Origin of the sequence: Pseudomonas sp. FSL R10-2189, assembly GCF_009600325.1 — a bacterium.
Lineage (GTDB): Bacteria > Pseudomonadota > Gammaproteobacteria > Pseudomonadales > Pseudomonadaceae > Aquipseudomonas > Aquipseudomonas helleri.
The window spans coordinates 55,346-112,402 of the sequence record NZ_WIVZ01000016.1; the positions used below are offsets into that span (position 1 = coordinate 55,346).

Annotated in this window: 51 protein-coding genes and 1 pseudogene (1 of these 52 running past the window's edge); 27 read left to right on the forward strand and 25 right to left on the reverse strand. The window is 56.4% G+C overall.

Translation table 11 applies throughout. The features are described from left to right. On the reverse strand, positions 1-192 hold the 5' portion of the coding sequence (locus GHO32_RS13400) for an acyl-CoA thioesterase (RefSeq protein WP_048373808.1). Its footprint begins 294 nt before the window's first position; the window shows 192 of its 486 coding nt (coding positions 1-192); its start codon is at positions 190-192; the stop codon falls past the left edge of the window. Between the two features lie 287 nt (positions 193-479). Between GHO32_RS13400 and GHO32_RS13405 the strand changes: the two genes are divergently transcribed. Beyond that, complete coding sequence (locus GHO32_RS13405; protein ID WP_153334477.1) at positions 480-2,240, forward strand: cation:proton antiporter; 1,761 nt, start codon at positions 480-482, stop codon at positions 2,238-2,240. Between the two features lie 83 nt (positions 2,241-2,323). Here GHO32_RS13405 and GHO32_RS13410 read toward each other — a convergent pair whose 3' ends face one another. The 4 genes from GHO32_RS13410 to uvrD form a co-directional block, all read right to left on the reverse strand. Continuing rightward, the gene (locus GHO32_RS13410) at positions 2,324-2,731 is read right to left on the reverse strand and encodes an SMI1/KNR4 family protein (RefSeq protein ID WP_048373723.1); all 408 of its coding nucleotides are present in this window, start codon (positions 2,729-2,731) and stop codon (positions 2,324-2,326) included. 136 nt (positions 2,732-2,867) lie between these two features. After that, positions 2,868-3,722: a Tim44 domain-containing protein gene (locus GHO32_RS13415; protein WP_153338265.1), complete on the reverse strand. Its 855-nt coding sequence runs from the start codon at positions 3,720-3,722 to the stop codon at positions 2,868-2,870. 200 nt (positions 3,723-3,922) lie between these two features. Then, positions 3,923-4,363, reverse strand: a complete 441-nt coding sequence (locus GHO32_RS13420) for an EamA family transporter (protein ID WP_153336111.1) — start codon at positions 4,361-4,363, stop codon at positions 3,923-3,925. A gap of 37 nt (positions 4,364-4,400) precedes the next feature. Further along, complete coding sequence (gene uvrD / locus GHO32_RS13425; RefSeq protein WP_153336112.1) at positions 4,401-6,581, reverse strand: DNA helicase II; 2,181 nt, start codon at positions 6,579-6,581, stop codon at positions 4,401-4,403. 445 nt (positions 6,582-7,026) lie between these two features. Between uvrD and GHO32_RS13430 the strand changes: the two are divergent. The 3 genes and pseudogenes from GHO32_RS13430 to GHO32_RS13440 form a co-directional block, all read left to right on the forward strand. Continuing rightward, a pseudogene (locus GHO32_RS13430) lies at positions 7,027-8,706 on the forward strand (putative bifunctional diguanylate cyclase/phosphodiesterase); the annotation flags it as partial. Between the two features lie 156 nt (positions 8,707-8,862). Next, positions 8,863-9,729: a transcriptional regulator HexR gene (hexR, locus tag GHO32_RS13435; RefSeq protein ID WP_048373728.1), complete on the forward strand. Its 867-nt coding sequence runs from the start codon at positions 8,863-8,865 to the stop codon at positions 9,727-9,729. A 192-nt stretch (positions 9,730-9,921) separates the two neighbouring features. Beyond that, the gene (locus GHO32_RS13440; protein WP_153336114.1) at positions 9,922-10,134 is read left to right on the forward strand and encodes a PA3496 family putative envelope integrity protein; all 213 of its coding nucleotides are present in this window, start codon (positions 9,922-9,924) and stop codon (positions 10,132-10,134) included. Here GHO32_RS13440 and GHO32_RS13445 read toward each other — a convergent pair. Next, the gene (locus GHO32_RS13445; protein ID WP_153336115.1) at positions 10,076-11,038 is read right to left on the reverse strand and encodes a LysR family transcriptional regulator; all 963 of its coding nucleotides are present in this window, start codon (positions 11,036-11,038) and stop codon (positions 10,076-10,078) included. The two genes, GHO32_RS13440 and GHO32_RS13445, sit on opposite strands and share 59 nt — an antisense overlap. A 192-nt stretch (positions 11,039-11,230) precedes the next feature. On the opposite strand from GHO32_RS13445, the gene GHO32_RS13450 reads away from it, so the two are divergent. The 6 genes from GHO32_RS13450 (at position 11,231) to GHO32_RS13475 (ending at position 17,297) form a co-directional block, all read left to right on the forward strand. Next, positions 11,231-12,646, forward strand: a complete 1,416-nt coding sequence (locus GHO32_RS13450) for an acetyl-CoA carboxylase biotin carboxylase subunit (RefSeq protein WP_048373732.1) — start codon at positions 11,231-11,233, stop codon at positions 12,644-12,646. An 11-nt stretch (positions 12,647-12,657) separates the two neighbouring features. Next, on the forward strand, positions 12,658-14,466 hold the full coding sequence (gene oadA, locus GHO32_RS13455; RefSeq protein ID WP_153333142.1) for a sodium-extruding oxaloacetate decarboxylase subunit alpha: 1,809 nt from the start codon (positions 12,658-12,660) through the stop codon (positions 14,464-14,466). Between the two features lie 422 nt (positions 14,467-14,888). Further along, positions 14,889-15,236, forward strand: a complete 348-nt coding sequence (locus GHO32_RS13460; RefSeq protein ID WP_153336116.1) for a DUF6124 family protein — start codon at positions 14,889-14,891, stop codon at positions 15,234-15,236. 558 nt (positions 15,237-15,794) lie between these two features. Then, a complete protein-coding gene (locus GHO32_RS13465; protein WP_153336117.1) occupies positions 15,795-16,214 on the forward strand; it encodes a hypothetical protein in 420 nt (139 codons plus the stop codon). After that, on the forward strand, positions 16,187-16,891 hold the full coding sequence (locus tag GHO32_RS27070; RefSeq protein WP_306106473.1) for a polymorphic toxin type 44 domain-containing protein: 705 nt from the start codon (positions 16,187-16,189) through the stop codon (positions 16,889-16,891). The genes GHO32_RS13465 and GHO32_RS27070 overlap by 28 nt, the downstream gene beginning before the upstream one ends. Continuing rightward, positions 16,869-17,297: a hypothetical protein gene (locus tag GHO32_RS13475; protein ID WP_153336118.1), complete on the forward strand. Its 429-nt coding sequence runs from the start codon at positions 16,869-16,871 to the stop codon at positions 17,295-17,297. The genes GHO32_RS27070 and GHO32_RS13475 overlap by 23 nt, the downstream gene beginning before the upstream one ends. Before the next feature lie 218 nt (positions 17,298-17,515). Here the strand turns inward: GHO32_RS13475 and GHO32_RS13480 are convergent, their stop codons facing one another. Beyond that, on the reverse strand, positions 17,516-18,418 hold the full coding sequence (locus GHO32_RS13480) for a hypothetical protein (RefSeq protein ID WP_153336119.1): 903 nt from the start codon (positions 18,416-18,418) through the stop codon (positions 17,516-17,518). 918 nt (positions 18,419-19,336) lie between these two features. Between GHO32_RS13480 and GHO32_RS13485 the strand changes: the two genes are divergently transcribed. Beyond that, the gene (locus tag GHO32_RS13485; protein WP_153336120.1) at positions 19,337-19,660 is read left to right on the forward strand and encodes a helix-turn-helix domain-containing protein; all 324 of its coding nucleotides are present in this window, start codon (positions 19,337-19,339) and stop codon (positions 19,658-19,660) included. Between the two features lie 7 nt (positions 19,661-19,667). On the opposite strand, the gene GHO32_RS13490 is transcribed toward GHO32_RS13485, so the two are convergent. The 3 genes from GHO32_RS13490 to GHO32_RS13500 are packed head-to-tail and all read right to left on the reverse strand — an operon-like array spanning position 19,668 to position 21,449. Further along, entirely contained in the window at positions 19,668-20,348 is a 681-nt protein-coding gene (locus GHO32_RS13490; protein WP_153336121.1) for a GNAT family N-acetyltransferase, read from the reverse strand. Positions 20,349-20,362: 14 nt separating this feature from the next. Next, the gene (locus GHO32_RS13495; protein ID WP_123750581.1) at positions 20,363-20,815 is read right to left on the reverse strand and encodes a GNAT family N-acetyltransferase; all 453 of its coding nucleotides are present in this window, start codon (positions 20,813-20,815) and stop codon (positions 20,363-20,365) included. Between the two features lie 4 nt (positions 20,816-20,819). Next, the gene (locus GHO32_RS13500) at positions 20,820-21,449 is read right to left on the reverse strand and encodes an FMN-binding negative transcriptional regulator (protein ID WP_153336122.1); all 630 of its coding nucleotides are present in this window, start codon (positions 21,447-21,449) and stop codon (positions 20,820-20,822) included. A gap of 89 nt (positions 21,450-21,538) precedes the next feature. Here GHO32_RS13500 and GHO32_RS13505 point away from each other — a divergent pair, with 89 nt between their 5' ends. Beyond that, positions 21,539-23,095, forward strand: a complete 1,557-nt coding sequence (locus GHO32_RS13505; RefSeq protein ID WP_153336123.1) for a PLP-dependent aminotransferase family protein — start codon at positions 21,539-21,541, stop codon at positions 23,093-23,095. A 108-nt stretch (positions 23,096-23,203) separates the two neighbouring features. Here the strand turns inward: GHO32_RS13505 and GHO32_RS13510 are convergent, their stop codons facing one another. The 6 genes from GHO32_RS13510 to aspA form a co-directional block, all read right to left on the reverse strand. After that, positions 23,204-24,241, reverse strand: a complete 1,038-nt coding sequence (locus tag GHO32_RS13510) for a histone deacetylase family protein (RefSeq protein WP_153338267.1) — start codon at positions 24,239-24,241, stop codon at positions 23,204-23,206. Between the two features lie 152 nt (positions 24,242-24,393). After that, complete coding sequence (locus tag GHO32_RS13515; protein ID WP_153336125.1) at positions 24,394-25,386, reverse strand: AraC family transcriptional regulator; 993 nt, start codon at positions 25,384-25,386, stop codon at positions 24,394-24,396. A 53-nt stretch (positions 25,387-25,439) separates the two neighbouring features. Beyond that, on the reverse strand, positions 25,440-26,444 hold the full coding sequence (locus tag GHO32_RS13520) for an asparaginase (RefSeq protein ID WP_153336126.1): 1,005 nt from the start codon (positions 26,442-26,444) through the stop codon (positions 25,440-25,442). Positions 26,445-26,500: 56 nt separating this feature from the next. Then, positions 26,501-27,922, reverse strand: a complete 1,422-nt coding sequence (locus GHO32_RS13525; RefSeq protein ID WP_048390791.1) for a sodium:alanine symporter family protein — start codon at positions 27,920-27,922, stop codon at positions 26,501-26,503. 359 nt (positions 27,923-28,281) lie between these two features. After that, the gene (locus GHO32_RS13530; protein ID WP_153336127.1) at positions 28,282-29,265 is read right to left on the reverse strand and encodes an RHS repeat-associated core domain-containing protein; all 984 of its coding nucleotides are present in this window, start codon (positions 29,263-29,265) and stop codon (positions 28,282-28,284) included. A 377-nt stretch (positions 29,266-29,642) separates the two neighbouring features. Then, positions 29,643-31,067: an aspartate ammonia-lyase gene (gene aspA / locus GHO32_RS13535; RefSeq protein ID WP_048373753.1), complete on the reverse strand. Its 1,425-nt coding sequence runs from the start codon at positions 31,065-31,067 to the stop codon at positions 29,643-29,645. Positions 31,068-31,247: 180 nt separating this feature from the next. On the opposite strand from aspA, the gene GHO32_RS13540 reads away from it, so the two are divergent. Next, positions 31,248-32,156 (forward strand): LysR substrate-binding domain-containing protein, encoded by a 909-nt coding sequence (locus GHO32_RS13540; RefSeq protein WP_153336128.1) that lies wholly within the window; start codon positions 31,248-31,250, stop codon positions 32,154-32,156. A gap of 50 nt (positions 32,157-32,206) precedes the next feature. On the opposite strand, the gene GHO32_RS13545 is transcribed toward GHO32_RS13540, so the two are convergent. Further along, positions 32,207-32,803, reverse strand: coding sequence for a reprolysin-like metallopeptidase (locus GHO32_RS13545; protein ID WP_153336129.1), 597 nt, complete (start codon positions 32,801-32,803; stop codon positions 32,207-32,209). A gap of 40 nt (positions 32,804-32,843) precedes the next feature. Then, positions 32,844-33,398 carry a M12 family metallo-peptidase gene (locus GHO32_RS13550; protein WP_178113890.1) on the reverse strand — a complete coding sequence of 185 codons (555 nt, stop codon included), beginning with the start codon at positions 33,396-33,398 and terminating at the stop codon, positions 32,844-32,846. A 434-nt stretch (positions 33,399-33,832) separates the two neighbouring features. Here GHO32_RS13550 and purE point away from each other — a divergent pair, with 434 nt between their 5' ends. The 4 genes from purE to GHO32_RS13570 all read left to right on the forward strand — a co-directional run bounded on the left by purE (position 33,833) and on the right by GHO32_RS13570 (position 36,391). Continuing rightward, positions 33,833-34,324: a 5-(carboxyamino)imidazole ribonucleotide mutase gene (purE, locus tag GHO32_RS13555; RefSeq protein WP_047279087.1), complete on the forward strand. Its 492-nt coding sequence runs from the start codon at positions 33,833-33,835 to the stop codon at positions 34,322-34,324. A gap of 11 nt (positions 34,325-34,335) precedes the next feature. After that, a complete protein-coding gene (locus GHO32_RS13560) occupies positions 34,336-35,421 on the forward strand; it encodes a 5-(carboxyamino)imidazole ribonucleotide synthase (protein WP_048373762.1) in 1,086 nt (361 codons plus the stop codon). Positions 35,422-35,525: 104 nt separating this feature from the next. Then, positions 35,526-35,774, forward strand: coding sequence for a GlsB/YeaQ/YmgE family stress response membrane protein (locus GHO32_RS13565; protein WP_048373764.1), 249 nt, complete (start codon positions 35,526-35,528; stop codon positions 35,772-35,774). An 80-nt stretch (positions 35,775-35,854) separates the two neighbouring features. Then, positions 35,855-36,391 (forward strand): DUF3299 domain-containing protein, encoded by a 537-nt coding sequence (locus GHO32_RS13570; RefSeq protein ID WP_153335991.1) that lies wholly within the window; start codon positions 35,855-35,857, stop codon positions 36,389-36,391. A 447-nt stretch (positions 36,392-36,838) separates the two neighbouring features. Here the strand turns inward: GHO32_RS13570 and GHO32_RS13575 are convergent, their stop codons facing one another. Both GHO32_RS13575 and GHO32_RS13580 read right to left on the reverse strand, forming a co-directional pair. Next, on the reverse strand, positions 36,839-37,735 hold the full coding sequence (locus GHO32_RS13575; protein WP_153335992.1) for a D-hexose-6-phosphate mutarotase: 897 nt from the start codon (positions 37,733-37,735) through the stop codon (positions 36,839-36,841). Between the two features lie 25 nt (positions 37,736-37,760). Further along, on the reverse strand, positions 37,761-38,162 hold the full coding sequence (locus GHO32_RS13580; RefSeq protein ID WP_048373769.1) for an acyl-CoA thioesterase: 402 nt from the start codon (positions 38,160-38,162) through the stop codon (positions 37,761-37,763). A 373-nt stretch (positions 38,163-38,535) separates the two neighbouring features. On the opposite strand from GHO32_RS13580, the gene GHO32_RS13585 reads away from it, so the two are divergent. The 10 genes from GHO32_RS13585 to GHO32_RS13630 all read left to right on the forward strand — a co-directional run bounded on the left by GHO32_RS13585 (position 38,536) and on the right by GHO32_RS13630 (position 53,312). After that, positions 38,536-39,825 (forward strand): MFS transporter, encoded by a 1,290-nt coding sequence (locus GHO32_RS13585; RefSeq protein WP_153335993.1) that lies wholly within the window; start codon positions 38,536-38,538, stop codon positions 39,823-39,825. A gap of 181 nt (positions 39,826-40,006) precedes the next feature. Beyond that, the gene (locus tag GHO32_RS13590) at positions 40,007-42,661 is read left to right on the forward strand and encodes an S-type pyocin domain-containing protein (protein ID WP_153335994.1); all 2,655 of its coding nucleotides are present in this window, start codon (positions 40,007-40,009) and stop codon (positions 42,659-42,661) included. After that, complete coding sequence (locus GHO32_RS13595) at positions 42,661-43,137, forward strand: DUF6392 family protein (RefSeq protein WP_153335995.1); 477 nt, start codon at positions 42,661-42,663, stop codon at positions 43,135-43,137. The genes GHO32_RS13590 and GHO32_RS13595 overlap by 1 nt, the downstream gene beginning before the upstream one ends. 122 nt (positions 43,138-43,259) lie before the next feature. Beyond that, the gene (locus GHO32_RS13600) at positions 43,260-45,149 is read left to right on the forward strand and encodes a bacteriocin immunity protein (protein ID WP_153335996.1); all 1,890 of its coding nucleotides are present in this window, start codon (positions 43,260-43,262) and stop codon (positions 45,147-45,149) included. Positions 45,150-45,282: 133 nt separating this feature from the next. Continuing rightward, on the forward strand, positions 45,283-46,269 hold the full coding sequence (locus GHO32_RS13605) for a phosphate ABC transporter substrate-binding protein PstS family protein (protein WP_048373778.1): 987 nt from the start codon (positions 45,283-45,285) through the stop codon (positions 46,267-46,269). Between the two features lie 197 nt (positions 46,270-46,466). Further along, positions 46,467-48,752, forward strand: coding sequence for an ABC transporter permease subunit (locus tag GHO32_RS13610; RefSeq protein WP_153335997.1), 2,286 nt, complete (start codon positions 46,467-46,469; stop codon positions 48,750-48,752). A gap of 15 nt (positions 48,753-48,767) precedes the next feature. After that, positions 48,768-50,438, forward strand: coding sequence for a phosphate ABC transporter permease PstA (gene pstA, locus GHO32_RS13615; protein ID WP_368668479.1), 1,671 nt, complete (start codon positions 48,768-48,770; stop codon positions 50,436-50,438). Between the two features lie 130 nt (positions 50,439-50,568). Continuing rightward, positions 50,569-51,402: a phosphate ABC transporter ATP-binding protein PstB gene (gene pstB / locus GHO32_RS13620; protein WP_048373783.1), complete on the forward strand. Its 834-nt coding sequence runs from the start codon at positions 50,569-50,571 to the stop codon at positions 51,400-51,402. Between the two features lie 111 nt (positions 51,403-51,513). Then, the gene (gene phoU / locus GHO32_RS13625) at positions 51,514-52,266 is read left to right on the forward strand and encodes a phosphate signaling complex protein PhoU (RefSeq protein ID WP_048373785.1); all 753 of its coding nucleotides are present in this window, start codon (positions 51,514-51,516) and stop codon (positions 52,264-52,266) included. Between the two features lie 164 nt (positions 52,267-52,430). Beyond that, the gene (locus tag GHO32_RS13630; protein WP_153335998.1) at positions 52,431-53,312 is read left to right on the forward strand and encodes a response regulator; all 882 of its coding nucleotides are present in this window, start codon (positions 52,431-52,433) and stop codon (positions 53,310-53,312) included. Between the two features lie 29 nt (positions 53,313-53,341). Here the strand turns inward: GHO32_RS13630 and GHO32_RS13635 are convergent, their stop codons facing one another. The 5 genes from GHO32_RS13635 to GHO32_RS13655 form a co-directional block, all read right to left on the reverse strand. Next, complete coding sequence (locus GHO32_RS13635) at positions 53,342-55,303, reverse strand: DUF4105 domain-containing protein (protein ID WP_368668480.1); 1,962 nt, start codon at positions 55,301-55,303, stop codon at positions 53,342-53,344. Then, entirely contained in the window at positions 55,300-55,620 is a 321-nt protein-coding gene (locus GHO32_RS13640) for a DUF2388 domain-containing protein (RefSeq protein WP_048390771.1), read from the reverse strand. The genes GHO32_RS13635 and GHO32_RS13640 overlap by 4 nt, the downstream gene beginning before the upstream one ends. A 26-nt stretch (positions 55,621-55,646) precedes the next feature. Beyond that, positions 55,647-55,940, reverse strand: coding sequence for a DUF2388 domain-containing protein (locus tag GHO32_RS13645; protein WP_123750565.1), 294 nt, complete (start codon positions 55,938-55,940; stop codon positions 55,647-55,649). 191 nt (positions 55,941-56,131) lie between these two features. Further along, positions 56,132-56,449: a DUF2388 domain-containing protein gene (locus GHO32_RS13650; protein WP_048373793.1), complete on the reverse strand. Its 318-nt coding sequence runs from the start codon at positions 56,447-56,449 to the stop codon at positions 56,132-56,134. Positions 56,450-56,748: 299 nt separating this feature from the next. Beyond that, positions 56,749-56,964, reverse strand: a complete 216-nt coding sequence (locus tag GHO32_RS13655) for a DUF1127 domain-containing protein (RefSeq protein WP_048373794.1) — start codon at positions 56,962-56,964, stop codon at positions 56,749-56,751. Between the last annotated feature and the right edge of the window lie 93 nt (positions 56,965-57,057).

Below are 57,057 nucleotides of genomic sequence, written 5' to 3' on the forward strand. Positions count from 1 at the left end.
AATCGGCTCACGGAAAATAACCTGGTCCACCGACAAGGTGACCACATAACGCCCTGCGTAGCGGCTCGCGCAGGCGTAAGCGACTTCGTCGAGGTACTTGAGCAGGGTTCCGCCGTGAACATTGCCAGAGAAGTTGGCCATGTCCGGGGTCATCAAGACCGTCATCGACAATTGGGAGTTTCCGGGTTCCATAGCAGCAGGCTCGCGGTTGTGTTGCAGCAGTGAAGTGGGCATCTCTGCGGACGCTTTGTGATTTTTTGAAACAGTTAATAACGGGACGCTGTCGCTTTGGCTGTCGTCACGCTCTGTTGTATCTGTTTCCATATATTGCACCGCCTTTCAGCCAGAAGTCGCGCTGTTAGCGTGCAAATGTCCTTCGTTCGGACAATTCCTACACTTAAAACAATTGAGATGCGCAGCGTATCAAGCTGGGTCTGTCGTTTTGTTGCCGGGTAAAAATTATAAAGGAGCGTCACGCCATGCATGCCATCAGCTTTATCCAGGATTTGGCAGTCATCATGCTGGTCGCAGGCGTGGTGACTATTCTGTTCCACCGGTTCAAGCAGCCGGTGGTGCTGGGTTACATCGTGGCAGGTTTTATTATCGGTCCGCACACCCCGCCTTTTGGCCTGATTCACGATGAAGAAACCATCAAGACCCTGGCCGAACTCGGGGTGATCTTTTTGATGTTTTGCCTGGGGCTGGAATTTAGCCTGCGCAAACTGTTCAAGGTCGGGGCCACCGCGTTTATCGCAGCGTTTATGGAAATTACGCTGATGATCTGGATCGGCTACGAAATTGGCCGCTGGTTCGACTGGAACACCATGGATTCGCTGTTCCTGGGCGCGATCCTGGCGATTTCCTCGACCACCATCATCGTGAAAGCGCTTAACGACCTGAAGATGAAAAACGAGCGCTTCGCGCAGCTGATTTTTGGCGTGCTGATCGTGGAAGACATCTTGGGCATCGGGATCATAGCCTTGCTCTCGAGCATCGCCGTGAGCGGCAGTGTGAGCCCGGAAGAAGTCTTTTCGACGGTCGGCAAATTGTCGCTGTTCATGATCGTCGCGCTGGTCATCGGCATCTTGCTGGTGCCGCGCGTGCTGGCCTATGTGGCCCGTTTTGAAAGCAACGAAATGCTCCTGATCACCGTGTTGGGCCTGTGTTTTGGCTTCTGCCTGCTGGTGGTCCGGCTGGAATACAGCATGGTGCTGGGCGCCTTCCTGATCGGCGCGATCATGGCCGAATCGCGCCAGTTGCTGAAAATCGAACGCTTGATCGAGCCAGTACGTGATCTGTTCAGCGCGATCTTTTTTGTCGCCATCGGGCTGATGCTCGACCCTGTCATTTTGATGGAGTACGCACTGCCAATCGTGGTGATCACCGTCGCGGTGGTACTGGGCAAGATGCTTTCGTGCGGGCTGGGCGCCTTTATCGCCGGTAATGACGGACGCACCTCACTGCGTGTCGGGATGGGTCTTTCACAGATTGGCGAATTCTCATTCATCATTGCGGCGCTAGGCATGACCTTACAGGTCACCAGCAGCTTCCTGTATCCCGTAGCGGTCGCCGTATCGGTGCTGACCACCTTGATGACGCCTTATCTGATTCGCGCCGCAGATCCGCTCTCGCTCAAGCTGTCGCACGTGGTGCCGGGGCGTGTGTCGCGGGTGTTTGGGCTGTATGGCGAATGGTTGCGCAGCATTCAGCCGCAAGGCGAGGGGGCTTTGCTCGCGGCGATGATCCGCAAGATCTTGCTGCAGGTGGGTGTCAATTTGGCCCTGGTGATCGCTATTTTCTTTGCCGGCGGCTTTTTCGCCCCGCGGATCGCGCGTTACCTACAGGGCTGGATCCTGGAGCCGAGCTGGCAAAAAGGCATGATCTGGGGCCTTGCCTTGCTCCTGTCGCTGCCGTTTTTGATCGCGGCGTATCGCAAGCTCAAAGCGCTGTCGATGTTGCTGGCCGAGATGGGGGTTAAACCGGAAATGGCCGGGCGGCACACACAGCGTGTGCGTCGGGTGATCGCTGAAGTGATCCCGATTCTGTCGTTGCTGGTGATTTTTCTGCTGCTGTCAGCCTTATCGGCGAGCATCTTGCCGACCAACGAACTGCTGATCGTGATTGCCGTGGTGGCAGCGGGCGTTGCGGCGGTGTTGTGGCGCTGGTTTGTGCGTATTCACACGCGTATGCAGGTGGCGCTGCTGGAGACGCTGGATAACCACAAGGAAGGCAGCCACTGAAAACTGTGTAGGAGCGCGCTTGTCTCGCGATCTTTTGATCGTTTAAAAGATCGTGAGGCAAGCTCGCTCCTGCAGGGTGTTTATCAGCTTTCCAGCCAGACGTCGCGGGCCCAGTGCCAAACCGACTCCCAGGTTTCTTCGGTGACCAGCTCTTCTTCTGCGGACCACAGCACCACGGTGCCGTCTTCTTCGACGCAGTAGAAGTCGTCACCGTCCTGGCAGATGGGGATCAGGCTGCGATCAACGCCGGCATCCCAGGCGTTCGCTGCCACATCCGGCAAGTAGGTGTGGGACTGAGGGTCGGTCACGGTGACCGGCTCCAGGCTGCCATAGACAACGTCGCTGACAGTCAGCAAAAACTCCCGGAAGACAAAAGGAATATCGATGAACAATTGTTCTTCGATTTCGACCAGCAGGTCCTCGTCAGGCAGTTCCAAAGGAACAGGTACCGGTTCGTTGGCTTCACGTAATTGTTCGATAATTTCTTCCACGACCTCAATCCTCATGCTCTGTATGGCGCGGTTTATATGACGGGCTTTATACAGTAGCTCGTTATAAGTGCAATCGTGAAATGCAAAGCCCCGGACAAGTCCGGGGCTTTGGTTACAGCATGTAATACCTGAGGGATCAGCCGTTCTGGCGGATACCGGCAACCAGCCAAGGCTGGTTCTCGCCTTGTGGGCGTTCCATGTTCCAGCTTTCGCTGAACGCTTCGCCTTGGTCGAAACGCGAGTTCTTGGATACGCCGCTGAAGGTCAGGGTGGCGATCGTCTTGTCGGCGCGATCATCCACACCTTCAAGTTGAACCTGCAGATCGTCGATGTAGGTCGACTGGAAGCCGTCGCCCAGCTCCGCACGCTCGCGCTTGAGGAACTCAAGCATTTGCGGGGTCACGAACTCGGCGATTTTGTCCATTTCGTTGGCATCCCAGTGCTGTTGCAGGGATTGGAAATGGTTACGCGCAGCTTCCAGGAAGCTTTGTTCGTTGAACCAGGCCGGTGCGTTGATCACCGGACGGGCTGCGGCAGGAGCAGCCGAACCGCCGAAGATCGAGTTCAAGGCTGGCTTTTGCTCGAACACTTCGCGCTGCATCGGTGCATGGCCAGCTGGCGCCATGTCAGCTTGTTGCTTGCGTCGACGCGCGGCAATGAAGCGGAAGATCACAAAGGCGATGACCGCCATGATCAGGATGTCGAAGAACTGCATGCCCTGGAAGCCGCCACCCATGAACATGGAGGCCAGCAGGCCGCCAGCCGCGAGGCCAGCCAGGGGGCCGAGCCAGCGCGAAGCACCGCCGGCTTTGGCAGCGGCGCCCGCAGCGCCTGCGGCAGCAGGAGCTGCTGCGGCTGGAGCCGCTTGGCGAGTTTGATGGCTTGGCGCTGAACCGGCGCTTTTGCCGCCGCCGAAGCGTTTGGCGTTCGCGTCGAGGCTCATCGTTAAACCGATGCACAACGCCATGGCGATGCTAAGAAAACGTTTCATAAAGGGAGTTCCCATTTGTGGATGACACGCGCGCCATGTTGCACAGGTGAGGTGTGACTGGCTAGCAGTGAAATGTTTCGGGCTTTTGCCTGATTGGGTGTAGGAAGGTTCTCTGTATCTTGTGGCTTCTGTGAAAAATACAAGATCGCAGGGCCAGCCAGAGTCTTTTTTGGCTGTTGCCGCAGGCTGTAATGTCGGGCCTAACGCTTGAGCACCAGCATCACCACACCTGCGGTAATCAAGCCGATACCCCCCCATTGGCGCAGGTCGAGTCTTTCACCCAGTAGCACTACACCAATGATCGCCACCAGTACCACGCTGAGCTTGTCCACCGGTGCGACCAAAGAAGCAGGGCCCAGTTTAAGGGCGCGAAAGTAGCAGATCCACGACGCACCGGTGGCCAGGCCAGAGAGCAGTAAAAACAGGTAACTGCGTGGTGAGATCGATCCCAGGGGCTGATATTGCCCGGTGGCGTACAGAATCAGGGCCAGACTCACCAGCACCACAAGGGTGCGCAGCAAGGTGGCGAAGTCCGAATTGACATTCTCGATGCCGATTTTGGCAAAAATTGCCGTCAGCGCCGCAAACGTGGCTGACAACAAGGCCCAGAATGTCCAGGAAGAGAAAAAACCTGAGCCCATATTGCCTACCTTACCGTTGAATGGCAGTCAGTTCTTGTCAGACGGCCTCGAGCTTGGCGTAGCCCATCATCAGCCACTTGCTGCCGTCGGGGAAGTTCACCTGCACCCGTGCCTGTGCGCCGGCGCCTTCAAAATTAAGGATCACGCCTTCACCAAACACGGCGTGCTTAACCAACTGGCCCAGTTTGAATTCGGTTTCGGGAATCTCCGAACCGCCGAACAGCGTGCTGGCGCTTTGTTTCTGGCCGCCGAAAGGGCGACTAACACTGTTGGACAGACGAACTTCCTGGATCAGACCTTTTGGTACTTCACGCACGAAGCGCGAAACCTTGTTGTAGGTTTCGGCGCCATAGAGGCGTCGGGTTTCTGCATAGGTCATGACCAGGTTGTGCATCGCCCGGGTGATGCCCACGTAGGCCAGGCGACGTTCCTCTTCAAGGCGGCCAGGCTCTTCCAGGCTCATCTTGTGCGGGAACAGTCCTTCTTCCATGCCCACCAGAAACACGTACGGGAACTCCAGGCCTTTGGCGCTGTGCAGCGTCATCAGCTGGATACCGTCTTCGTGCTCTTCAGCCTGGGTATCACCGGCTTCCAGCGAGGCATGACCGAGGAAGGCGGCCAGAGGCGACAGCTCTTCGTCTTCTTCATTGCTTTCGAAGTTGCGCGCCGCGCTCACCAGTTCCTCAAGGTTTTCTACCCGGGCCTGGCCTTTTTCACCTTTCTCCGCCTCGTGGTAGGCAATCAGCCCACTTTGCTCGATCACGGTCTGGGTCATCAGGTGCAGCGGCATGTCCATGACTTTGGCGGCGAGGTTCTCAATCAGCTCGATAAAGCCTGCGATGGCGCCAGAGGCACGGCCCGGCAAGGCTTTATTGGCGATCAGCTGGCGCATGGCTTCCCACATTGACACATCGCTGTGACGGGCGTGCTCGCGGATGGCCTCGACGGTTTTTTCACCGATGCCCCGCGCCGGAACGTTGATCACCCGCTCCAGTGCCGCATCGTTGCCGCGGCCTTCGAGCAAGCGCATATAAGCCATGGCGTTTTTGATTTCAGCGCGTTCAAAGAAGCGCTGGCCGCCATAAATACGGTACGGGATACGCTCGCGCAGCAAGGCTTCTTCCAGCACCCGCGACTGGGCGTTGGAGCGGTACAAAATAGCGATGTCGTTGCGGGCCAAACCGGTGTTCAACGCGCTCTGGATGGTTTCGACCACATAGCGGGCTTCATCATGCTCGTTGAAGGCCGCGTACAAATTGATCGCTTCGCCATCACCGCCGTCGGTCCACAGCTCTTTGCCCATGCGCCCGCTGTTGTTGGCAATCAGGGCATTAGCGGCTTTGAGGATGCCGGCCGTGGAGCGATAGTTTTGCTCCAGACGAATGGTTTCGGCGTCCGGGAAGTCGGTCGAGTACTGGTAAATGTTTTCGATCTTGGCGCCGCGCCAGCCGTAAATTGACTGATCGTCATCGCCCACCACCATCAAGCTGTCGCCACCTTTGGCGAGCAAACGCAGCCAGGCGTATTGCACGGCGTTGGTGTCCTGGAATTCGTCGACCAGGATGTGCCGGAAGCGTTTTTGGTAATGTTCCAGCAAGCCCGGATGGTCGCGCCACAGATCGAGGGCACGCAACAGCAGCTCAGAGAAGTCGATCACGCCTGCACGCTGGCAGGCGGCCTCGTAGGCTTCATAAATGCTGCGCATGGTGCCCAGGAACAAATCGCCGCTGGCTTGAATGTGCTGTGGGCGCAGACCTTCATCTTTCTGGCCGTTGATAAACCATTGGGCCTGACGCACCGGCCAGCGCTGCTCATCGAGCCCCAAATCACGAATCACCCGCTTGACCAGGCGTTGCTGGTCATCGCTGTCGAGAATCTGGAAGGTCTGGCTCAAACCGGCTTCTTGCCAGTGAGCCCGCAGCAGGCGGTGTGCCAGGCCGTGGAAGGTGCCCACCCACATGCCGGCCGGGTTGATTCCCATAAGCTGCTCGATACGATGACGCATCTCGGCAGCGGCCTTGTTGGTGAAGGTCACCGACAACACGGAGTGCGGGGATGCGTTTTCGACCTGGATCAACCAGGCGATACGGTGCACCAGCACACGGGTTTTGCCGGAACCTGCGCCGGCCAGGACCAACTGACGCCCAATACTGGCCGTGACGGCCTGACGTTGGGCATCGTTGAGGGAATTTAATAAGAGAGAGAGATCTTCGCGCATCGACGCATTCTAGGGTGCCGGGGCAAACCGGGCAAACACCAATCCAGTTCTGTTGGGCCGTCTGTCGTGGCGTTGTGCCAAACGTCAAAAAAGAGTGTCTACAGGCCGTTACGTCATTGGTTTGGTTAACTGCAATAATGTCGTCTATTTTTTGACGTCTCATCGTGTGGTCGTGGGCACTGCTTGTGTATGCTCGGGCGACTTTTTGGCTCATCTCCCTTGAATAAGAACGTTGCCGATGAATCAGAGTTTTACCTCCCTGGGGATTTATTCCGGCTTAGGATTCGGGCTTTTTCTGGCTCTGCTGGGTGCATTCGTCTGGCGAATCGATCTGATTAATCAGCGTCGCAAAGTACGTAATAAAAAATTCAAAAGCGTGTTCGAAGAACTGCAGGACGCCAATTTTCGCAGTGAGCAGCTCAACGCTGAACTTGCCCGCGAGGTCGAGCAGCGTCGGCTGGCGTCGACGGTGTTCGAGGCCGCCAGCGAAGGCATTGTGATTCTTGATCCCACCTACAAAATGCTCACGGTCAACCAGGCGTTCAGCCGGATCAGCGGGTATGCCGTGGAAGAGCTGGTGGGTCGCCGGGTCGATGAGCTGGCCTGCAGCCGTGATGCGCGGCGGCATTTTCCGATCATTCAGGCCTCGCTGGCAGAGCACGACAGTTGGCTGGGTGAACTGGTAGAAACCCGCAAGAACGGCGAACTCTACCCGCAATGGTTGCAACTCAAGGTGGTGCGTGACGATGCCGCGCAGGTTAGCCATATCGTGGCCTTTATTACCGACCTGTCGGCGCGGCGTATCGTTGAGGCGCGGGTGCGTCACCTGACGCATTTTGATGAACTGACCGGGCTGGCCAATCGGCTGCTATTTAAAGAGCGTCTGGAAGAGGCCAATCAGCGCGTCCGCCAAGGCACGTCAAGAAACCTGGCATTGCTGCACATCGACCTGGATCGCTTCAAGTTGCTCAATGACAGCCTCGGGCCGGAGCTGGCGGACCAAGTGCTGCAAAAAATTGCAGAGCGCCTGACCAAGGCATTGCCCGAAGCCGACACTATTTCGCGCCTCTCCAGCGATGAGTTCGCTGTGCTGTTCGATGCCTACGGCAGCCTGACCAGTCTGGCGCGGGTTGCCACGCGGCTAATGGGCAAGCTGAGCCGGCCAATAGTGGTCGACGGCCACGAGTTGGTGGTGAGCGCATCAATGGGGATCAGCCTGTTGCCCGATGGCGCTCGAGACATCGCCCAGTTGGTCAGTCAGGCCAACAAAGCCATGCAACAGGCCAAACACTTGGGCGGCGGGACGTTTCAGTTTTTCAGTCACAGCTTGCAACACGGCACTCTTGAGCGTTTGCAGTTGGAAAATCAACTGCGCAAAGCCATTGGCGAACGCAAACTCAGCGTTTTTTATCAGCCCAAGCTTTGCCTCAAAAACGGCCGTCTGGATTCCGCTGAAGCCTTGGTGCGTTGGGATCACCCCGAGTTGGGCAGTGTGTCGCCGAGCGACTTTATCGCGCTGGCTGAAGAAACTGGCCTTATCGTGCTGATCGGTGAATTTGTGCTGCGTGAGGCCTGTCGTCAGGCCGCGCAATGGCAAGAGGCGGGGCTGGCGCCAATACGGGTGTCGGTGAACCTGTCGGGCCATCAATTGCGCCAGGGCAACCTGGTTAGCCTGGTGCGCCAGGTGCTGGAAGATACCGGGCTGGCGCCGCACTGCCTGGAGCTTGAGATCACCGAAAGCCAGTTGCTAGAAAATGTCGACTACGTGATCGCCACCTTCCAGCAATTGCATGAATTGGGCGTGAAACTGGCCATTGATGACTTCGGCACTGGCTACTCATCGCTCAGCTACCTCAAGCGCTTTGCCGTGGACTACGTAAAAATTGACCAGACGTTTATCCGTGGCGTGGGCACCTGTGTTGAGGACGATGCCATCACCAAGGCGATCATTGCCATGGCCCACAGCCTGGAGTTGAAAGTGGTGGCCGAGGGCGTTGAAAACGAAGTGCAACTGGCGTTTCTCAAGGAGCATCAGTGCGACGAAGTGCAGGGTTACTTGATCAGCAGTCCGACCAACGCTCAGGCCATGGCCGATTTATTGCGGGCCGGTGTCGCCATTAGGTAGTGGTGAGAAAGGCTACATGCCCGGAAAACACGGCATTTTACCGATAAGGCTTGCGAGACTACGACGTATTGGTTGGGCAAAAAACGAATTCTTGTAGTATAACTACAAGATTGCTACATCCCCGGCGCCCGCCGCTTCCAGACCGAGTCCTGCCTTTTGAACCTGCTGCAACATATCGCCCAGTCACGCCACTTGTTACGTAAATCGGAACTCAAGGTCGCCGATCACGTGCTGCTTGATCCTGCGGCTGTAATGCACAGTTCCATGGCCGACCTTGCTCACAGCGTGGGTATCAGCGAACCCACCATCGTGCGCTTTTGCCGGGCGATCGGCTGTTCGGGGTTTCAGGACCTAAAACTCAAGCTGGCGCAAAGCCTGGCAGCGGGTGCCAGTTTTGGTCAGTTTGCGATTCATGAAGACGATTCGGTTGCCGATTACAGCCTGAAAATCTTCGACACCACGCTGCACACCTTGATGGACGTGCGCGAGAAGCTCGACCCGGTGGCGTTGCAGCAGGCCGTGACCGCCATGTCGCAAGCGCAACGGGTGGAGTTTTATGGCTTTGGTGCATCGGGCGCTGTGGCGGCGGATGCGCAGCATAAGTTTTTCCGGTTGTTGCTGACGGCGGCGGCGTATTCCGACCCGCACATGCAGGCGATGTCGGCGGTAACCCTAAAGCCGACAGACGTGGCCATTTGCATCTCGCAGTCCGGGCGTTCCAAAGACTTGCTGATCACCGCCAACCTGGTGCGTGAAAGTGGCGCGACGCTGATTACCCTGTGCCCAAGCCAAACGCCATTGGCTGAACTGGCGACGGTGAACCTGGCGATCGACGTGCACGAAGACACCGAAATCTATACCCCGCTGACCTCGCGTATCGCCCATCTGGTGGTGATTGACGTGTTGGCGATGGGCGTTGCCATGGCCCGCGGCCCGAGCCTGGTCAACCACCTTAAAAGCGTTAAACGCAGCCTTCGCAGCCTGCGCCTGTCGCCAAAATCGCTGAAAAGCCACGAAGATTAAGAGCGTTGAAGATCCACGGTGGGAGCGGGCTTGCTCGCGATGGAATCGCTGCGATCATTCAGGTAAACCGTGTTGTCTGAATCGCGAGCAAGCCCGCTCCCACAGTTTCATCCCCCTGTCACTGCACGTTCGCAAAGTCGTCACAAACAAAGTCCATCGTGAAACTCCCGTACACGCCTTGGGAGACTCGAAATGGCCCAGCCTTACGAAGAACGCAACAGCGCCGTCAAAACCCGCCGTCAACAAGAAGACCAGCGTCGCATGGCCTTTCGTCGTGCGATTGAAGACCTTACGGACCAGCGTCAGCTGCGCCTGGAAACAGCCGATTACCCTGATATCGCTGCAATCAATTACTGGCAGACCCCGTCGGCAAGTGGCCGTCGAACCGCTCAACCAGCGCGCTGATTTGTTGGCGTTCACTGCGAATAAATTCCAGGAACGCATGCGCCACCGGTGACAGGCGCTTGGCTTTGGCCTGCACCAGGCACCAACTGCGATACAGCGGCAATTCTTCGACCGGCAGCTCATGCAGCAGGCCGGTCGCCAGCTCCAGGCTGACGGCGTGGCGCGTTAACAGCGCCACGCCTAACCCGGCTACTGCGCACTCACGTTGCGACTCGTTCGATGACACTTCCAGGGTTTGATTGAAGTGCACGCGCTTTTCCTTGAAGTACTCCTCACACGCCATGCGCGTACCCGAACCTTGCTCGCGCATCAGCAAGGTATACGGTTCAAGGTCTTGCAAACGCAGCGAACCGCGATCACACAGCGGATGCCCGGCCGGAGCGACGGCGACGATGGGGTTATTCAGGAACGGTAGAAACTCCAGGCCCATGTCCAGCGGCACCATCGACATGATCACCAGGTCATCGCGGTTATCCGAAAGCCTGCGCACGGCTTGTGCCCGATTGACCACCGTGAGCTGCAAATTGACCTCTGGGTGCTGGCGCTTGAAGGCGGCAAATAAATGCGGCACGAAATATTTAGCGCTCGATTCGATGGCCAGTTTCAGTTGGCCTTGCAACGAGCCCAGCATGTCCGACAGCTGCATATCGAGGTTTTCGAGACGCCCGAAAATATCCCGGCTGGCCAGCTTAAGCGCTTCAGCCGCTTCAGTGAGGTAGAGCTTTTTGCCCACATAATCGAACAAAGGCTGGCCAATCAGCTCTTCCAACTGACGAATTTGTAGACTTACGGCGGGTTGCGTCAGCGACATTTCTTCTGCTGCACGGCTGTAAGAGCGCAAATCGCACACCTCATTGAACACCTGAAGTTGACGAAAAGTTATACGCATCAATGACTTACGCATTTTATTAATTTTTCTTAAAGCAAGTGAGTGGCCTGACTATAAGTCTTTGCTTATGGCAGACCCAAGAATTATTGATTTTTGTTTATTCATGCGTAGGACTAGTGTGACAACGCAACGGTTCAGACACATTTGGACACGTGCGGACCTGGTCTAGCAGGTCGTTTGTTCCATGGGCTTTAGGGAAAAATCCAAGTGATAAAAAAGATCCTGATCGCCAACCGCGGAGAAATTGCCGTCCGTATCGTGCGTGCCTGCGCAGAGATGGGCATACGCTCCGTAGCGGTTTATTCCGAGGCTGATCGCCACGCTTTGCACGTCAAGCGTGCGGACGAAGCACACAGCATTGGCGAAGACCCGCTGGCCGGTTACTTGAACCCGCGCAAGCTGGTGAACCTGGCCGTTGAAACCGGCTGCGATGCGTTGCATCCCGGTTATGGCTTTTTGTCAGAGAATGCCGAGCTGGCGGATATCTGTGCCGAACGCGGCATCAAGTTCATCGGCCCGGCCGCCGAAGTCATTCGCCGCATGGGCGACAAGACCGAAGCCCGCCGCAGCATGATCAAGGCCGGTGTGCCGGTAACGCCGGGCACCGAAGGCAACGTTGCCGACATCCACGAAGCGTTGATCGAAGGCGACCGTATCGGTTACCCGGTCATGCTCAAAGCCACCTCAGGCGGTGGCGGTCGTGGTATTCGTCGCTGCAACAGCCGCGAAGAGCTGGAGCAAGCGTTCCCGCGTGTGATATCCGAAGCCACCAAAGCGTTTGGCTCGGCTGAAGTCTTCCTCGAAAAATGTATCGTTAACCCCAAGCACATCGAGGCGCAGATCCTCGGTGACAGCTTCGGCAACGTCGTGCACTTGTTTGAGCGCGACTGCTCGATCCAGCGTCGTAACCAAAAGCTCATCGAAATTGCCCCAAGCCCTCAACTGACCCCGGAACAACGCGCCTACATCGGCGACCTGTCCGTGCGCGCAGCCAAGGCCGTGGGCTACGAAAACGCCGGTACTGTGGAGTTCCTGCTCGCCGAAGGCGAGGTGTACTTCATGGAGATGAACACCCGGGTGCAGGTGGAACACACCATCACCGAAGAAATCACCGGCATCGACATTGTTCGCGAGCAAATCCGCATCGCCTCTGGCCTGCCGCTGTCGATCAAGCAAGAAGACATTCAGCACCGTGGCTATGCCCTGCAATTTCGGATCAACGCTGAAGACCCGAAAAACAACTTCCTGCCCAGCTTCGGCAAGATCACCCGTTACTACGCGCCCGGCGGGCCTGGCGTGCGGACCGACACAGCGATCTACACCGGCTACACCATCCCACCGTATTACGACTCCATGTGTCTGAAACTGGTGGTGTGGGCACTGACATGGGAAGAAGCGATGGACCGTGGTTTGCGCGCCCTGGATGACATGCGTCTGCAAGGGGTCAAAACCACCGCCGCGTATTACCAGGAAATCCTGCGTAACCCGGAATTTCGTAGCGGCCAGTTCAACACCAGCTTCGTAGAAAGCCATCCAGAACTGACCAACTACTCGATCAAGCGCAAACCCGAAGAGCTGGCCCTGGCCATCGCCGCCGCCATCGCCGCCCACGCGGGCCTGTGAGGAATAAAACAATGTCCAAGAAAATTTTCGTAACCGACACCATCCTGCGTGACGCCCACCAGTCCTTGCTGGCCACCCGCATGCGCACCGAAGACATGCTGCCGATCTGCGACAAGCTCGACAAAGTCGGCTACTGGTCGTTGGAAGTGTGGGGCGGCGCGACGTTTGACGCCTGTGTGCGCTTCCTGAAAGAAGACCCGTGGGAGCGCCTGCGCCAACTGCGTGCGGCATTGCCCAACACCCGCCTGCAAATGCTCCTGCGCGGCCAAAACCTATTGGGCTATCGCCACTACAGCGACGACGTGGTTAAAGCCTTCGTCGCCAAGGCGGCGGTTAACGGTATCGACGTGTTCCGTATCTTCGACGCCATGAACGACGTGCGTAACCTGCGTGTGGCCATCGAAGCGGTCAAAGCCGCTGGCAAGCACGCACAAGGCACCATCGCCTACACCACCAGCCCGGTGCACACCATCGAGGCGTTCGTGGCGCAGGCCAAGCAGATGGAAGCCATGGGCTGCGACTCGATCGCAATCAAAGACATGGCGGGCCTGCTGACACCGTTCGCCACTGGCGACCTGGTCAAAGCGCTGAAGGCTGAAATCGGCCTGCCGATCTTTATCCACTCCCATGACACCGCCGGCCTGGCTGCCATGTGCCAGCTCAAAGCGGTTGAAAACGGCGCCGAGCACATCGACACCGCGATCTCCAGCTTTGCTTGGGGCACCAGCCACCCGGGCACCGAGTCGATGGTCGCGGCCCTTAAAGGCAGCGAATACGACACCGGCCTCGACCTGGCGTTGTTGCAGGAAATCGGCCTGTACTTCTACGCCGTGCGTAAGAAGTACCACCAGTTTGAAAGCGAATTCACCGCCGTCGACACCCGAGTACAAGTCAACCAAGTGCCGGGCGGGATGATCTCCAACCTCGCCAACCAGCTCAAAGAGCAGGGCGCGCTGAACCGCATGAGCGAAGTGCTGGCCGAGATCCCGCGTGTGCGTGAAGACCTGGGCTTCCCGCCGCTGGTGACCCCAACCTCGCAAATCGTGGGCACCCAGGCGTTCTTCAACGTCCTGGCAGGCGAGCGCTACAAGACCATCACCAACGAAGTGAAGCTCTACCTGCAAGGTGGCTACGGCAAAGCGCCGGGCGTGGTGAACGAAAAACTCCGTCGTCAGGCCATTGGCAACGAAGAACTGATCGACGTGCGCCCGGCTGACCTGCTCAAGCCAGAAATGGCCAAATTGCGCGGCGAAATTGGCGCGCTGGCCAAGTCTGAAGAAGACGTGCTGACCTTCGCCATGTTCCCGGACATCGGCCGCAAATTCCTCGAAGAGCGTGCTGCGGGCACACTGGCTCCAGAAGTGCTGCTGCCGATTCCTGAAGCGGGTGGCGTGAGCAAAGCGGGCGGCGAAGGCGTGCCGACCGAATTCGTGATCGACGTCCACGGCGAAAGCTACCGCGTCGACATCACCGGTGTAGGCGTCAAGGCCGAAGGCAAGCGCCACTTCTACCTGTCCATCGACGGCATGCCGGAAGAAGTGGTGTTCGAGCCGCTCAACGAATTCGTCGGCGGCGCCTCCAGCAAGCGCAAACAAGCCAGCGAGCCGGGCCACGTCAGCACCGCCATGCCGGGCAACATCGTCGACGTGCTGGTCAGCGTGGGCGACACCGTCAAGGCGGGCCAATCGGTGCTCATCACCGAAGCCATGAAAATGGAAACCGAAGTGCAGGCCTCCATCGCCGGCAAAATCGTCACCATCCACGTCATCAAAGGCGACCGCGTCAACCCGGGCGAAATCCTGATCGAAATCGAAGCCTGATACGCCATTGATACAAACGGTTTAAACCTCGGGGGAGCATGTGCTCCCCTTTTTTTTTCCCGAGATTTGACCCCGCTCTTACGCGGGGGTGAAATCAGGCATTTCGTACGACGTTTCCCTTTCAATCCACAGAAACTTCCGAGAAAATTCGCATCGCTTGCGCCAGCCAAAATCGGGGTCTAGTCTCGCCTCGTCGCTGCTAATCAGCGATTGGGTTTAGTAGCCCGGTTCTCACTAGGCGCAATGCGCCACCTCTGCGAGGCGCCTTTTTTCGGCCTCAGCTTTATGGTGGCCGTGCGCAGGGCGCCCTTGTGGCGCGCCGGGTCTCCTAGTGTGCCGGTCTACTAACCTGCGTGCGGCTGCCACCCCATCGTTTAGTAGCGATCAGTGACAGCTCCTTAAACCCACTAGGAGTCATCGTCATGAAAAAAATAGTTCCCGACCCGCCTGCAACTCCTCTCGAGACGGGGCTGAGTACAGACCCGTTATTGGATCAAGCCGCCGCTGATCGCGCCTTAAATCACTATCTGCTCAAACCACCTGTGCCTCAACCCAGCAAAACTTCAAGCTTTGTCATCTGTGACAGCGTTAGCTTGGAGTCGGCTCTGGTCGAAACTTCAGGGTTGTTGCGCTGCGCGAGTGCTTCGGCAGGTGAGGTGGGCAATAGTTTGAGCGGCGCTCAGCGTGATCTGGTGTTGTCGGTATTGCATCTGGTCGATCTGGCCCGGGCATACGTAGACAAATCGCTGGACGGTTTGAATACGCATTAATGCTGTGCGCGCCTGGTGACGGCAGGCGCGTTTAAAACGATTGGTCGGCGGCAGACTCGATCAGGCCAAGGTACAGCCCTTGGTTGATTATGTTTATGCAGTGCTGATTATTAATATTCAAGATTCTTAATAGTTAAAGTCGAAAGTTACCGTCTAGTTGTAGGAGATTATCCATGTAGGACATTGATATGTACTACATGCCGATGATATAGCGCCCGTTGATTTAGCATTTTTAACAAGGCGTGGACAAGATACAAACCGAAAATCCTCGGGGTGTGAGTTTTGAACATTTGCTCTGACAGAGTTTTCTTGTACGAAATATGTGCAAAAAAACACGCTCGCTTCTGATATCTATCCTAATCTGAGAGTTGATACGTGTCTTAAAACTGATTGCCTGGGTTAAATTTAGATACATATGTATGGGGTTTTAACTTTTCTTTGCGCGTACAGTTAGTCCGTGTCACGGCGAATAAATTAAATGGTTTAAGCAGTTTTTATCAGTTTGAATTTTTATTGTAAAGCAATTCAAAAATATTTGTCAGGTAAAAGGAAATAACTGTGCCAAAAGAGAAAAATATTTTAGTCAATCGGGGTATACCTATGAACCCCCAGATAATAGGTATTAATTACGTAGTTGGTTCAACTAACAGCACAAGTGGTAGTGCCAGTGCGATTGATTACATTGGGCGTAAAGTGGTCTCCCAATTTGAAGCAGATTGGGGCGATATGTCTGACTTCGATCTTAAGCGCATGATGAAAGATCTTAATGTTCATCATCTGCGAGGGAAAATAATACCTGCGCTCGCTCAAGCTCAAAATAATGTCGATAGTCTGTATGCCGACTCATCAGCCCTCACAGATATTATTGTGAAGCAAGAGCTTTCTAAGTCTGGCTATTCCCACAGTGACGTTCGAGAAAACATTGCGAATAATAAAAAATTGTTGATGGCTTGGTCAGTGTCAGTGAGCAGAATTTAGCTGCTTTTATTGCTACATCCCATATTTATTCCGGGAGCGATCCGCTGACGCTCACCCAGTCGCAGCGAACACAAATTGCTATGAAAGGCATGGGATCTGTTGTCGGTCTTTATCCTCAGCGTGCCAGAGAGCAACTGGATGGTTACGCAACCTCCTACGTGGCGGCTAAAGACGCGGTCATGCTGAGGCAAGCAATTAACCAGCTTGTAAGTCTGGCTGCGGCACTATCTCTCCAGTTGGCCGTCGCTGATGCTGCGGCTGTGGAGGCTGCGAAAGAGCTGGTCCGATTAGGAAAACTTCCTGGTGCTCCACCGGGAGTCTCTTTAGATAGCAATATGCAGGAGGCTTTGGAGAACGATCAGTTTTATCCATCCCGTGGCTCTGCGCATTTTTATTCTTGGTTTTATATGAAAGTTAGAAACGGAGGTCCGTGGGATTACAAAAATGGACAGCCTCAATATGAAAGTTTTGGTAATTTTCATTATGGGGCAGTTGGTACGGCGGCCGAAATTCCAGAGGCGGTACTATTGAGAGCCGCTGGAGCCGCGCAGATGAAGGCGGGTACTTCTGAAGAAAAATTTGGTTACTTTTGGGGTGACGCGCCTTATGGGGATGATCCGGTTGACCAAGTGTGGATTAAGGCGGGCATAGATTATGCAAAATCAAAGGGCTATTAAGTGGGCGTTCTGGGGGCTTTTGGTTATTTGCCTGTTACAGGCACTCTATATCTTTATATCTTCTCCATTCAGGCCAGACCCTAGCAAGGTGGTATCAGCCACTAACGTCAGCGGAGGTGGAGCTGTTTATGAATTGCTGTACGACACTGGAGGCGCCACTGTGGCGGACACTTACAGGTATTTCCTCATGGAGGTTCAGTCTAGTGACGAAGCGGTCCTTGAGAAATCTAAAAAGATGGAGCCGTTCCTCGTTACCAAGAGTGGCAACGCTGTTCGTGAGGTTACAGGAGATAAGGTGAAATTAAAAACTAATAATACGATTTATAAGTTTGTTAACATCTCAATATTTAAATTAAATGGAGAGATTCAGATCGTAAGGTTTGAACTTGATGCAACTGTCCCTTAGGAATGGCTGCTACCGATCCCTGAAAAGATCGCGTCAATCCGGGCGAAATCCTGATCGAAATCGAAGCCTGGTACGCCATTGATCCTTTTTTTGCCCGAGACTTGACCCCGACCTGTAGGAGCGAGCTTGCCTCGCGATCTTTTTAAGATCAAAAGATCGCGAGGCAAGCTCGCTCCTACGCAGGGGTGAAATCAGGCATTTCGTACGACTTTTCCTTTTCAATCTGTGGGAGTTTGATCGGCGGCAGACTCGATCAGGCCAAGGTGCAGCCCTTGGGCGATTAATTTCTCAACGGGGATATTGATCCAGGTGCTAACGCCTTCTTTATCAATCACCGCAGTCAGCACCGCATCGCCAGAGCTCTTTAGGTTCGAGTAAGCGGGAAAGTCCACCTTGTCGATGCCTTGGCGATCCAGCACTGACTGTGCGTGTGCATGCAGCTCATGGGCTGGCATCCAGCCACGCCATGTCCGTTCACCCTCGCTCATTCCAGATGCCATCTGTGCATCCCTCAGGTAGCTGGTCAGAGTGTTCCACGGCGCTTTGAAGTCGGTGCCGTTTAGCGGGTCAGGTAGATCAAATGTCTGGTTGCGAAAATCAATATCGCGCGCTGTCAAATCCAGAAACGCGACCTGACGTTCGATCGAGGTAAATGACCCTGAAGCATCAAAGGCAATATTTGAAAGTGAAAGCCTGTCCAGTGCCCTGAATGGGTTGTTAGAGGCGACGGTGTCGTGCAGCTTTTCGCCGCCGTAGAGCGATGTCAGAAGATAGTTGCTCGCCTGCAGAGACAGAGCGATACGTTGCTGCGTCTGCCCCTTAGGCAACTCTTGTAGCGCCTGCGCCTCTTTGCCGTGGGTGGAGAGTTGCTGGTGAAGGTCTTCCATCAAAGGGTCAAAGCCCTCCGCCGCCGAAGCATTACTGGTTGCAGTGCGGCGTAACAAGGCTGTTATCTCCAGGGCGGCAGCAGACAAAGACACATTGACGCTTGCACCGGCAGGCATCGCTTTAGCTGCTGCAGCGTGTGGGCTCATGGCGGTTGAGCTATCAACCCACTTAATCGTCACGCCTGGGGCAATAGCCCGATTGTTCATCAGAAAATCTGCTCGAATTTCGGTCATAACAATTCCTCTGAATCGGCAAGCCTCGGCAACTCAGGTCTGCAGATCTGGTTTCTTTAGAAGTCATTAAATGCCTGTGTCGAGCAGTACATCGACAGTCTGTTGAGATAACTTTAATAATTAATCTGCAACTGGCGGGTTGCGTTTATTTATTCAGGTAATGCTGATTATTGATGCTCTGAAGTGTTAGTAGTAAAAGGCGAAAGTTGCAGTGTAGTTGTAGGGGATTCTCCATGTAGGGGATTGAAATGTAAGACATGTCGCAGATGTAGCGCCGGTTGATACAGCGCTTTTAGCAAAGCGTGGGCCGGATACATACACTACGTGGGAAGCCGAAAACCTACAGGTAGTCCCAGTCCCTACACGCTTGTAGGTAGCGCTCATCTCTGAAGAGGTTCCCCCAAAATCATATGAGACCGGGAGCGACTGCCCTGGCCCAACAGTGGCTGGAAAAACTCCGGAAGGGGAACTAGATACAAGCTGCAAAACTTCAGGGGTTGAGTTTTGAACGTTTAGGCTGACAGAGTTTGCCTGCACGACACTTGTGCTTAAAACACATCCGTTGAAAAGCGTAAAAAGTAGAGTTTTTTTAAGACGTTGATTTCTCATTTGTGTAGTCCTTAAAGGTGAAGTGACTATTTCATGTGAAATCAGAAAGTAACGTATGTGATCCTTGATATAGAGTATTTGTTTATCGTAAGCGCATTAAGCACTCGATATTCAGCGCAGAGGTAAGCATTAAACAGTAGGCCTGCTTTGCTGTGGGGGTAAATCTGGCAGATGGTATCTGCACGTTAATGCAGATTTTTATTAATAAGTCCTCGTTTATCTGCAATGTATTGCACTTTCAGGGCGTGACGTTGGGCGTAAGGATGAATCAAAAAGTCGGGACGTGCTTCAGCAAGAGTGGGGGCTGAAATGACCCTGAGCATTGATGTGCGCCAACTGAAGATCGAGAGCGTTGAGGCCGATCTGGCGCAGGGCAAGATCACGCTAGGCCAAGCGGTGAAGCGTTTGAGGGTGGATGTCACGACGCTACAGCAAACCCAGTTCGCCGCGATGTGCAGAATTTCGGTTCGTACGTTGATCCAGGTTGAGCACGACGAGGGCAATCCCACGCTCAAATCCTTGAATGCCATCTTTAGGCCATTCGGTCTGCAAATGGGTGTGGTGCGTGGCCAAGAAAATTTTAAGTCTCTTCTGAACCCAAAAACGCCCAACAGTCCTTGTTGGGCGTATTGATCAAAAATTAATCAGTTAACACCCTGCATTCTTCAAGCGTCTTGATTTGACCGCTTTTTGGTTGGTTATCCAGTGCCAGCCATTTTTCAAAGCCTGTCGCTATAGCTGGCCATTCCGTACTAATAATGCTGTACCACGTGGTATCACGATTATTGCCTTTGGCTACCATATGTTGTCGAAATACGCCTTCGTATGTGTACCCTAATCGTACTGCAGTACGATTGGATCTGGCGTTTTCGCTGTTGCACTTCCATTCCAGGCGGCGGTTGCCCAGGGCGAAGGATTCTTTGGCCAGCAGGTAAGCGGCTTCGGTGCTTTTAGGCGAACGCTGCATCGGCGCGCCGAAGGTGACGTGGCCGATCTCGATGCGCCCGTGCTCGGGCACGATGGACATTAGGCTGAGCATGCCCTGCGCCTGTCCCGAGGCCTGGTCGATGACGGTGTAGTAGTAAGGGTCTTGGCTGGCGGCATTGCTGTTGAGCCACTGGTCAAAGGCCGCGCGCTCCTTGAATGGGCCGTAGGCCAGGTAGTCCCAGAGTTTGGGATCGCCGGCCGGCCCTTCCAAGGCTAGCCATAAATCATCGCCATGGCGCTGTGGATCGAGCTTTTCCAGACGAATGTAACGCCCTTGGATGACGGGGTTGTGTGGGCGCTTGGCGGGTTGCCAGTGTTCTAGAGATTGAGGCATCGCGGGTTCCTTATTTATGACAAGGCTTTGCGAAACTGGATAAAGCCAGGGCGCTCGGCAATCCGTTCGTAAAGTTGGATCGCTGTGGCGTTGGTTTCGTGGGTCAGCCAATGGACTTTGGCGCAATGGTTGTCGCGGGCGGTGGCGTAGACGTGTTCGATCAGCAGGCGACCGGCACCGGTGCCACGGATTTCAGGGCTGACAAACAGGTCTTGCAGGTAGCAGGAGTTACCGATGCTCCAGTTGGAACGGTGGTAAATGAACTGCACGATGCCCACCGCTTTGTCGCCTTGCCAAGCGATTGCCAGTTGGGTCGGTTCAGCCGGGTCGAGGAAACGCTGCCAGGTCGACTCGCTGACCTCAGCGGGCAACTCGGTATTGTAGAAGGTCAAGTACGCCTGCCAGAGCGGCAACCACTGGTCGTGATCGGCGGCGGTGGCGGGTTTGATCTGCACGTGCTGGGTCATGTTGCTATTCCTTGGCCATTAAGTGAGCGAGTGCGTGGTCGTGTGAATTGGGGTTTGCCAATAACCCGTCGCGCACACCGAGTTGGTCAGCAGTGCTGCGGTTTTGGCTGAGTTTGCGTTTACCGATCAGCCGGGAGATGGGCACGCTGAACCCGACAATGGCCTTGAGCATGTTGTCGATGTAATCGCTGGGGGCGTCGCTGACCGCCCACGGCTCGGGTCGATTGGCTTCATGTTTGCTGCTCAGCCGGCTGACCAATGCCAGCAAGCGGTCGTGATCGTCGAACACGCCGGGCTGGCCATAGGCGTGCACGGCCAAGTAGTTCCAAGTAGGTACCGCTTTACCGTGTGCGGCTTTGCTGGGGTAAAAGGACGGGCTGATGTAGGCCTGTTCGCCAGCAAAAATCACCAGCGCTTCGCCACCTTCAGCCAATGCCTGCCAGTGCGGATTGGCGCGTGCCAGGTGGCCGTACAGCGTACCGTAAGGGCCTTCGTCGGGATCGAGCAGTAGCGGAACATGGCTGGCGATCAGGCCTTGGCTGCCGTGGGTGATCAGCACGGGCAGAGGTGAGGCTTGCATCTGTAGATGCAAGGCAGCGGTGTCGTGTTCAGCGAAGGCGCGGGGTACGTACATAGAAATATTCCTTGGCGAATGACTGCATCCTAGGCAGGCTAATGGTTCGTTGTAAGAGCCATTAATGGTCATTTTTATAGGTCCAATCCATGCCTGATTCAGCGTTATCCATCGCGTTCAATGCGACCGGGATCGAGCTTGATCCGAAGAAGGGCTTGAGCGCCCAGCTGTATCAGGCCTTGCGCCAGCGGGTGTTGGATGGGCGGCTCAACAGCGGTTCGCGGTTGCCGGCCAGTCGTGATTTGGCGGCGGCGCTTGGGGTTTCGCGCAACAGCGTGGTGCGGGCCTACGATCAGCTCTATGCCGAGGGGTTTATCGAAGGGCGGGTCGGTGACGGTACTTATGTGGCGCAATTGCCCGAAAAAGCCTTACCGCTTAAAAAGTTGTCCACCAAGTTACCCACAGGCTTTTCAACAGGGTTACCCACAGGTTTATCCACAAAAACGGTTGATTTACCTGTAATTACATCCAGTAAACTTATCCACAGCGCGGCCTTGGGGAGGGTTATTAAGCACCCTTTACCGTTGCCGGCGAAGGGGGCGCCACGGGCTTTTCGGGTGGGGGTTCCGGCCTATGATTTGTTCCCGTTCGAGGTCTGGAGCAAGCTCCAGGCGGCTTTTTGGCGCAAGCCGGACATGCAGCATTTGTGTTACGGCGATCCAGCTGGAGAACAGCGCTTGCGAGAGCTGATTGCCGTCTATTTGCGCACTTCGAGGGGTTTATCCTGCACGTCTGAGCAAATTTTGATCACCAGTGGCGCACAGCAAGGAATTAGCCTTTGTGCACAGCTGTTGGTGGAGCCCGGCTGTGGGGTGGCTGTGGAAAACCCCGGGTACCGCGCGGGGGCGCAGGCTTTTGCGATTGCCGGGGCCCGTGTGCAGGGTGTTGCGGTCGATCACGACGGCATGGACTGCGCGGCGCTGGCGGGTTTGAACGATTGCACGCTGGCTTACGTGACCCCGTCGCATCAGTACCCCACCGGCGTCACCATGAGCTTGGCCCGGCGCCTGGAGTTGCTGGCGTGGGCCGAGCGCACCCAGGGCTGGATCATCGAAGACGACTATGACGGCGAATACCGCTATAGCGGCGCGCCCTTGGCCCCGCTGGCGGCGCTGGATCGTCAGGGCCGGGTGATTTACGTGGGCACGTTCGGCAAGGTGGCGTTCCCGGCGCTGCGTCTGGGGTATGTGGTGTTGCCGCCTGCGCTGGTTGAGCCCTTTGCTCAACGGCGGGCGCTGGATATGCGCCATTCAGAGGTCAGTACGCAGGTGGTGATGGCGGAGTTCATGGCCGCCGGGCATTTCCAGCGCCATATCAGGCGCATGCGCCGGGCTGCGCTGGCGCGACGCAATGCCTTGCTGGCGGATTGGCCTACTGATATCCCCGGGCTGGGCGCCGCGCCCAGTGTGGCGGCGGGTTTGCACATGAGCGTGCAGGTTTCAAGCGTTGAGCGTGAGCACACCTTGTTGGCGCAGGCTGAGCAGGTTGGGGTTGAGATCAACGGTTTAAGCCGTTATTGGCTGGACGATTCGGTCGAGCCTGTGGATAAACGTGCGGGGCTGGTGCTGGGCTTTGCGGCGGTGCCGGAGGCGGAAATCAAAGCGGCGCTAATGCGGTTGAAAAGGGCGTGGAAGAAAACCCTGTAGCCGCTGACGAGCTACGAGGCTGCGATGGGTTGCGCAGCGACCCCAAAGGCGGTCCTGCGGCCCGCATCGCAGCCTCGTACCTCGGCAGCGGCTACAAGGGCTGTGCCGTTACGCCTTAGCTAACTTCAAAAACCCTTCCAGCACGTTGACCGCGTTTACGCCGATTTCTTCTACCGCGTAGCCGCCTTCCATCACGAACAAGGTCGGTTTGCCCAGGCGGGCAATGCGTTCGCCCATGAGCAGGTAGTCCGGGCTGTCGAGTTTGAACTGGGATATCGGGTCGCTTTTGAAGGTGTCCACACCGAGCGATACCACCACCACATCAGCTTCGTAGTGCTCGATCTCGCTGCAGGCTTGTTCCAGTGCAGTACTCCAGCGATCCCAGCCTGAGCCAGCCTCCAGCGGGTAGTTAAAGTTGAAGCCTTGCCCCGCGCCTTCGCCCAGCTCATCGGCATAGCCCAGAAAGAACGGGAACTCGGCTTCAGGGTGTCCGTGAATCGAGGTGAACAGCACGTCATCGCGTTCATAAAAGATCGACTGGGTGCCGTTGCCGTGGTGGTAGTCCACGTCGAGGATGGCGACTTTGCTGCGGCCCTGGTCGAGGAAGGCCTGGGCGGCAATGGCTGCGTTGTTGAGGTAGCAATAACCGCCCATCAAGTCACTGGCGGCGTGGTGCCCAGGCGGGCGGCACAGGGCGAATGCACTGTGGGCGCCGTTCTGGATGGCCGCTTGCGCCGTCAGTGCAACTTGCGCTGCGCTGTAGGCCGCCTGCCAAGTGCCCGCGGTAATCGGCGCGCCACCGTCAAAGCTGTAATAACCCAACTGGCCATGCAGGCTGGTGGGGACTACGGCGCGCAGGGTGCGGGCTGGCCATGTGTACGGGAGCAAGTCGCCGTCTTTGCCGTGTTCGAGCCAGCGATCCCAGGCACCCTGGAAAAAGTCCAGGTAGGCCTCGCTGTGAATACGCTGGATCGGGTCGCGGCCAAAGTCGTGGGGGCCTTGCACCGGGCCCAGCTCACGGTTTTTGACCCGTTGCAGAATGTGGTCCGCGCGTGAGGGCATTTCGAAGCAAGGCAGCAATTGCCCGTCTATCAACTCGCAGCGGCCATGGTGCAGATGGTGGTCGTCTGAATAGATAGTCAGCATTTTTCTTGTTCTCCGTAGGCTAGATCGGTGACCTACAGTTTTGCGGCGCTGGCGGTTTCAGAGAACGACAGGAGCGGCCAAAAGGAGATCAATATGGCCGAAATAATTGTCCGAAATTCGCCCCTTTTCAGGGCGCGCTGCTCCCTGTTGGCTCATGCCCGAAACTGGCTGGGCGACACGCCACTCCAGCGAACAAAGGCATGGCGAAAGCTCGCCGTTTCGCTAAAGCCCAAGGTGTCGGCGATGCGGTAGATCGGCCATTCGGTCTCGTGGAGTAACAACTTGGCGCGCTCAAAGCGCAGTTCGTCGAGTAATTCTTGATAGCTGCAGCCCGCGTCATGCAGGTGGCGGCGCAAGGTGCGTGGCGAGCAATTCATTTGCTCGGCCAGCCCTTCAAGCCCCGGCGCGGCATTCAGTTGGGCGGCGAGCAACTGGCGGATCCGCGACAGCCAGGTTTGGCGCCCGGTGAATTCCAGGTTCTGTTTGCGGCAGCGCTCCGCCATGGCCTGGTGGGTGATGGTATTGGCCAGCGGCAGCGGGTATTCCAGCCAGTGCCTGGCAAAGGCGAACGCGTTGTCCGGTGCATCAAACAGACGCGGGCAATTGAAGGTGTGCTGGTAGCGGGCGTGGTAATCCGGCTTGCTGTGGGCAAAGCGCGCGGCGAGCAAAGGCAGCGGCTGGCCGATCAAGTCTTCGCAAATGACCTTGAGCGAGACAAGGCACAGCTGTGCGTTGAACACGGCCAGTTGCGGGTCTTCATGGTAGTGATCTGCACAGAACCAGACCTGATCGTCCTCGACCTTAAGGCTAAGCTCAAAGAGTGTTCCCAGCAGTGCCGGGTAGCGTAAAGCCAAGCGCAAAGCGTCACCTAAGGTGGCACTGGTGAGTAGGGCGTAACCCAGCATGCCGTAGGACGACACATGCATGCGCCGTCCCAGTTCCAGGCCGATTTCACGGCGCAAGGCCACGGCGTTGGCGCAGACGCGCATTTCTTGGTTGGTGGTGATGCGAATGTCAGCGCGGTTCAAGTCCACGGCCCGTATGCCGCTACCGGCCAATAAGGCCTCGCTCGGCAAGCCTTCGGCCTCGAAGGTGCTGAGCACCAGCGATACGGCATTTAGCGTGGTGAGATGTGAGTGCAGCATGTTCGCTTCCTGCGTGGGGACACAGGAAGCGAGCAAGTTGTGTGCCGGGGGCGTTAAGCCAACTCACCACACAGGTCCCGTTCAACCAGGTGGCGCACGTCAGCGGCGGGCAAACCCGAGCCCAGCAACGCCTGCAGCTTGCCGAACGCGGCTTCACGGGTCATGCCGCCGCCCGACAGCACGCCAGCCCCGCGCAAGCGGCTACCGGCTTCGTACACGTCCAGCTCAACTCCGCCTTCGTGGCACTGGGTGATGGCGACCACAACGATGCCGTTTTCGTACGCCTGTTGCAGGCTTGCGAGGAACGCCGGGTTGTCGCTGGGGCCGGTGCCGCTGCCGAAACACTCCAGCACCAGGGCTTCAAGCCCGCTGTTGAGCACGGCATCCAGTTGGGCGGCGCCGATGCCGGGGACCAGCGGCAATACGCCGACACGGGCTTCTTGCTTGGGCTGTAGATAACTCAGCGCCGCTGGCAATGATTCGGCTTTGGTGCCGCCGCCGTTGCGCTTGAGCGCCACGAACGGGTTGCGGCCAAAGCTGCGCACTTTGGCGCAGTGGGTCGGGTCCAGCAGTTCGTCATGGAAGTACAGCTGTACGCCGAAGGGCTGACCTTGGGCAAGCGCGCTCAAGGCACCGCTGACGTTTGGCCAGGCATCGCTGTCGGGCACGCCCGCAGGCAGCATCGAGCCGGTGAACAGTACCGGGGCCTGCAAGCCCAGCAGTTGAAAGCACATGGCCGCAGCGCTGTAGGCCAGAGTGTCGGTGCCATGCAGGACAAGCACTGAGTCGCAGCCATCCTGTTCGACAGCGTCAATGATTGCGCTGCGCAGGCGCAGCCAGTAGGCGGGTGTCATGTTGGCGCTGTCGATCAGCGGGCTCATTTCACGAAAGCGCCATTGCGGTATCTGCACGTGCGGTTGGCTGGCGAGGAAGTCGCGCATGCGCGCTTCAAAGCCGGATGCAGGCGCCAGGCCGCTGGCGCTGGCTTGCATGCCGATGGTGCCGCCGGTGTAGAGCACCATGACGCGCTGGGCAGGATGAAGAGTGGCTGCAGTCATTCAGGAGTCCCCATAAGCAAAAACGCGGCGGTTCTGTCAGAACCGCCGCGTTGATATTAGCGTTTTGTTTCTTCGGTCTTGGCGGGCGGCAGAGGCGGCCAAGCCTTCAGGTCCAGATCCAGGTCCGGGAATTTGCTGGAATCGAAGACGGGTACTTTGATACCCGCGTTACGCTGGTCATCGTAGTCCTTGAGCACGCGCATGCATATCTTGAACAGCATCGCCAGGGCGATCAGGTTCACGAAGGCCAGCAAGGTCATGGTGATGTCCGCGAAGGCGAAGACGGTTTCCAGGTTCTCAATCGAGCCCCACACAATCAACACCAGCACCAGAGCGCGATAACCCATCAACGCCTTGCGGCTTTCACCGACCAGAAAGCGCAGGTTGTTTTCGCCCAGGTAGTAGTTGTAGAGCATCGAGGTGAACACGAACAACGCCAGTGCCACGCTGATGAACACGCGGCCCCATTCACCGACTACTGCGGCCAGCGAGTTTTGCGTCAGAGCAATGCCGTCGCCTTCAAAGCCCGGAGTGTAGAAGCCGGACAGCAGAATCAGCAGCGCGGTGCAGGTGCAGATCACGAAAGTGTCGAGGAATACGCTGAACGCCTGAACCACGCCTTGGGCAATCGGGTGTTCCACGTCTGCCACGGCGGCCACGTTCGGGGCGCTGCCCAAACCGGCTTCGTTGGCGAATACGCCACGTTTGACGCCCATCACGATGGCGCTGCCGATCATGCCGCCAAACACCGGGTCCATGCCGAAGGCACTTTTCACGATGTGGCCGAGCATGGCTGGGACTTGGTCGAATTGCAGCACGATCACGTAAACGGTGACGGCGATGTACGCCAGGGTTTTGACCGGAACCAGCAGGTCTGCCACCGAAGCAATACGCTTGATGCCGCCGATAAACACCAGACCCAGCAGCACGGCAATGGCCACGCCGGTGTAGTTGACGTCAAAACCGAAGGCGTTTTGCAGCGAGTGGGTAACAGCGTGCGCCTGCAGGCCCATAAAGGCAAAGCCGAAGGTGATCAGCAGCAGGACCGCCATCAACTTGCCCATCCAGATTTTGCCCAGGCCGTACTTCATATAAAAGGACGGGCCGCCGCGCAGTTGGCCTTCCGCATCGCGGCGCTTGTACAACTGGCCCAACGAACATTCGATCAGGCTGCTGGACATGCCGACCAGTGCGGTCACCCACATCCAGAACACGGCACCGGGGCCACCCAAGGTCACGGCAATGCCGACACCGGCAATGTTGCCCGCGCCCACACGGCCCGCCAGGCTCAGCATCAGCGCTTGAAACGAGCTGAGTTGGCCGGCGCTGCTGCGCAAGCTGTCTTTAAACACTGCAAACATGTGCAGAAAGTAACGGAGCTGAACGAAACGCGAGCGGATCGTGAAGTAGCCACCGAGCCCAACCATGAGCACGATTAGTACTTTCCCTGAGAGGAAGTCATTGATGACTTCTAGCATGGATTATTCCTCGCTGTTTTTATCTGAAGGCAAAACGGCCGGATCAGGGTTACCCATTACGCCCGTCAAGTCAGGGCATAAAGCTAGGTAATCAAGGGGGTCCTGGCCATGTTGCTGCTTGGTTTACGATGCTGTTTCCGCACTGCCGATGGCCGCTGTTGCAGGGCCCATGCACGGGAAGAGGGGCGGCACTATACCTAGGAGTGTAGGAAGCGTCTCTATAAGTGACTGATTTTTCATGTGTCAGTCGCCAAACGGACGCCTTTGAAGCACCGCGCAAAGCCTATTCACGCAGATTTGCGCTGTGTTGATCGGGCATCCATGCCAAACGATATGTGGCCTCGGCAAGAGGTCCACGTTTATAGGCGGATCAATCTAACGCTAAGAGATGTTGGCGGGGTAGTTAGCTCAATGCCCCATTGACCCGTGCGAGCAAGATTATAGATCGGGAGTATGGCTGTGGGGGGCGTAGTGCTTGGTGTTAGCCTTATCAGCCATTCGTCAAGCGCTGCATGGTTCTCAATTGGCGCGAGAGGGGATTTGTTTCTCGTACTAGGCGTTTGTTGAAGGGGGGCGGGCACTTTCGGCTGTTTTCGAGGTGATGCAGGTCTGCTGACGGGAATGTCTTTTATTGCCGAAGTGGCTTTTGTTGAGGTGTTTGTAGGAGGACGGGGCGTTTTATTATTTGCTTTTTTAGCCAGTGAGGCGGCTGTCTTTTTTGTTGTTGCGGTCGTTTTTTGTACGCTGCCTATAGCTTTTTTAACTCTGGAAAGACTGCTGGATACATCTCTCTGGTTGAAGAGTTTGTGCATTATCAAGAATAGCTTTGCATGCCCCGATGGATCCCCATAATTGATCGGATCGTTGTCGCAGTACGCATAAGCATTAAATCCACCCTCTTCGAACGGGCTTGACGAATCCGGGCTGTTAAATCGCATCAGTGCCGGGTTGTAAGCTCGATAGCCCTGCCCCAGTAGATAATGGCCTGTTAGGGGCTCCGGGGGGTTGCCATTGAAGCCCAGCAGCAAGCCGTGCATTTGCTCGGGCGATTCATAGCCAAACGGGTTAAAGCTGCGTGTTATGGCACGCTCTTGGGTGACGCCTTCAATCACAGAGCCCTGTATGTCGGTGGCTAATAACGTTGTGGTGTTAACGCCTTGTTCTTGCTGATGCTGTGCGAGGACATGAACGTCATGTTGAAAAACACAGCATGCGCGTTCGTCCTTGATTTCTGTGGTGATACGAGCGCCTTGATAGAAGCGCTTTCCCGAGGGCGTACCGATCAGGCGATCAAGAGGGTCGTAGCTATAAATAACTGCGGTTTTTGTTGAAGGCTGATTCATAGCCACTCACCGAGGGTCGGGAAAGACGTTCCAGTTGTAGTTCTTTTCGCATGGAATGACTACCTGGCAGAACTGCTAGGTGCTACTTGTGCTGAGTCAGGGTTTTTCACTTTTAGACCAATAGGGCGCTGAACAACGTTCGAACTCCCAATTTATCCTTGCTGTGTAGTCGGACGTAGTCTCGCGGCGCTCGCCAGCGGTTACGTAAACGTTAATTACACTCAAATCCCAGGCAAAAAAAAGGGCTTGCAGATGTGTCTGCAAGCCCTCAAAAGGTGAGAGGTGTCTAGTCCCTCGACCTGGTGAGCTTCAGTTCTGGCGCAAAGTGCCTGCGCTTCTTTGCTCGGCGACTTTGAGCTCAGAACTGATGAATGGCGTTAGTCCTTCAAAGGCACCAAACGCGGGGCAATCATGTTTTCCGGGCGCAGGATGTCGTCGAGCATGGCGTCGTCGAGCAAGCCTTCTTCGCGCACCAGTTCCAGTACGCCGCGGCCGCTTTCAAGGGCGATACGGGCGATACGGGTGGCGTTTTTGTAGCCGATGTACGGGTTCAGTGCGGTAACCAGGCCGATCGAGTGTTCGACCAGTTCACGGCAGCGTGCTTCGTTGGCGGTGATGCCGACGATGCAGTGCTCGCGCAGCATGTCCATGGCGCGTTGCAGCAGGCGGATCGAGTCGAGCACCTTGAAGGCGATCAGCGGCTCCATCACGTTCAGTTGCAGTTGGCCGCCTTCGGCTGCCATGGTTAGCGCCAAGTCGTTACCGATGACCTGGAACGCCACCTGGTTAACCGCTTCCGGAATAACCGGGTTGACCTTGCCGGGCATGATCGAGCTGCCTGGCTGACGCGCTGGCAGGTTGATTTCGTTGATGCCGGTGCGTGGGCCGCTGGACAGCAGACGCAGGTCGTTGCAGATCTTCGACAGCTTGACCGCGGTGCGCTTGAGCATGCCGGAGAACAGCACGAAGGCGCCCATGTCGGAGGTGGCTTCGATCAGGTCGGCGGCCGGTACCAGCGGTTGACCGCTGATCAGTGCCAGACGCTGTACGGCCAGCGCTTGGTAGCGCGGGTCAGCGTTGATGCCGGTACCGATCGCGGTGCCGCCGAGGTTCACTTCAGTCAGCAGTTCCGGGGCCAGCGTCTTCAGACGGGCCAGGTCTTCGCCCATGGTGGTGGCGAAGGCACGGAATTCTTGACCCAAGGTCATCGGCACGGCGTCTTGCAGTTGGGTACGACCCATCTTCAGGACGTGGTTGAATTCAACACCCTTGGCTGCGAACGCCTGAATCAGGCTGTCGAGGCTGGCCAGCAGGGCGTCGTGACCCAGCAGCAGACCCAGGCGGATCGCGGTCGGGTAAGCATCGTTGGTCGACTGCGCCATGTTGACGTCGTCGTTCGGGTGCAGGTACTGGTACTCGCCTTTCTGGTGACCCATTGCTTCGAGAGCAATGTTAGCGATCACTTCGTTGGCGTTCATGTTGGTGGAGGTACCGGCACCACCTTGAATCATGTCGACCACGAATTCTTCGTGGAAGTCACCGCGGATCAATCGTGCACAGGCTTCGCTGATGGCGGCGTGCTTGGCAGCGCTCAGATGCCCCAATTCACGGTTGGCGTCTGCAGCGGCCTGTTTGACCATTGCCAGACCGACAACCAGTTTTGGGTAATGCGAAATCGGAACGCCCGAGAGGCGGAAGTTATTCACCGCTCGCAGGGTCTGGATGCCGTAATACGCTTGAGCCGGTACTTCGAGGGCGCCAAGCAGGTCGTTTTCTGTGCGGAATGATGCAGCGGAGGACATGATAGAAATCATCTCGATATGGACCCGGTCTGGGCCGGAACGCTGCGAATCCTAGGCTTGCAGACTATTTTGGGCCAATGCCTTTAAACACTATCCTATGCAGAAACGGCATAATGGCGACGTGACGCGACCGCCGCGTCGAACGTGTGACCCAATTTGGTGCGCGTCCGGGAGGACTCGATGAATCTCGAAAGTAAATGGCTGGAGGACTTCAGTGCCCTGGCCGCCACTCGCAGTTTTTCTCAGGCGGCAGAGCGCCGCTTTGTGACTCAGCCAGCGTTCAGCCGACGTATTCGCAGCCTCGAAGCGGCCCTGGGGCTGACCTTGGTGAATCGTTCCCGCACCCCGGTGGAGTTGACTGCGGCCGGTCAGCTGTTTTTGGTCACGGCGCGCACGGTGGTCGAGCAGCTTGGCGAGGTGTTGCGGCACTTGCATCACCTTGAAGGCGGGCAGGGCGAGGTCATGCAAGTGGCGGCTGCGCACTCTCTGGCCCTAGGGTTTTTCCCTCGCTGGATCGCTCAATTGCGCAACGAAGGGTTGAACATCGCCACGCGGCTGGTTGCGACTAACGTCGGAGACGCGGTGCACGCTTTGCGCGAAGGCGGCTGCGATTTGATGCTGGCTTTTTACGATCCGGACGCTGCGTTGCAGATGGATCCGGAGATTTTTCCGTCGCTGCACTTGGGCAACACCGAAATGCTGCCCGTGTGCGCTGCCGATGCTGACGGCAAGCCGCTGTTTGATCTGGAAGGTGACGGCAGCGTGCCGTTGCTGGCTTACAGCGCCGGGGCGTTTCTTGGGCGCTCGGTCAACTTGCTGCTGCGCCAGCGTGCCCTGCGGTTTACCACTATTTATGAAACCGCGATGGCGGACAGCCTCAAGAGCATGGCGCTGGAAGGTCTGGGTATCGCCTGGGTTCCGCGTTTAAGTGTGCGCGCGGAGCTTGAGCGGGGCGAACTGGTGATCTGTGGCGGCCCGCAATGGCACGTGCCGCTCGAGATTCGCCTGTATCGCTGCGCGTTGGTGCGTAAGGCGAACGTGCGATTGTTGTGGCGCAAGCTGGAAGGTGGGGCGTCATCTGCCCCGTGAGTGAAGGCCGGGCGTGATGGCCTTCACTCAACGTTTTTCAGCAACTGTTGTCAGTCGAGCTGGCTGACATAGTTGCGGATATTTCCACGGTTCTCATCGCTGTAGCGAAAGCGTGCGCAGGTACCCTCTTTACGCTCCGTTGCCATGAATGTTGCACACCCGTGGGGGCTAAATTGTTCGGGGTCCACATAGTAAGAGACCGCCGCGTGAGTTGCGCCGAAACAGTGCCCGATTTCATGAGCCACGACAGTGCGGCCCAAGGTGGTGGCAAAAGCGATGTTGGCTTCCTGCAAGGCCAAGCCTTCGACACCCTGCGCAGGGGATAAGTAACCATCAATCAATATCAGATATATATCAGTGGCTATGGCCGTTCGTTGCTGCGCAGCCCTGTAACCATCAACGGCGTGATTGATGTCAGCTGAAATCAACCCTATATAGTCGTCTAAATTTGGGTATCGGGTTGCATATGACAGGTAGTCAAAGTCTGTCATGCCTGGCGTGTCGTAGATAAATTCAACGTTGACTGGGCGCTTTGTTATGTCTGAAAGTTCAGGAGTGAATATAGTGAAAAACATGCCTTTCAAGTGTGTTTCATTTTTTACCATGACAGTGTCATGGACAAAGGTATAAATATTAATCGGGAGCATGGCTGATTCCACCGTTCTGTAAAGGTCAGAGACTTATGAGTTAAGGGGCATCGCTCAGGAAGGCTTTGATATGCTCTCTGTTTTTTTGCGTAAAGCGGTAACAGTTGCCACGTAAGTTAGAGACTTCGTGATACATGTAGGTTTCACATTCACCGCCCCACGCATTCCAGCTCAGTTCGCCATCTTCATGGGTTGCGTTGAAACTATGACCGATCTCATGGGCAATGATTTGATAGGAACTGGTGCTGGCAATGACGGCAGGTTTTCCGGGGAAGGCGCCCCCCAGGACAGTGTCGTTGATCGAGTCTTTGGTGACTAAAATATAGCGTTCGGTTTTGCCCCACTCCAAACCCTTATCGTTTTTGTATCCGATGGCTGCTTTTTGCCAGCTCCATAAAATATCGTTCAGGTTTTGGCCTTTATAATTGTGATCTGTTACACCTTTTACATGGCGCACCTCATTAAAGATGAAGGACCTGCCAGTAATAGCCGATATTTCTTCTGTGAATTCCTTGAAATAGCCCCGGCCCAGCGTGCTGACGATGCTGCTGGGGACATCATCGTGAACAAAGATATAAAGCGTAATCGGTTTCATGTTAATCATCCTTAATGATGGCGCTGACACGTTATTGAGAGTTGTGAGCGCCGCCTGCAGTCCTTGCAGGTAGTTAGTTATTTGAGTGCTGCATAAAGAGTTAAGCGGTTATTACGTGAGTGTGTGAGGCGTCGAATTCGATGCGGCAAGTAGTCAATATCACCTCAGATCGTAAGCCTGACAGTAGAAGTCAACATGCCTCTAACACTGTCAATTATTGACCTGCCGGTCAGTAAAACCAGCGGTTTCAGGGTTTGATTTGCCTGCAGACAGATGGTCGCCAAAGGTGCTTTCAAGTGGCCTCTTTGGGGTATACTGCGCGGCCTTCGGCTGGCATGACCGGCCTTAATTTCTATAACAAGCCACGTCGGATCCTCCACGTGGCTTGTTGTTTTTTGACGCGCCTGCGGGCGCCCAAGAGAAGAGGCGCGACGATGAGTGCACTGGTAGGCGTGATCATGGGCTCCAAGTCCGATTGGTCCACCCTCAGCCACACCGCCGATATGCTGGAAAAACTCGGCATCCCTTACGAAGTTAAAGTGGTCTCGGCCCACCGGACTCCGGATTTGCTGTTCCAGTATGCCGAAGAGGCCGAAGGCCGCGGGATCGAGGTCATTATTGCCGGAGCCGGTGGCGCCGCCCACTTGCCAGGCATGTGTGCAGCTAAAACCCATTTGCCAGTACTGGGTGTGCCGGTGCAGTCGTCGATGCTGTCGGGTGTCGACTCGCTGCTGTCGATCGTGCAAATGCCGGCTGGTATTCCGGTCGCTACTCTGGCTATCGGTAAGGCTGGCGCGATCAACGCCGCGCTGTTGTCGGCGAGCATTCTGGGTGCCAAGCACCCGCAGTTCCATACCGTATTGAAAGCATTCCGTGCAGAGCAGACTGACAGCGTGCTGGACAATCCAGACCCGCGCCTGGCCTGAGGTTTTTGACGATGAAAATCGGTGTAATCGGTGGTGGCCAACTCGGTCGCATGCTGGCCCTGGCGGGGACTCCGCTGGGCATGAACTTCGCCTTCCTGGACCCGGCACCTGATGCCTGCGCTGCCGCCTTGGGCGAGCACATTCGTGCGGACTACGGCGATCAGGATCATCTGCGCCAGTTGGCTGACCAGGTTGATCTGGTGACGTTTGAGTTTGAAAGCGTCCCGGCTGAAACCGTGGCATTCCTGTCGCAATTCGTTCCGGTTTACCCGAGTGCCGATGCCCTGCGCATTGCCCGTGACCGCTGGTTCGAAAAGAGCATGTTCAAGGACTTGGGCATTCCGACGCCTGCGTTCGCTGACATCCAGTCCCAGGCGGATCTGGACGCGGCGGTGGCCAGCATCGGTCTGCCTGCGGTGCTCAAAACCCGCACCCTGGGGTATGACGGCAAAGGTCAGAAAGTGCTGCGCACTGCGGCTGATGTCGAAGGGACGTTTGCTGAGTTGGGCAGTGTTGCCTGCCTGCTTGAAGGTTTTGTGCCATTTACCGGCGAAGTGTCGCTGATCGCTGTGCGCGGTCGTGATGGCGAAACCCGGTTTTACCCGTTGGTGCACAACACCCACGACAGCGGCATTCTCAAGTTATCGGTAGCGAGCACGGATCATCCGCTGCAAGCCTTGGCTGAAGACTATTCCAGCCGCGTGCTCAAGCACCTGGATTACGTGGGCGTGATGGCTTTCGAGTTCTTTGAAGTCGACGGTGGCCTCAAGGCCAACGAAATTGCCCCGCGTGTGCACAACTCCGGCCACTGGACCACCGAAGGCGCCGAGTGCAGCCAGTTCGAAAACCACCTGCGCGCCATCGCTGGCCTGCCGCTGGGTTCGACGGCCAAGGTGGGCGAGAGCGCTATGCTCAACTTCATCGGCCGCGTCCCGCCGGTTGAGCAGGTGATTGCAATTGCCGACTGCCATTTGCATCACTACGGCAAAGCCTTCAAGGCCGGCCGCAAAGTGGGCCATGCCAACCTGCGCTGCGCCGACATGGCCACCCTGAACGCGCAAATCCAGCGCGTTGAGGCGTTGATCGACGAGGCATAAGCCTGCAGTCGACGGAACCATTGAGGTGTCGTTGCTCTCTGATGGCGTGAAACCAAAGTGCTGACTAGGCTTTGGTTAACGCCATCTAATGAGAGGACGCGTGCATGGGCATCATCGGAACCATTTTTATCGGCTTGATCGTTGGCCTGCTGGCTCGTTTCCTGAAACCGGGTGACGACAGCATGGGCTGGATCATGACCATCATCCTGGGTATCGCGGGCTCTTTGGCGGCGACCTATGGTGGGCAGGCGTTGGGTATCTACCATGCTGGCGAAGGTGCTGGCTTTATTGGTGCGGTCATCGGCGCCATTATTCTGCTGGTCATTTACGGCATGGTGAAGAAAAAGAGCTGATCGCGTGCGGCCCTCTCTGCGCTGATCGCAGAGAGGGCTAGAATGCGCGACGTATTCACTTCTCTTTGATTGAGCTCTTCATGCGCCGCCTTCTACTGACCTTTCTTTTGCTGGGCTGCGGCCTGGTACACGCGGCAGAACTGCCCGAAACCGACTGGCTGGACTTGATGCCCAAGTCGGATCAAAAAGCCCTCGAAGCCATGCCTGAAATCGATCACAACTCGCCTGAAGCTCAGGGGACGTTTACTGATAAGGGTGGCTTGAAACAAAGCAAAGGCCTGCCGGCCGTGATGTATTCCAATAAAACCGTCGCCAGCATGAACGGCAAAAACATCCGTTTGGGCGGTTACCCCGTGCCTCTCGAAACAGACGCCAAAGGCCGCAGCACACTGTTTTTCCTGGTGCCTTACCCGGGGGCTTGCATCCATGTGCCACCGCCGCCGCCCAACCAATTGGTGCTGGTGCGCTATCCAAAAGGCTTGAAGCTGGACGACATCTATGCGCCGCTGTGGGTCACGGGCACGCTGAAAGTCGAGAAGGTCAGCAATGACCTGGCGGATGCGGCTTATGCGCTGGATGCCAGCAAAGTGCGGGTGGTGGTTGAGGCGGATTTGTAACAGCTGCCTCGCGATCTTTTGATCTAGATCTTGCTTTTGATCTTGATCTAAAAGGCCCCATTAAACCACGCTGGCCGAACGCAGGTTTTGTGCAGTGGGTAACCCGGCAGGACGCCGGGTTAGCCGCGACACGGCCATGGATGGCCGATCGCGGCGGGCCTACGGAGCAAGGCCTGTGGTGAGGGCATGCCGAGCCAAAGCGAGGCACCGAGGGGTAGGGGCAAAAGCGTTTTGGTTACTTTGCCGCTTTTGCAAAGTGACGCGGCGTAAGGCCGGAACCCTAAGTGGCCGTTGCCGCAGCAACGGATATGTACTCAAGTCAAAAGCCCCCTCACCCTAGCCCTCTCCCGAAGGAGAGGGAACCGATTGGGGGATGCTGAAGATACTCGGCGGCCTGTTTGCTGCGCGACAGCGCGGCGTCGAAGACGGGGCGGCCCCTCCTACGGTTCAGGCCAGTTTTTGGCTGCTGATGCTCACACCCAAGGTGTGGCTCGCGCCTGGCGCCAGGGTGATGATGTCGTCCATGACGTTGGCGGTTTCGATGCACAGCATGCGTTGCCAGCCATCTAACGCCATGTCGCCGAGGGTGGCGGTTTTATCGATCCACGGGTTCCAGATCACGGCAGAGCGCGAGCCTTGGCTGGTGAGCTGGATGCTGCGGTTCCAGTCGGCGTCGACAATGCTCAACTGTGGCGGTGTGTCCAGGTAGATACGGTCGGTCTCACCGGTAAAGGTCAAGTTGCCGACTTGTTGCACGCGCTTCCAGTCATCAAGGGTTTCGATGTAAGTCAGACCCTCAACGCCTTCGACATGAACCTTGCGCACGTCGCTGACGGCGAAATAGCTGTGCAGCGCCTGGCTGATGCTCACCGGTGCGTCGCTGCGGTTGTGGCTGGTGAGGCTGACATGCAACTGGGTATCGAGACGGATGTTCAGGGTCAGTGCCACGTCATGGGGCCAACCGGGCAGGCCGCCTTCGACAGGTGGTAGGCCGAACTCAATGTGCAGGGCTTCACCTGCATCGTCGATTTCCAGCACTTCCCATTCACGGGTGCGCACCAGGCCGTGGGCGGTGGCGGGCTCAGTACTGTCGCGCATGGCCTGCACGCTGTCCGGGTTGCGCGCTAGGTTGCCAAACCACGGCCAGCACACCGGCATGCCGGTGCGGATGCCATGACCTTTTTTGAATTGGGCTTTTTCATTGAGCCAGACAATCGGCGGCTCATCGCCAACCTGATAGCTGAGCACCTGCGCGCCTTGTTTGGCGACCAGTAGCTGGGCCTGGCCATGCTGAAAGTGCCAGCACTCCAGTTCGTCCAGGGTGACAGACTCAATGTGGTACATGGCAGGCTCTCTATACAGGGGCGGGTTAGCGGCGTGGCGGAACGGAACGTGTGCGGCCGCTGCCATCAATGGCAACGAAGACAAACACGGCTTCGGTGACTTTGCGCCATTCGCTGGACAGCGGGTCGTCGCTCCAGACTTCAACCATCATCTGGATCGAGCTGCGGCCGATTTCCAGTGCCTGGGTATAGAACGACAACTGCGCGCCGACGGCCACAGGTACCAGAAACGCCATGCGATCAATCGCGACGGTGGCTACTCGGCCACCCGCAACCTTGCTGGCCATTGCGGTGCCGGCCAGGTCCATTTGCGAGACCAGCCAGCCACCAAAAATATCGCCGAAACCATTGGTTTCGCGTGGCAATGCGGTGATTTGCAAGGCGAGGTCGCCTTGCGGGATTGGATCTTCTTGTTCGAGCTCTATCATGCCGAAGGGCCTCTGACCCGTGATTCATCATGTGTATTGCGGGTGAATAAGCGTCTAAAGAAAAACGATTCAGCCCGAACATACTACGTTCGTCACGTTCTTCATAAGCCGCGCCAAGGGAAACTCTGCGAAATCGGCTGGGGAGGGCCCAGCGGGCGCTTTCGCACAGCAACCCAGGTAGTTTCCGAATGTTTCATTCGGGCACGAGTATATCGGGCGATCGCTCGCCCGACGACCTTCCGGTTCTGCTTTTTCAAGCCGCTGTGCGTCTAGCTCTATGCTTTTGCAAACAATTTGTTATCTTTCAAGGCCTACCAAGCCTTGCCGGCATCGATGCAGCTTTCGCCGAACCTAATAAGAGAAGCCATACCTCATGATCACTGAGCCTTCCAGTGCCGCACCCCCCTCGCGCCCCTTATCGCGCAATGACCTCAAAACGCTGTCGTTGTCCGCTCTGGGCGGTGCGCTGGAGTTTTACGATTTCATCATCTTTGTGTTCTTCGCCACGGTCGTCGGGAAGCTGTTTTTCCCGGCTGACATGCCTGAGTGGCTACGCCTGATGCAGACCTTTGGCATTTTTGCCGCGGGTTACCTGGCACGGCCCTTGGGTGGCATCGTCATGGCGCACTTCGGCGACCTGCTGGGGCGCAAAAAGATGTTCACCTTGAGCATTTTCATGATGGCTGTGCCGACGCTGATCATGGGGTTGCTGCCGACGTATGAGCAGATCGGCATGCTGGCGCCGATCCTGTTGCTGCTGATGCGGGTGATCCAGGGCGCGGCCATTGGTGGCGAAGTACCGGGAGCATGGGTTTTTGTTTCGGAGCACGTGCCGGCGCGTCACGTTGGCTACGCCTGCGGCACCCTGACCTGCGGCTTGACGGCCGGTATTCTGCTGGGCTCGCTGGTGGCCACTGCCATCAACTCGATCTACACCCCGGCCGAAGTCTCGGACTTCGCCTGGCGTATTCCATTCCTGTTGGGCGGTGTGTTCGGTTTGTTTGCGGTGTACCTGCGCCGCTGGCTGCACGAGACCCCGGTGTTTGCCGAGCTGCAACTGCGCAAGGCGCTGGCTGAAGAAGTACCGCTTAAAACGGTATTGCGTGACCACCGTGGCGCCATTGTGATCTCGATGCTGCTGACCTGGCTGCTGTCGGCCGGGATCATCGTGATCATCTTGATGACCCCGACTGTGTTGCAAACTGTATACGGCTTCCCGGCCACCACTTCATTGCAAGCCAACAGCCTGGCCATTGTGTTCCTGAGCCTGGGTTGCATCGCTTCGGGTGCCCTGGCTGACCGCTTTGGTGCGGGCAAAGTCTTTGTGGTGGGTTGCGCCGCGCTGTTGATCACATCGTGGACCTTCTATCACAGCCTGTTGCAGCACCCGGATTGGCTGTTCCCGCTGTATGCCTTGAGCGGTTTGTTTGTAGGCACCATCGGCGCGGTGCCGTGTGTCATGGTTAAAGCCTTCCCGCCTGTGATCCGTTTCAGCGGTTTGTCGTTCTCGTACAACCTGGCCTACGCAATCTTCGGCGGTCTGACGCCCATGGCCGTGACCTTGTTGCTCAAGGAAAGCCCGATGGGCCCGGCGTATTACGTGGCGATCATTTCGTTGATGGGCCTGTGTGTGGGCGCTTATCTGTGGAAAAAGGGGCGCTGATAAAGAGTTGACGACTGCAGGGCAATCCTGCAGTCGTTGGTGTATTAACTTTTTGATAGTTATTAACTTCTTACACTTAACTGTTTGCATTCCTACATGTAAATAAGTACGGCTATATATATGTACTGCAAGCGCTGATTATTAAACTGACACGCTGGCTCATACAGACAAGGAGTACTGTATGAGTATCAAAAACCTTCAAGATAATACGAGTGGAACGATATACATCGGCAGTAAACCTGTGCCTGTTGATAGGCCCTCCGATCAGGGCTTTTTCAGTATTGGTGGGGGAGCAGGTTTTTCGGGAGGGTTCGGTGGCTCTAGTGGCAAGCGTGCAAAAAAACGTGCAAGAGCCAGAGCCCGGGCCTGGGCGGAGGCCCAAGCAATAGCGGAGGGTGCGCTACGGGAGCAAGCGCAAGAGCAGGCCCGAGTACAAGCGGCTGCGCAAGCAGTGGCCCATCAACAACGAGTCAGTGCATTCGCTCATACCTATACAACAACAAAAGCAGAAATTGATCGTCGTTATGTTGCCAAGGCTTCAGGGTTGGAAGAGTCAATTAAGGCACAACTAGAAACCTTGAAAAAACCGATTGATATTAATGCCAGTGAACGGCTGCAGCTTCATCTGATTACTCGCGAGCGTGACCAAGTCAATACACTGATTGCAATGAAAAATGCAGAGTTGAGACTCTCTGATACGGCCGCTAAATCTTTTGACGGTCATGATCCACTGGCTCGCTCGTTACAAGACTACTTGGCGCAACTCTCTACAACTGATGCTAATCAAACGGCTGTCAACCAAGCTCATCATGCCTGGGAACAAGCCTATACCGCCGCACAACAGGCCAAGGAGTTGGCCAGCGTTATCAGCTTGCTGACTGAAAAAGCTAACGCATTAACCACCCACCATGCCGAACAAAAAGTGCTTTGGCACTCCCGTGAGCAGCAGTGGGAGCGTCATCGCCAGCATGCAGAACAACGCGAAGCGCGCATCGGCTTTAAGTTGCAAGCTGATGAGCAGGCGCGCCATGAGTGGCGTCAGCAGGCCAATACCCTAAGCGTGACCCTGCCTTCATCCCCTGCCGGCGGGATGCTGTTAACACAAGCTGGAGCAATGGTAGGCCAAGGTCTGGCAGAGATTTCCGGGGCCGTTGCCCGGGCTATCCAGGCGATAGATGTTGCAAAACTGTCGCAGTGGGCGGGAAGTCGATTATTAGACGCTGCGAAGCTAAACCCTGCAGTACGTATTGTAATCATGTCACTGACCCCTTCTGAGTTGGGGGATGGCGAGTTAAGCCCTGAACAGCGCAATCGTTTTTATGAAGGTTTTGCGGTACCTGCAACCGGTTTGAACCTTGCCGAAGGTCAAGACCTTAAGTCGATTGCTGATGTGAAGGGCATCGTTGAGTTGCCGTATCGAGTCAAGTCCGAACCTGTTCAGGGCGGCGCCCAAATCATCATCCTGGCCACAGGTGGTGATATCTCGGGTAGCGTGCCGGTTATCAATGCTGTTCACGATCCATTGACCGATACCTATGTAGCGACCACGCCGGGAGCCAATGCTAAACAACTGCATTTCTCTGCGACGACATCGGTCACGGCGCCCAGTACGCCTGTTCAAACTTCAACGACGACGCAGGCCAGTGCGTATTTTCCAGAGCCAGTGATCGAGGCTATTCCTGCAGGAGCCGATACTCGTTTTAACGACTGCATTGTGTGTATGCCGGGCTTACCGGCCATGTATCTGTCGTTTGGAGTGCTGCCTGCTGGAACGGGAGTGGTTTCAGGTCTTGGTCATCCCGCAACGTTGGAATGGTCGAAGGCTGCGAGCCAGGCGGCAGGCGTGGCGATTCCTGCCTCTGTCGGTGATCGGCTACGCGGTCGAGAATTCGCTTCACTTGGGGCGTTCAATGAGTCGATGTGGCGCGCTATCGCCCAAGACTCAAAAGCGCTTGGGTCTTTAAGTGAGGTTAATAAACACCGTGTGGCTCAAGGCTTTGCTCCTTATGCACCAAAGGAGCAGTGGTCGGGTGAGTATCGAGAGCTGGAATTACGCACGCATAATCCGGCGTTGTTAAGTGTTGAGCCTTATAACCTTGATAACTTTAGTATCAGCGCACCCAATGGCGTACAAGGGGTTCGTCCCGTCACGCCGGTCTTTGAGCCTTGGTCGTTAACGCCGTTAAACCTGCTGGAGGCCGGGCAGCAAGGGCATATTTACTGGAAGCCGCTGATTCCGGCAGGCACTGACGCCCTCGGCCCGACCACGCTGCCCATAGCACCCGAACTGCCGATCATTTACCCCGGCGAGAATACAGATCCGGTTGGGTCGCAAACTGAAACACTCCCGAGCGCCAACCCAGGTGACGTTAATGCGAGCATCCCGGGGTTTGGTGAGGATACGGATTTACCGTCGCCGGATGTGCTGTTTGCTAAGCCTCCGGTCAGGCCGTTGGAAGCAGGGGACTATAATGAGTTAAGTCGCAGGAGCAGAAATGATGGGTATGACATTGACCATATTCCTTCACGTAGGGCAATTGAGATTTCAATTAAAATGAGTGCGCCTGAACTTCCTCGGAACTTTATTGATGCAGCACTAAATAGCGCCGCCGGAATTGCAATTCCATCTCGAGTTCATCAAAAGTTTAGTGAAACCTACGGAGGCAGAAATTCACAAGCACAGCAGAACCTCGATAGTTCAGATCTTCGAGGTGCAGCAGATCGGAATTTCAATGCAATAAAAATAGGTCTGCTGGAGGAAGGCTTCACAGAACTAGAAATTGAAAATGCCCGTCAAGAGCTGCATGCTCATAACGTAAGTAAAGGATTGTATTAATGGACGTGAAACAGTTTGATAAATTGCTGAAAAATTTAGGCGAAAATTACAATGCCTTAATTACGTCCGGTGCAATATTGCCTAAATCCTTGCAGGAGCTTTATCCTGGAAGGGATTGGGTGGATATACAACCAGAAGATGGTGTCGAATTAAGTTTTTGGGGTGAGACCGAGCGGTTAGAAAGAATTTTTTTCACCCTGTTAGAGTCTATACCAGGTGTACCCATTTATCGTGGAGAGCTGCCAGCTCCATATACGCTCATTATGAACCAATCTAAAGTGAGAGAATTTTTTGGTCAGCCTCTGGAGATAGTTGGTCCGGTTAAATTGCCACATCCTATTGGTTGGAAAGGCGGGTGGGATTCTTTTAAGTTGGATGAAGTTGAATATCCGAATACTAAAGTTGTATTTCAGTATACGGAAGATCTAAATGTTGAAGTGCTAAATTTCACCTTGATCGACAAAGGCCACGATTAAGTTATTTACGTGCACTCTAAAACTCAAGAGTGCACGTGACATCAAGATGTGTAAATAAAAACTATATTAGTTTGTATGCGGCGTGTTTGTGCCTATTAAATTATTATCAGGAAGCTCGTAGGATGGAACTTAAAGCCACGTTACAAGACTACACGCAGCCCGAATTTTTAGCGTTAGTTGAAAAGATATGGGCGGTTGATGTACGCAAGCAAGACCATGAGACATTAATTTCTCATTTCGATCGTGTATCAGGCCACCCTAAAGGCGCTGATTTGATTTTTTACCCTGGTATAGAGTTTGAGGCGTCAGGGCATGATGCAGGCAATGTGGTGCAGTTCGTAAAAAGTTGGCAAAACCGCCAAGGCAAAACAGCCTTTAAAGGCGAGGTTTTACCGGTCCCCAAGGCGACACCTGGCCCGCGCTTAAGTGTCCGCGAGCAAGCATTGATAAGGTCTTCAAAGGAACTCTCCAACGCTCAAAAAATGGACAGCGATTTAGACGTGGCGGGTGTGGCGGCTGACCAGGCCTTAACGGTGTTTGAGTCATCTATTGCGCAACTGCTTATCCCGACCTCCGCCAGCTCTGCTGAGGCGAATAATCACGCACTCTCTTTGTTGATGAATCAAGTCGATGTTCTTGAAGAGGGCGAGGATGTCGCTCGTAGCAAGGTCCATAAATTCGAATTCTTCAAGATGAGAGTTGACTTTGCCAAGGCTGCTGCTCAAAGAAATTTAACGAATAGTTTTTATGATCAGACCATCCAGGCCCAAGTATTAATACTGGCCGTCGCCACCCATGAGCGTTATGGGGTGCGCCTGGCTGCATTAAAGCAGCGTCATCGGGATATTCATGTCATTGCGCAAGAGGCTCTGGATCGTGCCGAAGAGATGATTATTCGGCTGCGCGGACCTTTCAATATGATCTCAGCTGCCGCTGAGCGAGTTTTTGAGTTTTCTCTTCTTGATACCGCTCAGAAGCCATCTTTCGTGTCCACAGGGCCAGCGATACGGGGTGAGTATCTGAAAGGTTTAGGACCTGCCCTGCGCTCTGCGATAGCAGAGTTTTCATGGCGCATCACCTCGTCGACGGAGCCGCTTGGCCACTATGCCCCGATACTGGAGTTTGAATTCTCTAGCGTTGTTGGTGCACAACGCTATGGATTGAGTGTGCCGTTGTCAGAGTTAATTCCTTTGGAAGGCCGCAGTTGGCAAAGTCTTGCGCGTGCTAAAGGTGACGTTTATTTACCTTTTCGGCTGGGCTCTGGCGTTGTTGCTACCAAGCAGGGAAGTCATTTTCGGGGCCTCAAGGAAATTAAAGAGCTGTCGCAGGTGTATGTCACACCGACCAATGGCACTACGTTGCCTTCCTTTGTGAAGGTCAGGTCGGCTTTATGGGATATACAGCGCAATCGATATGTGTTTACGGCAGATGGCTTAATGCCGATGAGCATTGAATGGACATTACCGCGCACACTTCAAGATGCCCCTCCTTTAAGTACGGAGTTGTTGGCCGCACGCAACAGGGTGGGGTTTGTCCATACGCCAAGGCTGCCCCTGTTAGAACCCTATGTCTCTATAGAGGATGTTGAGTTCGATGATTATGTGGTGGTTTTTCCGGAAGGATCTGGCATTGATCCCCTTTACCTGATGTTCAAGGGGGCGTGTGAATACCCCGGTGTTGCTACAGGCCAAGGCCAGCCCGCCACTGCAGGTTGGTTAACCTCTGCTCTAAAGGAGGAGGGCGCATTAGTACCTTCACAGGTTGCAGACCAATTACGAGGGCAGGTGTTCAAGCGATTCGACCTGTTTACTCAAGCATTATGGAAGGCAGTGGCAGCAACCCCCTTCTTGAACACCCAATTCAGTGCGTTAAACCAGCAGCGTCTACATCACGGGAGTCCACCTTTTGCTGATGAGGTCGCGTTGAAAGACCCATTTTTACTGCTGCATCGCAAAATGCCAGCCGAGGGCGGTTTGGTTTATGACATGGATAACCTAGAAATCGACTACTAGTTATTACGAGTGCCATCATTTATGGCTCAATGATGGCATTTCATCTAATTGTCACAATCGGTTCATAGAGTGGTCATCAGGCCTGCTGATACTGGCCCCCGATTCATCTAACCCGGTTTGCTAGGAGTAAGGCATGAAACTGAAGCGTGTGATGGCGGCCCTGACTTTTGTCGCCGCGGGCGTTGCGGCTGCTAACGCGGTTGCGACGGGTGTAGATCCGACTATTCCGGCTTACACCAAGACCACCGGTGTGTCTGGCAACCTGTCCAGCGTTGGTTCCGATACCTTGGCGAACCTGATGACATTGTGGGCTGAGGCTTACAAGAAAGAATATCCAAACGTAAACATCCAGATTCAGGCCGCTGGCTCTGCCACCGCGCCACCTGCGCTGACTGAAGGCACCTCTAACCTGGGCCCGATGAGCCGCAAAATGAAGGACACCGAACTGGCTGCTTTCGAGCAGAAGTACGGCTACAAGCCAACCGCCGTGCCGGTGGCTGTGGATGCCCTGGCGGTGTTCGTGCACAAAGACAACCCGATCCAGCACCTGACCATGGAACAAGTGGACGCGATTTTCTCGTCGACTCGTCTGTGCGGCGCTAAAGATGATGTGAAGACCTGGGGCGACCTGGGCGTCAAAGGCGATCTGGCCAACAAGCCGGTTCAGCTGTTTGGTCGTAACTCGGTATCCGGCACGTATGGCTATTTCAAAGAAGAAGCCCTGTGCAAAGGTGACTACAAGCCTAACGTGAACGAGCAACCTGGCTCGGCATCGGTTGTGCAGTCCATCAGCTCCTCGCTGAACGGCATCGGTTACTCGGGCATCGGTTATAAAACCGCTAGCGTGAAAACCGTTGCACTGGCCAAAAAAGGCAGCACTGACTTCATCGAAGACACCGAAGAAAACGCACTGAACGGCAAATACCCGCTGTCGCGTTTCCTTTACGTGTACGTGAACAAGGCGCCTAACAAGCCGCTGAACCCGCTGGAAGCCGAGTTCATCAAGCTGGTCCTGTCCAAGCAAGGTCAGGAAGTGGTCGTGAAAGACGGCTACATCCCGCTGCCGGCTAAAGTGGCTGCAAAAGCCTTGGCTGACCTGGGTCTGAAAGAAGGCAACTAAGCCTTCTGCTATGCAGCAGGCTGCGATGAGGTTACGGTGCTAGCCGTTGCCTTGAGGTCTTGAAAGACCCATCGTAGCCTGCGGTAGCGACTAACGGTTCGCTGCATTTTCGTTCCGCTACCAGGTCCGCTGGTCAGCGGTTTTTTGCGTCACTGATTTGTCATCTTTTTGTCATACAGGCCCGCTAGGGTGTGCGCATGAATGATCTGGCCAATTCCCGAATGACTTCGACCTCCGCTCCCAAGCGCATTGATTTCAATACGCCTGAACTCAAACGCAAGCGTCGCATCCGTGCGCTCAAAGATCATCTGACCCGTTGGTATGTGTTTATTGGCGGCCTTGCCGTGCTGGGCGCCATCACGTTGATCTTCTTCTTCCTGGGCTATGTGGTGTACCCGCTGTTCCAGGGTGCTGACCTGACCGCCAAAACGCCGATAACACCGGTGTGGATGCAAGATGCTGGCAAGCCTCTGATGCTCTCGGTTGAAGAGCAGAATCAGGTGGGTATGCGCGTGTCGGACAAGGGCATGGTGCTGTTCTTTAGCGTCAAGGATGGCAGCGAACTGTCGCGGGTTAACCTGCCGCTGCCGGCCGATACCCACGTGACCTCGCTCGGTGAAGACCAGCCGGGTAGCCCGGTTGTGGTGTTGGGCTTGTCCAATGGTCAGGCGCTGGTGTTCCGGCACACCTATAAAGTCAGTTACCCGGATGGCAAAAAGACCATCAGCCCGGCCATTGAATATCCGTATGGCGATGCGCCGATCACCCTTGACCCGCGCGGCCTCGCGCTGGATCACGTGAACCTCAACGTGAACGACTCCACCGTCGTGCTGGCGGGGTCTACAGGCTCGCAACTGAACGTCGTCACGCTGACCAGTGAAGAGAACATGATGACCGGCGAGGTCACCAAGTCCGAAAGCCGCATCGATCTCCCGCAGATGACCGAGAAGGTCAAGGCGCTGTATATCGACCCTCGTCAGCAATGGCTGTATGTGGTCAACGGGCGGGCCCAGGCGGATGTGTTCAGCTTGCGCGACAAGAGCCTTAATGGCCGTTACAAACTGCTGGAAGACGCCAACACCGAAATCACCGCCAGCACGCAATTGGTCGGCGGGATCTCGCTGATTTTTGGTGATTCGAAAGGCGGTCTGAGCCAGTGGTTTATGGCCCGTGATTCGGACGGTGAGCTGCGTTTCAAACACATCCGCAGCTTCCAGATGGGCACGTCGCCGATTGTTGAGATTACCGCCGAGCAGCGCCGCAAAGGCTTTCTGGCCCTGGACGCGGCCGGTGAGATTGGCGTGTTCCACAGCACCGCGCATCGCACTTTATTAGTAGAAAAGGTCGCTGAAGGCCCTGGCATCATGGCGCTCTCGCCACGTGCCAACCGCATCATCGTGGAAGAGGGCGGCAAGCTGATCCCGCTGTTCTTGAAGAACCCGCACCCGGAAGTGTCCTGGAGCGCGTTGTGGAGCAAGGTCTGGTACGAGAACTACGACGCACCTAAATATGTGTGGCAATCCACCGCTGCCAACACCGACTTCGAACCGAAGATGAGCCTGGCGCCGTTGACCTTCGGGACCTTGAAGGCGGCGTTCTACGCGATGCTGTTGGCGGCGCCGCTGGCGGTTGCCGCAGCGATCTATACCGCTTACTTCATGGCCCCGAGCCTGCGGCGCAAGGTCAAGCCGGTGATCGAGCTGATGGAAGCCATGCCGACGGTGATTCTGGGCTTCTTCGCCGGTCTGTTCCTGGCGCCGTATGTCGAAGGTCACTTGCCGGGTATTTTCAGTCTGCTGGTGCTGATGCCGGTGGGCATTCTGCTGGCGGGCTTTGGCTGGAGCCGCTTGCCGGAGTCCATTCGTTTGCGGATCCCGGAAGGCTGGGAAACGATCATTCTGATTCCTGTGGTGCTGCTGGTGTGTGGGCTGTCGCTATACATGAGCCCGTACATGGAAGCCTGGTTCTTCGGCGGCGATATGCGTCTGTGGATCTCCCATGACCTGGGTATCACCTACGACCAGCGAAACGCATTGGTGGTGGGGCTGGCGATGGGCTTTGCGGTGATCCCGAATATCTACTCGATTGCTGAAGACGCCGTGTTCAGCGTGCCGCGCGGCCTGACATTGGGCTCGCTGGCGCTGGGCGCCACGCCGTGGCAAACCATGACCCGCGTGGTCATCCTGACGGCCAGCCCGGGGATCTTCTCGGCCTTGATGATCGGCATGGGCCGTGCGGTTGGCGAGACCATGATTGTGTTGATGGCCACGGGTAACACCCCGGTCATGGAACTGAACCTGTTCGAAGGCTTGCGCACCTTGGCGGCGAACGTAGCGGTGGAGATGCCGGAGTCGGAGGTGGGCGGTAGTCATTACCGCGTGCTGTTCCTCTCGGCGCTGGTGCTGCTGTTGTTCACCTTTGTCATGAACACTCTTGCCGAGCTGATCCGTCAGCGTCTGCGCAAGAAATATTCGTCGCTTTAAGGAAGGTAGAAGTCTGTGAAGCAGAACTCCCTCAAAGGCTGGTTCAAGAGCGGCGCCCCCGGCGTCTGGATCAGCGGTGGTGCGGTGACCATCGCGGTCATCATGACCATCGGTTTGTTGTCGGTCATTGCCGTGCGCGGTCTGGGTCATTTTTGGCCAGCCGACTTGATACACGCCCAATACAACGTGCCAGGCAGTGCTGATCACCTGGTGATCGGTGAAGTGGTGCAAAAAGAAGAAGTGCCCCGTGAGCGCCTGAAAAGTGCAGGCTTGCCTGTGCCGGACCAAGGCCCGGAGTTCATGACGCGCGAGCTGATCAAGGTGGGTAACCGCGACCTCAACGGCAACGACTTTACCTGGGTGGTGGGTGAGTGGTTGACCGGCGAAAGCACGCCGCCAGAGCTGATGGCGATTGAACGTCGCGAGTGGGGCAACTTCTACGGCTATCTGGTTAACGTGAAAGAGAACGGTCAGGTGGTAGCGGAAGGTGCTGCGGCCTGGCCCGAGTTGAAGGCGCGGGTCAAACGCGTTAATGCGCTGGCTGCGCAACTCAGCCAACTGGAAAAGAAAGACATTGGCGCCATCAACGCCGGGCTGGAGCGTATTCGCTTGCACGGCCGCAAATTGGAGCTGGCAGGCAAGCTGGATGCCACCGCCCAAGCGGACATGGATGCCGAGCGTGCCGAGCTGAACGCACGCTATAAAGCGGTCGAGGACCGCTTGGCCGACTTGCACGCTCAGTTCAACCGCGACAGCCTCACGGCCCGTGATGCCAACGGCAAAGAGCTGGAAATCAACATCGGCAAAGTGGTGAAGGTTTATCAACCGAACAACATGAACAGCTGGCAGAAGCTGGCCATGTATTTCGGCAACATCTGGGAGTTTCTGAGCCAGGACCCACGTGAAGCCAACACCGAAGGCGGGATCTTCCCGGCGATTTTCGGCACGGTGATGATGACCTTGATAATGGCCGTGATCGTGACCCCGTTCGGCGTTCTTGCTGCGGTGTACCTGCGTGAATACGCCAAGCAAAACACCCTGACGCGGGTCATCCGTATCGCAGTCAACAACCTCGCAGGCGTGCCGGCCATTGTGTACGGAGTGTTTGGCCTGGGTTTCTTTGTGTACGTGTTGGGCGGCTCGGTTGACCGGCTGTTCTTTGCCGAAGCCTTGCCGGCGCCGACGTTCGGTACACCGGGGCTGTTGTGGGCGTCGTTGACCCTGGCGCTGCTGGCGGTGCCGGTGGTGATTGTGGCCACAGAAGAAGGGCTGGCGCGTATCCCGCGTACCGTCCGTGAAGGTTCGTTGGCCCTGGGTGCGACCAAGGCCGAGACCTTGTGGAAGATCGTGCTGCCGATGGCCAGCCCGGCCATGATGACCGGCCTGATCCTGGCCGTGGCTCGCGCGGCGGGTGAGGTGGCGCCGCTGATGCTGGTGGGCGTGGTCAAACTGGCGCCGTCGTTGCCGCTGGATGGCAACTACCCTTACTTGCACCTTGACCAGAAGATCATGCACCTGGGCTTCCACATTTATGACGTGGGTTTCCAGAGCCCCAACGTTGAAGCCGCCCGCCCGCTGGTGTACGCCACCGCGCTGCTGCTGGTGCTGGTGATCGCGACCCTGAACCTGTCGGCGGTGTGGATCCGTAACCACCTGCGCGAGAAGTACAAGGCGCTGGATAGCTGATTGATTCACAGCCTGTCGGGGCTTGCTCGCGATCGTTTAAACGATCAAAAGATCGCGAGGCGAGCTCGCTCCTACAGATGAAACCTCGGTCATCGTGATCGAAACGAATGTTTAGCGTATGGAGCAACCCATGCAGCATGATTCCTCAACCCACGGCGTCAACATGTCAGCCTTGGGTCGCAGCAAACAGAGCCTGAGCCTGGCTGACGAAACCGTCGCCATTGAAGTGCCGGGCCTGAACCTGTACTACGGCGAAAAACAAGCACTGTACGACGTCAGCCTGAACATTCCGAAACAGCGGGTTACCGCGTTTATCGGCCCGTCGGGCTGCGGCAAGTCGACCTTGCTGCGTACCTTCAACCGCATGAACGATCTGGTTGACGGTTGCCGGGTGGAAGGCGAGATCAACCTGTACGGCCACAACATCTACCGCAAGGGCGAAGACGTGGCCGAGCTGCGCCGTCGTGTGGGCATGGTGTTCCAGAAGCCGAACCCGTTCCCCAAGACCATCTACGAAAACGTGGTGTACGGCCTGCGCATCCAGGGCATCAATAAAAAGCGCGTGCTCGACGAAGCGGTGGAGTGGGCACTTAAAGGCGCGGCTTTGTGGGACGAGGTGAAAGACCGTCTGCACGAGTCGGCACTGGGCTTGTCCGGTGGTCAGCAGCAGCGTCTGGTGATTGCCCGTACCATCGCCGTTGAACCTGAAGTGTTGCTGCTCGATGAACCGTGCTCGGCGCTCGACCCGATTTCGACGTTGAAAGTCGAAGAGCTGATCTACGAACTCAAGTCCAAGTTCACCATCGTCATCGTGACCCACAACATGCAACAGGCGGCCCGGGTTTCGGACTACACCGCGTTCATGTACATGGGCAAAATGGTTGAATACGGCGACACCGATACCCTGTTCACCAACCCGGCCAAAAAACAGACCGAAGACTACATTACCGGGCGCTATGGTTAGTAGCAGCGGCAAGCTTTTAGCTTCAAGCGGCAAGTTAAAGCAGCTTGGTGGAATGACAGAGATAGCTTGCGGCTTATGGCTTGCAGCTCACAGCTTTTGCGGAGCAAACCCATGATTTCAAAGGATGGCCTCACCCATCACATTTCCGCGCAATTCAACGCGGAACTCGAAGAAGTACGCAGCCACTTGTTGGCCATGGGCGGGCTGGTCGAGAAACAGGTTAATGACGCGGTCACGGCGTTGATTGAGGCCGACTCCGGGTTGGCTCAGCAAGTGCGTGAGATCGACGAACAGATCAATCAGATGGAGCGCAACATCGACGAAGAGTGCCTGCGCATTCTGGCCCGTCGCCAGCCTGCGGCGTCTGACTTGCGGCTGATCATCAGCATCTCCAAATCGGTGATCGACCTGGAGCGCATCGGTGACGAAGCGACCAAGATCGCGCGCCGGGCCATTCAGTTGTGCGAAGAAGGTGAGGCGCCACGCGGCTACGTTGAGGTGCGCCACATTGGCGACCAGGTGCGCAACATGGTGCGCGATGCCTTGGACGCCTTTGCGCGTTTTGACGCTGACCTGGCGTTGTCGGTGGCGCAGTACGACAAGATCATCGACCGCGAATACAAAACCGCACTGCGCGAGCTGGCCACTTACATGATGGAAGACCCACGTTCCATTACGCGTGTGTTGAGCATCATTTGGGTGCTGCGTTCGCTGGAGCGTATCGGCGACCACGCACGCAATATCTCGGAATTGGTGATTTACCTGGTACGCGGTACAGACGTGCGCCACATGGGCCTTAAGCGCATGCGTGAAGAAGTTGAAGGCACCAAGGCTAATGTTGAGTCGCAAGCGGACGATAACTAAGACTGCCCGCGACATAAAACGCCCGGCTCATTGCCGGGCGTTTTCGTTTGTGGCGTTTATAGTTAAGGCGCTTGGCGAACTGTAAAAAGGAGCGAGGCGCTGATCGGTCTTGGCAAATGGCCATCATTTGGCGCAGGGTTGTCAGGATTCTAAAGGAGCAGTCGATGAGCAAGGTCAGTGTGTTGGTGGTGGATGACGCGTCGTTTATCCGCGATCTGGTTAAAAACTGCCTGCGTAACTATTTTCCCGGTATCCGCATCGAAGACGCGGTCAACGGCCGCAAAGCTCAGGCGCTGCTGACCCGCGAGCCGTTTGACCTCGTGCTGTGTGACTGGGAAATGCCGGAGATGTCCGGCCTTGAGCTGCTGACGTGGTGCCGTGAGCAGGACCGCCTTAAAGCGCTGCCGTTCATCATGGTCACCAGCCGTGGTGATAAAGAGAACGTGATACAGGCGATTCAGGCCGGGGTTTCGGACTTCGTCAGCAAGCCGTTCACCAATGAGCAATTGCTGACCAAAGTGAAAAAGGCCTTCACCAAGGCCGGCTTGCTGAATGCGGTAATGGCCAGCGCCCCGGTGCGAGTCAGCACCGGCTTGGCCAACGATTCGCTGAGTGCCTTGACCGGTGGCAAAGCGCAGGTGGTGACGCCGACCGCGCCGAGCCGACCGGCAGCGGCTCCTGTGGCCCGCCCGGCCAGCCAGACTCCCACGGGGCGCGGCCAAGGGCAGTTGCGTTTGCCTACGGGGATTCAGCCGTGCGTGATCAAAGCGCTCAGCCTCAAGGAGGCGTTGCTGGTGGTGCGCAGAGGCGATGAGCTGCCGCAGATCCTGGCCAGTGCGGTGTTGGACCTGGAGCAAGGCGAGCGGGCCGAGGTGGCGCGTCTGAATGGCTATTTGCACGCGATCGTCGCGTACGAACCCAAGCCGGACAGCGACTGGTTGCAACTGACCTTCCGCTTTGTGGATCAGGATGCGGAGAAAATGAATTACCTGTCGCGGCTGATCGCCCACGGCACGGCGCAGAAGCAGTTTGTGCCGGGGGCGTAAGATCAAAAGATCGCGAGGCAAGCTCGCTCCTACGGGAGTTGCAGGCCGCCTGCGGCTTTGTGAATGGCGCGCAGGTGTTCGCCGATCTGTTTGACGTTGGCTTCAGTGGCGGCGATTTCTGCTGCGCGGGCCGGCTCAAGGAGGCTGCGCACTTCTTTGTCCAGGTCGCTGGTCAGGCGTAGCAACTGTTGCTGGCGCTGGCTGCTTTCGGACTCGAGCATTTGCCATTCTTTGGCCTGGGGCAGGCCATAGCCGCTGCTGCCGAGCAATTCGGCCGGGCGGCTGAGGAACCCGCTGCTGGCGAGAATCTCTTGCAGGGTTTTGTTGGCTTTGTCCATGCCGCCATCTTTAAGCCCGCGTGCGCCCAGGTACTTTTGCTTGACCTCGTCTTGAGCGAGCAGCAACTGGCGGCGGAAGCTGGCCTGTTCGAGCAGCAACAACGCCGCGCTGGCGCGCAGGTCGGCTTCTTCAAACCATGGGCGGCGTTGCTCGGCGTCCAGGGCCATCCAGTCTTCAACGCTGGTCTGCTTGATCGGCAGGCGGGTTTTCAGCACGTCGAACATGGCTTGATAGCGGTCGCGGTAGGAATCAAACCGGTAGCCCATACGCAGCGCCTCGCGCGGGTCGTCCAGCACGCTGGTGTCGGCCAGACCACGGGCTTTGAGCACTTCCAGCAGGCCATTGGGCACGATGCTGTCCAAGCCTTTGAGCTGCGCGTTGTCACTGCCGCTGCGCAGCAGTTTCAGGGTTTCGACTGCGCAGTTGTTGGACACAAAGTAATAGCTGCCGTCGTAGCTCCAATGCATCTCGGCAGCGTGCTCAACCACTTCTTCGATTTCCGGGCGGCTCAAGTTCAGCGGTACAGAGGCGAGGCTGCGCAGTTCGGTTTTGGTGTATTCATCGATAACCTGGGCCAGCGGCAGTACAAACAGGCGCGACGGGTAGGCGCCGGTCAGGCCGTCCCAGCTTGAAAGCTGTACGTCGTTCACAAACGCCCGGTAGGACAATACCAAGTGTTCTTGCAGGTCGAGTCGGCAATCCGGGCCGCGTGGCCGGCCGGGGGCGCAAATCACCAGGCGCAGCATGCTGTGGCCCCAGCGGCTGGCCCATTCCTGGTTGGCCTCGGCCAGCAGGTAGTCGACGGCGTATACGCGCTCCGGGTCAACGGTGCCGAGCGGCTGTTTGGCAAAGTCGTTGCCGGCGTTAAGAAAGGGGAAGCTCTTGGGGCAGTCGTCTTTGGCAGCGGGTGCCCAGCCGAAATGTTCTTTGTAGTAACGGTACAGCGCCGGGCGCCGGCACGCGTAGGCCGGGTCGAGGAGGAAGTACTCCATGTTGACCGCGACGAATTCTTTGGGGTTGGTGACTTCGTACAGGTCCGGGCTGCGCACGACCTGGTGGTTGTCTTGCTCGCGCTCACCACGGCGGCCCACGTATTGCTGCCAACCGGCGAGGTCGAGCAGGCGCGGGTCATCGCTGAGGGTAAAGCGGCGTTCGGTCTGGCCACGGCATTGGTCGGGCAGGCCGATGAGCCCCGTGCTGTTGCTTTGCCGTGCGCAGCGCTGGATGAGCGTGCGGTCTGCGGCAGGCCAGAGGCGGGCGCGGTCATAGAGGTGGGTCAGCTCGTGCAGAACGGTGGCGAGCATTTCCTGGCGCACGGTGCCGTGGGGGCGATTGGTCTTTTGAGTCGCGGCCGAGCCATCGGTGAGGCTGGCCAGGAGGTTGCGATTCAGGTCCAGCTCAGACACCAACGAGGCTTGCCCGTAGGCGTTGCTGGGCATGTCATCGCTCCAGCCGACCACAATCTGGCGATCCAGTTGCTCGATGAAGCGCGGGGGCAGCTTTTGCATGGCTTCATCGAGCAGCGCTTGGCTGGCGTGCTGCTGGGCGGGTGTCAGGCCCTCTGTTTTGAGCTGCAGATGGAGGGCCGCGTGGGCATTACTGCCGATAAGCAGCAGGGCACACGCCGCGAGCCAGCCCGTCAGTGGTTTCACAGCGCGAGGATAGCTTCGGCGAGGTCATGGTCGCTGGCGTTACGCGCTTCAGGCAGGCGATCGCGCAGGGTATTGAAGGCGGACTCCAGCTGCACGCCGCGAATGGAGCCTTCGCTGGCGACGAATGTGGCGGCGTCATCGTGGGCTTCACGGACTACTTTAGAGTCACGAATGGACGTGGTGGTGTCGGAGGTGAAGTCGATGGAACGGCCAAACGCGCGCACGATGATGTTACTGGTCTGCACAACGGTCTGTGCTTGCGCCACATCGGCGAGCAACAACAGGCCAAGGGTGGCGACAATTAAAGGGCTACGCATGAAACATCTCCAGAAAACGCGGGTATTTATTGGACGAGAATTGCTTGTGCCAGTTCAAGGTCGGAGGCATTCAATTCAGGCTGGGTCTGGCGCAGATAGCGCAAGGCAGACTCCAGCTGCGCGCCTCGCTGTTGACCGTCACTGGCAATAAAGACGGCAGCGTCATCCTGGGCGGCACATAGCAGTTTGTGATCGAAGGGCGCGGACGTCACTTTACTGGTGACGTAGCCGGTGAGCACGGTATTTTGCGTGGTTGTGTCGAAGGCGTGGGCTGATTGAGTCCAGCAGAGGGCAAGCAGGGCTAGTAAAGAAAAACGCATGGGTCTCGGTCTGTGTGATCGAGGCCCAAGGCTAGCGTAATGGTCGGGTCAGAACCAGTACGTGGCGGGATCTTCATCTTTGATGCTATTCCCGTGGGAGCGGGCTTGCTCGCGATAGCATCACAGCGCCCGTTCAGAGACACCATGTGGTCTGCATCGCGAGCAAGCCCGCCCCCACAGGTCATCAAACATCAGATCGCGAGGATTGCCTGCGCCAGTTGGGCATCGCTGGCTTGCAGTTGAGGCGCTTGCTGGCGAATGGCGTCGAAGGCGCTTTCCAGTTTCACACCACGGATCGCCCCTTCGCTGGCCACAAAGCTGGCGGCGTCGTCACGGGCTTCGCGCACGATTTTGTTGTTGCGCAGCGAGCCGGTCGCGTCGGAGGTCAGGTCGGAGGTCGCTTTCAGGGCGCCCACGATGGCATCGGTTGTCACGAGAAAGCTGGAGGCGCTGGCGCTGGCAGCGAGTGTCAGCAAGGCGGCAGCGCTGAGCAGGCGAAGAGTGGGCATGGTGATACTCCGGAAGAGGGTCGTATAAAAATAGTCGGTTATAGGCGAATAGTAGGCGCAGGGCGGCGTGTCGCAAAGGATGTTTTGCCTTGCGGTGCAGACAGGATGCTCTGGATCAGGCTTTTTCATGATTGTACTGGTCTATTCGTATTTTTATAAAACTGTACTTGTCATGCTTCTGGCGCTCAAAAATAGCCGCCCAAAACGACAAAACCCGTCGGCGGTTACCCGCGACGGGTTTTGTTTTTTCAATTCTGGGTGCTGGCGGTGGACCGATGGTCAGGGCCAGCGAGCGCTCGTTAGCGCCAGAACGGCTTGCTCAGCTCTTCGTAACGCTGTGCTTCGCTAATACCGGCATCAGCCAGAAGACGCGAGTCCAGGCGAGCCAATTGATGGCGGCTGGAGATACGGCGCTGCCACAACATCAGGTTGGCAAGTACGCGCAAAGGCATGGAAGCCTGGGTGTTTACAGCATTGCTTTCGGTGAACAGATCGGAACTGAGTGTACGTTCCATGATGGCATCCTTCCGCTTGTGGCGGCATTGGCTAGTGGTTTAACTGATGCCAATGATCCTCCTCTACGTCCAGACTCTGTAGATACAGTTCAC

Coding starts and splice junctions, on each gene's coding strand:
- GHO32_RS13445 (WP_153336115.1), bottom strand. CDS start 11,038: ATGCGTAAGTCATTGATGCGTATAACTTTTCGTCAACTTCAGGTGTTC.
- GHO32_RS13580 (WP_048373769.1), bottom strand. CDS start 38,162: ATGATAGAGCTCGAACAAGAAGATCCAATCCCGCAAGGCGACCTCGCC.
- oadA (WP_153333142.1), top strand. CDS start 12,658: ATGTCCAAGAAAATTTTCGTAACCGACACCATCCTGCGTGACGCCCAC.
- GHO32_RS13415 (WP_153338265.1), bottom strand. CDS start 3,722: ATGAAACGTTTTCTTAGCATCGCCATGGCGTTGTGCATCGGTTTAACG.
- GHO32_RS13505 (WP_153336123.1), top strand. CDS start 21,539: ATGCCTGATTCAGCGTTATCCATCGCGTTCAATGCGACCGGGATCGAG.
- GHO32_RS13520 (WP_153336126.1), bottom strand. CDS start 26,444: ATGACTGCAGCCACTCTTCATCCTGCCCAGCGCGTCATGGTGCTCTAC.
- GHO32_RS13645 (WP_123750565.1), bottom strand. CDS start 55,940: ATGCGTTTTTCTTTACTAGCCCTGCTTGCCCTCTGCTGGACTCAATCA.
- GHO32_RS13485 (WP_153336120.1), top strand. CDS start 19,337: ATGACCCTGAGCATTGATGTGCGCCAACTGAAGATCGAGAGCGTTGAG.
- GHO32_RS13525 (WP_048390791.1), bottom strand. CDS start 27,922: ATGCTAGAAGTCATCAATGACTTCCTCTCAGGGAAAGTACTAATCGTG.
- aspA (WP_048373753.1), bottom strand. CDS start 31,067: ATGTCCTCCGCTGCATCATTCCGCACAGAAAACGACCTGCTTGGCGCC.
- GHO32_RS13420 (WP_153336111.1), bottom strand. CDS start 4,363: ATGGGCTCAGGTTTTTTCTCTTCCTGGACATTCTGGGCCTTGTTGTCA.
- GHO32_RS13585 (WP_153335993.1), top strand. CDS start 38,536: ATGATCACTGAGCCTTCCAGTGCCGCACCCCCCTCGCGCCCCTTATCG.
- GHO32_RS13655 (WP_048373794.1), bottom strand. CDS start 56,964: ATGGAACGTACACTCAGTTCCGATCTGTTCACCGAAAGCAATGCTGTA.
- GHO32_RS13630 (WP_153335998.1), top strand. CDS start 52,431: ATGAGCAAGGTCAGTGTGTTGGTGGTGGATGACGCGTCGTTTATCCGC.
- GHO32_RS13475 (WP_153336118.1), top strand. CDS start 16,869: ATGCAAAATCAAAGGGCTATTAAGTGGGCGTTCTGGGGGCTTTTGGTT.
- GHO32_RS13600 (WP_153335996.1), top strand. CDS start 43,260: ATGGAACTTAAAGCCACGTTACAAGACTACACGCAGCCCGAATTTTTA.
- pstB (WP_048373783.1), top strand. CDS start 50,569: ATGCAGCATGATTCCTCAACCCACGGCGTCAACATGTCAGCCTTGGGT.
- GHO32_RS13570 (WP_153335991.1), top strand. CDS start 35,855: ATGCGCCGCCTTCTACTGACCTTTCTTTTGCTGGGCTGCGGCCTGGTA.
- GHO32_RS13550 (WP_178113890.1), bottom strand. CDS start 33,398: ATGAAACCGATTACGCTTTATATCTTTGTTCACGATGATGTCCCCAGC.
- uvrD (WP_153336112.1), bottom strand. CDS start 6,581: ATGCGCGAAGATCTCTCTCTCTTATTAAATTCCCTCAACGATGCCCAA.
- GHO32_RS13490 (WP_153336121.1), bottom strand. CDS start 20,348: ATGCCTCAATCTCTAGAACACTGGCAACCCGCCAAGCGCCCACACAAC.
- GHO32_RS13405 (WP_153334477.1), top strand. CDS start 480: ATGCATGCCATCAGCTTTATCCAGGATTTGGCAGTCATCATGCTGGTC.
- GHO32_RS13495 (WP_123750581.1), bottom strand. CDS start 20,815: ATGACCCAGCACGTGCAGATCAAACCCGCCACCGCCGCCGATCACGAC.
- GHO32_RS13440 (WP_153336114.1), top strand. CDS start 9,922: ATGGCCCAGCCTTACGAAGAACGCAACAGCGCCGTCAAAACCCGCCGT.
- GHO32_RS13480 (WP_153336119.1), bottom strand. CDS start 18,418: ATGACCGAAATTCGAGCAGATTTTCTGATGAACAATCGGGCTATTGCC.
- GHO32_RS13560 (WP_048373762.1), top strand. CDS start 34,336: ATGAAAATCGGTGTAATCGGTGGTGGCCAACTCGGTCGCATGCTGGCC.
- GHO32_RS13605 (WP_048373778.1), top strand. CDS start 45,283: ATGAAACTGAAGCGTGTGATGGCGGCCCTGACTTTTGTCGCCGCGGGC.
- purE (WP_047279087.1), top strand. CDS start 33,833: ATGAGTGCACTGGTAGGCGTGATCATGGGCTCCAAGTCCGATTGGTCC.
- GHO32_RS13565 (WP_048373764.1), top strand. CDS start 35,526: ATGGGCATCATCGGAACCATTTTTATCGGCTTGATCGTTGGCCTGCTG.
- GHO32_RS13530 (WP_153336127.1), bottom strand. CDS start 29,265: ATGAATCAGCCTTCAACAAAAACCGCAGTTATTTATAGCTACGACCCT.
- GHO32_RS13540 (WP_153336128.1), top strand. CDS start 31,248: ATGAATCTCGAAAGTAAATGGCTGGAGGACTTCAGTGCCCTGGCCGCC.
- GHO32_RS13590 (WP_153335994.1), top strand. CDS start 40,007: ATGAGTATCAAAAACCTTCAAGATAATACGAGTGGAACGATATACATC.
- GHO32_RS13545 (WP_153336129.1), bottom strand. CDS start 32,803: ATGCTCCCGATTAATATTTATACCTTTGTCCATGACACTGTCATGGTA.
- GHO32_RS13595 (WP_153335995.1), top strand. CDS start 42,661: ATGGACGTGAAACAGTTTGATAAATTGCTGAAAAATTTAGGCGAAAAT.
- GHO32_RS13610 (WP_153335997.1), top strand. CDS start 46,467: ATGAATGATCTGGCCAATTCCCGAATGACTTCGACCTCCGCTCCCAAG.
- phoU (WP_048373785.1), top strand. CDS start 51,514: ATGATTTCAAAGGATGGCCTCACCCATCACATTTCCGCGCAATTCAAC.
- GHO32_RS13650 (WP_048373793.1), bottom strand. CDS start 56,449: ATGCCCACTCTTCGCCTGCTCAGCGCTGCCGCCTTGCTGACACTCGCT.
- GHO32_RS13515 (WP_153336125.1), bottom strand. CDS start 25,386: ATGCTGCACTCACATCTCACCACGCTAAATGCCGTATCGCTGGTGCTC.
- GHO32_RS13500 (WP_153336122.1), bottom strand. CDS start 21,449: ATGTACGTACCCCGCGCCTTCGCTGAACACGACACCGCTGCCTTGCAT.
- GHO32_RS13460 (WP_153336116.1), top strand. CDS start 14,889: ATGAAAAAAATAGTTCCCGACCCGCCTGCAACTCCTCTCGAGACGGGG.
- GHO32_RS13640 (WP_048390771.1), bottom strand. CDS start 55,620: ATGCGTAGCCCTTTAATTGTCGCCACCCTTGGCCTGTTGTTGCTCGCC.
- GHO32_RS13510 (WP_153338267.1), bottom strand. CDS start 24,241: ATGCTGACTATCTATTCAGACGACCACCATCTGCACCATGGCCGCTGC.
- GHO32_RS13575 (WP_153335992.1), bottom strand. CDS start 37,735: ATGTACCACATTGAGTCTGTCACCCTGGACGAACTGGAGTGCTGGCAC.